Here is a 57,671-nt window from a genome sequence, read left to right as displayed (position 1 = left end):
TTTCGGTAATAACAGCTACAATATTATTTCCACAGACATCAGTAACAACCGGCGCTGCAGGTTGCGTAGCATCCGCAATACATTCTACGGTTGCAGTACCATTAGAAGGTACGACAGGTAATGTAGTCACATCAATGGTATATGTAAAAGTATATACAGAAACATTTCCAGCACAATCGGTATAAGTGTAAGTATATATTTTATCCCCTTCACAAGTTGGATCTGTATTTTCGGTAATAACAGCTACAATATTATTTCCACAGACATCAGTAACAACCGGCGCTGCAGGTTGCGTAGCATCCGCAATACATTCTACGGTTGCTGTTCCATCAGCAGGCACTACCGGAAGTGTCGTTACCTCAATAGTATAGGTGAAGGTGTATACAGATATATTCCCAGCACAATCAGTGTAGATGTAGGTGTATATTTTATCTCCTTCACAAGTTGGGTCTGTATTTTCAGTAATAGCTGGAACGATATTATTTCCACAGACATCGGTCACGATTGGTGCAGCAGGTTGCGTAGCATCCGCAATGCATTCTACGATTGCAGTGCCATCGACAGGTACCACTGGCAGTGTTGTCACATCCAAAGTATAGGTGAAGGTGTATACAGATACATTCCCAGCACAATCAGTATAGGTGTAGGTATATATTTTATCTCCTTCACAAGTTGGATCTGTATTTTCTGTAATAACTGGAGCAATATTATTTCCGCATACATCTGTAACTACCGGAGCCGTAGGCTGAGTTGCATCCGCAATACACTCTACGATTGCTGTTCCATCAGCAGGCACTACCGGAAGTGTCGTTACCTCAATAGTATAGGTGAAGGTGTATACAGATACATTCCCAGCACAATCAGTGTAGGTATAGGTGTATATTTTATCTCCTTCACAGCTAGGATCTGTATTTTCTGTAATAACAGGTGTTATATCATTATTACATACATCAGTTACCGTTGGAGCAGTTGGTTGTGTAGCATCCGCAATGCATTCTACCGTTGCTGTTCCATCGGCAGGTACTACCGGAAGCGTAGTTACGTCAATCGTATAGGTAAAGGTATATACAGATATATTCCCAGCACAATCGGTATAGGTGTAAGTATATATTTTATCACCTTCACAAGTTGGGTCTGTATTTTCGGTAATTACTGGAACAATGTTATTTCCACATACATCGGTTACAACCGGAGCTGCAGGCTGAGTTGCATCGGCAATACATTCTACGGTTGCAGTTCCATCGACAGGTACTACCGGAAGTGTAGTTACGTCAATCGTATAGGTAAAGGTATATACAGATACATTTCCAGCACAATCAGTGTAGGTGTAGGTATATATTTTATCTCCTTCACAGGTTGGATCTGTATTTTCGGTAATTACCGGAACAATGTTATTTCCACAGACATCGGTCACGATTGGTGCAGCAGGTTGCGTAGCATCCGCAATACATTCTACGGTAGCTGTTCCATTAGCAGGTACTACCGGAAGTGTAGTTACATCCAGTGTATAGGTAAAGGTATACACAGATACATTTCCAGCACAATCGGTATAGGTGTAAGTATATATTTTATCACCTTCACAAGTTGGGTCTGTATTTTCGGTAATTACTGGAACAATGTTATTTCCACATACATCGGTTACAACCGGAGCTGCAGGCTGAGTTGCATCGGCAATACATTCTACGGTTGCAGTTCCATTAGCAGGTACTACCGGAAGTGTCGTTACATCCAGTGTATAGGTAAAGGTATATACAGATACATTTCCAGCACAATCGGTAAAGGTATAGGTGTATATTTTATCACCTTCACAAGTTGGGTCTGTATTTTCGGTAATTACCGGAACAATGTTATTTCCACATACATCAGTTACCGTTGGAGCAGTTGGTTGTGTAGCATCCGCAATACATTCTACCGTTGCAGTTCCATCGACAGGTACTACCGGAAGCGTAGTTACGTCAATCGTATAGGTAAAAGTATATATAGATACATTTCCGGCACAATCGGTATAGGTGTAGGTGTATATTTTATCTCCTTCACAGGTTGGATCTGTATTTTTAGTAATCACTGGAGTAATGTTATTTCCACATACATCAGTTACCGTTGGAGCAGTTGGTTGTGTTGCATCGGCAATACACTCTACAGTTGCTGTTCCATTGACAGGTACTACCGGAAGTGTTGTTACCTCAATAGTATAGGTAAAAGTATATACAGATACATTCCCGGCACAATCGGTATAGGTGTAAGTATATATTTTATCTCCTTCACAAGTTGGATCTGTATTTTCAGTAATAACTGGAACGATATTATTTCCGCAGACATCCGTAACAACCGGAGCTGCAGGTTGCGTAGCATCGGCAATACATTCTACGGTTGCTGTTCCATTAGCAGGTACTACCGGAGATGTAGTTACATCAATGGTATAGGTAAAAGTATATACAGATATATTCCCTGCACAATCGGTGTAGGTGTAGGTATATATTTTATCTCCTTCACAGGTTGGATCTGTATTTTCGGTAATCACTGGAGTAATGTCATTTCCACAGACATCAGTAACAACCGGCGCTGCAGGTTGCGTAGCATCCGCAATACATTCTACGGTTGCTGTTCCATTAGCAGGTACTACCGGAGGTGTAGTTACATCAATGGTATAGGTAAAAGTATATACAGATACATTCCCGGCACAATCGGTATAGGTGTAAGTATATATTTTATCCCCTTCACAAGCAGGATCTGTATTTTCGGTAATCACTGGAGTAATATTATTTCCACAGACATCAGTAACAACCGGCGCTGCAGGTTGCGTAGCATCTGCAATGCATTCTACCGTTGCTGTTCCATTAGCCGGTACAACTGGAGATGTAGTTAAATCAATAGTATAGGTAAAAGTATATACAGATACATTCCCAGCACAATCAGTATACGTATAGGTATATATTTTATCTCCTTCACAAGTTGGATCTGTATTTTCGGTAATTACTGGAACAATGTTATTTCCACATACATCAGTAACGGTTGGAGCAGTTGGTTGTGTTGCATCGGCAATACACTCTACAGTTGCTGTTCCATTAGCAGGTACTACCGGAAGTGTCGTTACTTCAATAGTATAGGTAAAGGTATATACAGATATATTCCCAGCACAATCAGTGTAGGTATAGGTATATATTTTATCACCTTCACAAGTTGGATCTGTATTTTCGGTAATAACAGGTGTTATAACAGTTCCATTACTGTCAGTAACAGTTGGAGCAGTTGGTTGTGTTGCATCGGCAATACACTCTACCGTTGCTGAATCATTTGGAGGAATTACCAATGGCGGTTCAACAGTTACTGTGATTGTATAAATTGTTCCAACACATCCATTAGCATCTGCAGTAGGCGTAATAGTATACACCACATCCTGAGCAACCGTAGAAGTATTGATAAGAGTATCCTCTATTCTATCATTAGTTGATGTGGCAGTTGTTTCTCCTGAGATATTAGGGTTATCAACAGCTGACCAGGAAAAAGTAACACCATCGTCGTAATTACTTACTTGTGTAATTAAATTTTGATTAAGTGTATCTCCTGTACAAATATCTACAGTCCGAGTGGTATTATTTACTCTAGGAGTTCGCTGTATTGTTACAATGTATGTATATGTATCTTGCGGTATACCTCCTGAATCAAATCCTGTAATAGTATAAATTACTTCCTGATCCGTAATACTAGTATTTATTAAGGTATCCGTAATTTCAGAATCCGTAGAAACTGATATAGTTTCTCCTGAAACAAAAGGATTATTAGAGGCAGACCAGCTAAATGATACTATAGTAGGGTTAACATCTGCAGTTAGATCATGTGCTAAAGTTGTTCCACCACATATAGTTTCTATTGGATTTACTGTTACAGTTTCAGTAGCCATAAAATCTGCTGGATCGGCGATACTTCCTGTTCTTGGTGTAGCAGTTGCGGTTACGGTATTGGTAATATCGGCTTGATTTATGATATCTGTAGCAGTCACTACATACGTTACTGTCCAAATCGCGTTAGTTCCCGGATCCAACTGATCTACATCATTGTCTGCTCCATCATCTGTTCCTGTCGTACTTTGTAAAGTAATTATACCTAGAGTGCCACTACCTGAATGAACATCAGCAAGACTAACTTCGTCAAAGGTTACATTTCCTGTATTACTAACAGTATACGTATACGTTATTGTTTGGCCTTCTGTAACATTACTATCATCATCAGCTAATTTGGCTACAGTTATGGAAGGAGTAGATATTAGAGGAACAATTGTAGGGTCATTAGTGGTTGTTGTTGGATCATCTGGATCATCAGATAAATCAGTCACACTACCCAAACCAGGATCTTGAGCCCCAACAGTTGCGGTATTTACAACCTGAGCAGCATCTAGATCATCTTGTGTAATTACATGAGTCGCTTCAAAAGTTGCGGTATCCATAGGTACCATGCTATCAACTATGTTATCAGTTCCTGTATCTGTTCCAGTAGTGCTTATTAGCGTAATTGTATCTGCATTAGGATCTACAACATTTATATCTGTCAATGTCACATTTCCAACGCTAGTGGCTATTATCGTATAGGTAATGGTTTGTCCTAACATGTTGTAAGGACCATTTGTAGGAGCATCATCAACCTTGGTAACTTCTAATCGACCAAATTGAGGAATCGTAACTACCGTTGCATCGTTTGGAGCTAAGGTTGTGGGATCATCGGACATATCGGATACTACTAATCCTTCAACTGGTTCCGTACCAGTTGCAGTAGCAATATTTGTTGTATTTCCATTATCAAAATCAGGCTGAACAATTTCATGGGTTGCAGTAAAAACTACAGATTCACCTGCTGGCAAATTCGTAACGGATGTAGGACTCAAACTACCAGAATCAATATTTGAGTCAGTAATGGTAATATTATTTAAACTTACGTTTCCTGTATTAATTACTGTAAATTCATAAGTAATTATTTCTCCTAAGGTATCATACAAGCCATCTGGAGCTGGTTGTGCGATTTTTTCAAGTACTATTGCTCCTTTTTGATCGATAGGAGTAATGGTAGGATCATCTGTTGTTGTGGTAGGATCATCAGGATCATCTGAAGTATCAGAAATTACAAATCCATTAGATAAAGTACCTTCTGCAGTAGCTGTATTTACTACTTGATCAGCTTCTATATCCGCTTGAGTAATGGTATGTGTTGCCGTAAAATTGGCAACTGCTCCAATGCCTAAATTAGAAACTGATGCTGGAGATAAACTTCCCACATCTATATTAGGATCTGTAATAGTTACACTAGGAATAACTTGATTTCCTGTGTTGGTAACGACGAAATCATATGTTATTACTTCTCCTACCGTATCATAACTCCCATCGGGAGGTGCTTGATCACTTTTGGTTATTTCTAATTCGTTATTGATAATGGTCACATCTTCTGTAGGATCGTCTGGTAATGCATTTGCTTCTACCTCTGTTTGGGTATTACTAATAGTGTTGGTGACAGTTAATCCAGCGGAGCCTTCATTTACGGTTGCTTCTATTATTAAGGTATGAATTTCTCCGCTAAACATAGTACCGATTGTCCAATCCGGATCTGCCCAAGTTCCAAAACTAGGTGTCACGGTTCCAAATATTAATGCTGAGGGTAGCGCATCATTAATTACTAAATTACTTACTGGGTTTACACCTAAATGTTCTACAGTAACGGTAAATGTAACGGTATCCCCTTCGATAACCGGACTAGTATCTACAGTTTTTGTTAGTACAATCTCCGGATCACAATTATATACGGATAATATAGCAGAATCATAGGTACATGTCCCTTTGGTAACACGTACAAAAAAATCTCCTGGTTCTGTGGGAGTAAAAGAATTCGTTGTTGCTCCTGCAATTAATACACCATTTTGAAACCATTGATAGGCATCAAAACTGGATGAAATTTCAAAAACATCAGCACCAGGAAGGCAGCCTCCACCAGTAACATCCAGTTCCACTACAGGAACAGTATCAAATCCAGAAAAATATCCCGCGATTCCGGCTGCACCACTCACTCCTAGAAATCCAACTGCAATAGGCCCTGTAGATTGTACAGAAACATTACCCGTAAGACCAGGAATATAAAAGGTTTTCCAATCTCCTGTACCAGTTACTGCTTGTTCATTAGCTAAAGCAACGGTTCCAGTGTCATCAGTTAATACGATATTGGCATTTGGAGTAGTTGTAGAGGCTACAATCGTAATCCCTCCGTTAAAATTAGCTCCATCTACATCTCTAATATTGGAGATATTACTTAACCTATCCGGAAGTAAACAATTTACTGGAGCAATAAAATTTAAACCACCAGTAAAAGCTGAACCCGAACCGGCTAAATGCTGATACGCATATACTTCTTTTGAAGCGGTCACGTACATGTTTCCGCTAACCGCGGTCGGAGAATAATTACTTCCATCGATTACATAATATTCTCCGGTATTGATTGTTGTCTCCAGAACACCTCCTACAAAGATATCGGTACCATTTTGAGTTCCAATAATAATGGGAGTTTCTATATTGTCCTGACCATTACCACGTATAAATACATATTCTCTTCCCAATACATTTTCGGGTACAGGTTGATCAATCAGTGCATCCCTATTATTAGAACCAATTCTGGGTGCGCCGTTTAAATTTCCATTAGAAATAGCGATTTTTTTATCAGATTGGATAGTGGCTCCTAACCAACAATCAATGTTAGCTGGTGTGGCATTTCGTAAGGCCTCCATAACATAGGTTTGACCCTGAGTAAGTTCTATTTGCCAGGTATCATCGGTAATTCCATCATCATCTCCTCGTAACCTAAACTCACAATCTGATCCATATCCATAAATATTTATAGTAGTTGTACCTGGCTCTGTAGCCATAATACCTAAAGTTGCATTAAGACTACTTTGACCATTACCATAATTAGGTCTACCACCCCATTTAAAAATAGTTCCTATAGCCTGTCTACCCTTGGATGTTAACGAAGTGGCCTGAGAGGTAGATCTACCTCTATAATTAACATAAAAACTTTCTCCATTTTCTGATTCAAAACGAAGCCCACTGTTACTTAAAACCCTTCCTGTATTGGTATTTGTAACTAAAGTTATATTATTATCTCCATCAGGCACATCATATTTACCAGGAGCAGCATTAGAAATAGTTAGAGTAGCTACCTCCATAGCATTATTCCCCTGGTACACCTTTACATCAAAAGCCGTAGTTTCTGGAGTTGATAAATAGAATGCCTGCTGACGTATGGCCTGATTATTACCTCCTTGTTTTAAGGGTGGTAAGTAGTGTACATTACTCAGTTGACCAAAAACACTAAAAAAGGATATAGTTAATAGAAATAAAAGTAGGTAGTATTTTTTCATTAGATGGGTAGTTATGACAATGGTTTTCTAAATTAGAAAAGAGTAATATTTATATTTTATTAAAGGCTTTGAAAAAACCTATGTTTATCGACGAAATACATTAAATTGAGTTGAAAAGAGATTTTTGTTAAAAATCGTTAAAAAAGCATACTGTCAAAGATACAGGTTGAGGGAAATTATCTATTGTGGAGAAACCACAAACTATAAGATGATAAGACATAATTTTTAATTCGGTTTTGAGAAAGCCAATAAGTTATGATGTATAATTTTCGTAATAAATACTTCTAACAATTTATAAGCATTGTTTTTCTGATTACCATAAATTAGAATAATTAAATTACTTTTAATCTCTAATTCTAAAGCAACTCATGCATTACATTGTGTCTAATCATTTACTTAGGATATTTCTCTATCTACTGGTTTGTTTATATGTTATTTGGGTTGGAGTGGTTATTGAACCAGATACTATGAGTTATGTAGGCCTGTCTTTGATTACTCCACCAGGATATGGTACTTTTTTATTTGTTTTTCGTAAACTTTTTGGAGAGGATCATTATTATCCGATTATTGTATTTGTTCAATTAGTTCTGGGTTTTGCCTCTTGTTGGTATCTTGTTAAAATCATAAGGAAGGTATTTGAGGTAGATAAAAGATTATTGATTTTAATCGATGTAATGCTATTAGCGCCCATTTTCATACCTGAATATTTAACTGTAAATCGCATTGTAACTCAGGGATTGGCATACCCTTGTTTTTTAGTAATCACAGCATTTTTACTTCAGTATCTTTTTCTGAAAAATAAAAGAACGATTGTGTGGTTACTGCTATCTGTTTTTATTGGAATGCTAATACGAACACAATTTTTCTTTATCGTTCCAGTATTGTTGCTGATTTTTGGTTATCAATGGTATGTTAACAAAAAATCAAAACAATTTGCAACTCCAATTGTTTTGATATTACTTATTCTAATGATGGTTTCTGCTGTACAGAAAACCTTTAACTATGTGGTTCATGATACCTATGTAAATGTTTCAGGCACTGGACTTTTGCTAACAACTGCACCTTTTTTTGTAGCTGATGAAGAGGATTACAAGATTTATGATGACACTGAAATTCAGGAATATTATAAACAGATGTACAAAATTGCTGTGGATCGCAAATTACTCGATGATTTTTACGTTCCGTTTAATGATAATGTGTTTCATCATTTTGATTATAATTTTGTGAACATATCTTATGGAGTACTTTCTGAAGAAGGTAGAAAATTTTTAATGCCGTCCAATCCTAATACTCACCTGGCATTGATTGCTAATGATAAATTCTTAATGAATATGTGGTTGCCTTTATTATTAGATAATTTTTGGAAATGTTTAGACCTTTTTTATAAAAACGTGGAACACGCTTTTGGAGGGTTTTATATGATATGGTTATCCCTTTTGCTTTTAATAGGTTCTTTGTGTTTTTGGATTAAGTATAAAGAGAAATTGGCTTTAGTAGCTTTTATATGGATGTTGTTCACTTTTAGTAATATTATTTTAGTGTGTATTGCACTGCATAGTATTGGTCGGTATATGATATATCATCAATGGATTCTTCCTGTTTTACTAATTTTATTACTAGATAAAATTAGTAAAAACACCCGCCTTATTTCCTCATCAAAAAATTAAGCTTTGGTAGATGAAGCTACAACTTCCAGTGTAGTTTGGTATAGATCGGATTTTAATACCCACGCTTTTAACCAGGCATAAAAACTCATTGTAAAAATATCTTCCTGTTCGGGATTGTTTTGTATTAGAGAGCCTTTGATTTTTGTTAAAAACTCTTTAGTGTTTATAGTGTCACTATGCAAGTAAAAACTCATTGTCAATGATAGAAACTCCAAAACTCGATTTTCATTATTGTTTTTAAGATAACTACGATGCTTTTTTCTAAACCCTTTTACTCTCGATTCTACTATATCGATATGATCTAGTTCAATATGAAGAAGTATTTCGGTGAGATTTTTTTTAATAACCCAGATAATTCCAGCTTTTTCAGTATACCAAGTATCGCTATGGTGTAATTCATTAAGTAACTTCAATGCTTCTTTACATCGGGATTGCTGGAAATAGAATACAATTAAGGTTAATTTTAAGTCTAAAATATAGGAGGTTTGATCTTTTGTCTTACTGAAGTCAAAGCTTTCTAAGGACAATATCGCTTTTTCTGCTTTACCGATATAATTATTATTCAGAGCTTTCAGTAGTTCAAGTTGAGGAAGAAATCTTTTGTAATACTTCCCTCGTTGTTTTGTCATCTGTAACTCCATTCTTTCTAGATATTCTTGCGATGTAGTAAAGTTTTTATTTCTAAAATAAGAATTAGCAACATAATATAGTATCTGGATATGATAGAACAAATGCTTGTCTGTAAATTGTTCCTTTGATTCAATTTGTTGATATGTCTCTTCTACAAAAGAAAGAATGGAATGGAAATTACGAGCTGCATTTGCTGCTTGATTTATGATTTCCAGTATTTTGAATAATGATCGAAAAGTCAAATCATTTGTAATCGAAAGATCGAAATTGTCTAAAGAATCACTAATGGTTTGAGCAATATTACTCCGGTTCAGGGAAAGCTTATTCTGGATATTCGCATAAAAAAGATTTAAGTTCTCTTCCTGTTGTAATAACTTTTGATTATTTCTGAAATCCTTTATTAAACTGTCTAAAGATGTATCTGGGTCAACATGAGCATATTGAATTTTAGTATAATAAATTTCGTGTAGTATGCTAAACAGATCATAGGTTTTAGCTTTTAACGCTGCCTTTCTAATGGTTTTTATAGCAATCTTATATTGTTTTTGTTCGAAGAAAATTCTGCTGGCTAGGAGTAGTTTTAAGATTTCCATCTCTTCAGATGTTTCACTTTCAAAACTTTTGGTAGCAATAAAATCGATTAAGTTATCGTGTAATCTTTTACAGAGGGCATGAAAAGCGCCTTTAGCTCTTTTCCCGTATAGCTGTATATCTAGGTCTTTACTGTTTAGAGTTGTGTCTAACAGTTTGAATAACTGGATATTTTTAGTGTCACTTCTTTTGTTTTTTTGTTTGAGATTACTTATAAAACTTCTCTTTTCTTCAGAAGATAAGGTCGCAATTATAGAAGAAAGTGTATTCATTATATCGTAAGTATATATTGCTTAAAAATACTTTAAATATTGAATAAATTACTTAAAAAACACAATTATATCATAAGTTTTTTGTGAATATAGAGTTTTTTAACTGATCAAGTCGTTGCAAATTTGTCCTGTTCAAAACAAACAATTGAAATAAAAATTTAATCATCAAAATCAATTATTATGGACTATAAGTTTAGTAACGATGTAACAGAAGAAATTAAAAAAGATAACATCGATAAAAAGGAAGTTAAAGTATATGATCAAAAACCAACACCGGCATTTATAAGCGCTTCTTGGGTAGCATTGTTTGCAGGTATGATTTCATTTTGTACTGGTTTATGGAACGCAGAAATGCTATTGAATGAGAAAGGATATTATTTCACTATTTTATTATTTGGATTATTTTCTGCGGTATCGGTACAGAAAAATGTAAGAGATAAGTTAGAAGGGCTGCAGGTTACAGAAATCTACTACGGAATCAGTTGGTTTGCGGCATTAGCATCCATTATATTATTAATTATCGGTTTATGGAATGCAGATTTAGATCTTAGTGAAAAAGGATTCTACGGGATGTCATTTACACTTAGTTTGTTTGCTGCCATTGCAGTGCAAAAAAACACCAGAGATAAAAAATTCATTGAAAGTAAGGATGCATAATTGGAAATGGATCAAAAGGAGGAACTGCAGCCATGTGGTTCCTTGTTTTGATGATTAGAAAAGGCAGCTACAATGCTGTGGCTGTCTTTTTTTAACTTGAAACTTAAACTATAAAATCAAATTATCTTGAAGAAGGAAAAAATAGGGATCGTCTTATTGTTTGTCCTAGGTGTAATTGCAGTGATGACAATGTTTTTTATAGATCCGATCATACAGAATGAAAGCTATCATCTATTTAATGATAATAGAAGTTTTGTTAATATTCCAAATTTCTGGAATGTTATCTCAAATTACCCTTTTCTAATTGTTGGAGGTCTGGGTGTTATTTATTTCATGCAATCTAAGAAACCGGAAATATCCTATGTATTACTTTTTTTGGGAATCATATTAGTTGCTATTGGTTCTGGGTATTATCATTTGTTTCCTAGTTCTCAATCTTTGGTTTGGGATAGATTGCCGATGACCATAGTTTTTATGACGTTGTTTTCTATAGTAATTAAAGAGTTTGTATCTGTTAGACTTGGAAGATTAGTTTTATTTCCGCTAATTCTGGTCGGTATGAGTTCTATATTGTATTGGGCTTTCGGGAAATCAGGTGATTTAAGGTTTTATGCTTTAATTCAATTTTATCCAATGTTAGCTATTCCCATAATTCTAATTTTTTTTAAATCTAAGTATAATAAAGGAATTGAGTATTGGATACTTTTAACTTCTTATATAATTGCTAAAATTTTGGAATATTTTGATGCAGAGATATATCTGTTTTTAGAATTTATCAGTGGGCATTCATTAAAACATATTGTTGCAGCGATTGGTCTTTACGTTTTACTAAACTTTTATAAGAAAAGAAATAATATAGTTAAGGAAAATCTTAAAAGGTTTCCTAGTTCTTATTCTCCTGTAAAGCGGATTTTATCAAAATGATTACTTATGACACATAATTTTATAATCTTATAATGATTAATAGTATGAGTTCAAAATTTAATAAAGAATTAAAAGAATTGGTCAGAGATCGAGTGATCTCACCTGAGATTTCAGATAAGATATCGTTGTATTATGATCATAAGCAAGCTGCTAAGCCTAATAGATTGTTTACCATATTTGGGGTTTTTGGAGCATTGCTCGTTGGATCTGGCATTATTCTGATGATAGCACACAATTGGGATGATTTCTCAAGAATGACAAAAACCATCGTAGCATTTGTTCCTCTTATTATTGGTCAATGCGCAGCTGGTTTTTCGATACTAAAAGATAAAAGTCGCACCTGGAAAGAAGCCTCAGGAACGTTTTTGTTTTTTGCTGTTGGAGCTAGTATATCTTTAGTAAGTCAGATTTATAATATATCAGGTGATTTAGGTTCTTTTTTACGCACCTGGGTGATACTTTGTTTGCCGTTGATCTATCTGCTTAGATCTAATGCAGTTACATTGCTGCTGATATTGTCAAGTACTTATTATGCTACAGAGGTAGGTCTTTGGAATTATAGAAATAATGAAACACCTTGGTTATATGTAGGTTTTATTTTGGCAATTATACCGCATTATTGGTCGCTTGTAAAAAATAATCTGCTCAGTAATACAACAACAATTTTTAGCTGGATCATACCCGCCAGTATTACAGTTGGATTAAGTGCATTTGTAAAAGGTAATGAGGAGCTAGGTTTTGTGATGTATATGACGCTCTTTGGAATATTCTATAATATAGGAAGATTGCCGGTATATAGAGAATTAAGAACACTAAGAAATGGACATCTAATTATCGGTTCCTTAGGAACTATTATTTTGTTAATGGTATTTACTTTCAGATGGCCCTGGAAAGAAATGTATGATATAACGATGTATGTTTCTCAAGAGTTCTATACTTCACTGTTTTTAGGAGGTATAGCGGTTGCTGTTTTGGTGTATACTATCATAAAAAAGGGAGCTCGATCCATAAATCTGTTTCAAGTATCATTTGTAATATTTTGGGCACTATTCTTCTTGCTATCAGATATGACTACATTACCTATGATCTTAACCAACGTATTGGTATTTATTTTAGGAATTACAGCCATCAAGATGGGTGCTGATAAATTTAATTTTGGGATTCTTAATTATGGATTATTAATTGTTTCCATACTGATAATATGCAGATTTTTTGATACGGATATGAGTTTTGTAATACGAGGACTGTTATTTGTTATTGTAGGTATTGGTTTTTTTATGACCAACTATATGATGCTAAAAAGACAACAAAAAAATAAGCAACTAAAAATACATTGAAATGAAAATCATTTATTTATTTATACTATTTGTTATAGTAGCACTAGCACAGATTTTTGTGCCAATCCAAATGGTTATGGACAGTGAGGATGTGATAATTTCTGGAGAAGCTTATAAGTTTAAAACCAGACCGATCGATCCAACAGATCCTTTTAGAGGTAAATATATTACACTACAGTATGAAATGAATCATTTTAATACAGAAGATTCTACCTATGTAGTAGGAGAGGAGATTTATATTTATCTTAAAAATGATAGTGAAGGTTTCGCAGAAGTTTCTCAGATCAGTAAAACACCTTTACAAACTGAAGCTGATTATGTGACTGCTCGAGTAACCTATTACTACAAAGGTAAAGTGAACTTTCAATTACCGTTTAATACTTTTTACATGGAAGAAACTAAAGCATATGATGCAGAGTTAGCGTATGCCAAAGCCAATAGGGATAATGTAACCAATAATGTATATGCATTGGTTTATATCAAAGGAGATGACGTAGTTCTCAAAGATGTATTCATAAATAATGTTTCTATAAAAAAGTATGTGGAGAAATAAAATTCTAGATTAGGATTAAACCTTTTTTAATAACAATAGTCATAATAACGAAGAACAAAAAAAGATGATTATTATGAAGATATTATTGAGAACACTAGTATTTGGTATTTTGTTGTCAACACTAACAGCGTCTTGTGCTACTACAGTAAGAGTACGTCCTGCGAATCGCGTAGTAGTTACCAAAGTACATAAACCAAGAATTATTGTACATAAGAACGTGAAGTATTACAGAAGTGGAGGTGTTTGGTATATAAAAAAGAATAGAAGATATGTAACTGTTGCAGCACCCATTGGCGCACGTATAAATGTATTACCTACAGGCTATAAGTCAATTAGAGTAAAAGGTGTTAGATATTATAAACACAAAGGAGTATACTACAAAAAATCCGGCAGGAGTTATATAGTAGTAAATGTATAGTAAGTTTTAGATTGAGTTGGTTAGTTTAGTTAAGAAAAATTCCTTGAGTTTTTTAAGTGAAATCTCGAGGAATTTTTATTAGTGAAACTCTGTTTTGAAAAGTTGCATAGCAATGCATTCAAAATAGATAGTTGAACTAATCCCGCTTTTTCATCGGGATCTCAGGTCTTATACTTCGAAGCTTATTTCAGAATTTTAAATATTATTTTCCGTTGAATATTTCGCGTGCTTAGCTCTAGGATGATTTACTTTTAAAAACAGTATTACCATACTACCAGGCTTCTTCAATTTTTATACGTTGTCCATTTTGATAGGAAGCTATAAAAGCGCCTCTAAAACCTAAACGAACTAATTCCCTACGAAATTTTTTGGCCTCAGATAATGAAGCAAAATTACCAAGTGCATATTTATTAAAACTACCAGCTTTGATTTCTTTAAAATTAACAAACTTATCAGAGTAAAGAGATAAATCTTTTTCCTCAAAAGCTCCAATTTGTACGGCGTATATTAGTTCATTTTGTAATGAGGCTTTCTCTTCTTCGTCATCAATTTCATTTCCTGAAGCATTAATCTCCTGATCCATTGATAAATTCTTGATCGTTTCCTCCAGTTCTGTGATTTTATTTTTAAGCATCGCAGACTGTTTATTAGATTCACTTTTAGAAATCATTCCATCAGAGGTGTCAAAGCCCATGAAATATACGGTTCCTGCAACTCCCAGAAGAGCAATAATACCTAAAATAATGGTAGCAATTTTAAATTTTCTGGCATTCTCCTGTTCGTCTCTAAGTGCTTTAATATGAGCATAGTCGGTAACACGTTTTTCTTCTTTAGCTTCATCTATTTGAACTTGGAAATCCAATAGTTCGTCATCACTAATATAAGGCATGATTTGTGGTTTTAATATGTTCAAATATAGGAGATTATTGTTTTATCCAAAAATTAAATTACTGATTAACCGTAATTGGTTCGATGCACTATGAAGTTTTATTGATTGAGATGTGAATTAATCATCAAATTATACAGGAAGCAAATCTTATGAAACCGAACTTTTTGGGTGTTAAATAAAACACATGTAGGATTTTTTGTCAAAAAAATAAAGAAAAAAGCGATTAATGTGTTTATGACGATTTTTAGTAACACCACATCGAATATTTTTAAGACCCAAAAATATTATGCACAACGGTGCGTTATTATTTTTTCGGTATTCTATTTTAACGATCCTCCCACCCTAATCGAAATAGAATACGGATGTTATTACCATACAAGAAACTTAACCATCGTGAACACAAAGATATACCCAAGGGTGCAATTGGTATTGTTTTTTCTTCTATCAAATAGACTATCGCTTTCAAAGCCTGGTCTAAAAGTGATTAAAAGGAATTTCGAGAACAGGTGTGCCAAAATTTCAATCCTTATTCAAAGAGTTACCGCTTCTTTTTTAAGAAATGTATACTCCGGGTTGTATTCCGTATTTGTTGACGATGCTTTTATAACCAACCGATTTAATGATCTCAACAATTATGATACGTAAACTGTTTTCTCATTGCGTAGCCTTGCTTTTATTTACATTTAGTTATAGCCAAACCGTGACTTTTCAAACGGATGATGGTTTAACAGCTAAAACTATATGCAAAGGAACAGAAATCCAATTAAATTTAAGTATTGATCCTCCAAGACCATCTGGTGGAACGAGCACTTATAATATACAATGGGAAAAAAGTACAAATCAAACTTTTATTAAAAATTGTCAGTTTCCTAGTACAGATGGTTCTTGTTCTTTTCATAGAGATATTCCAGAAGTTACTACTACATATACAGTAACCGTTAATGGAGGCTCCAGTGGCCCTGTGTCAGAAAGTATTGTCATTACTGTAGAGGACCTTTCTAATCCAGGGTTAGATACTACAATGTTTTTATGTGGTCGAACAGGTATTATTAATCTATTTGATGAATTAGACGGTGCTCCTGACCCGGGAGGTATTTGGAGCAATGGTACAGGAACCTATGATACTGCAGATCCTAATGGGGGAGCATTTACATATACAATCAGTAATGGAGGAGTTTGTCCCGAAGTCAGTGCAGTTATCACGGTAAAACCCTGTGGAGATAACGATTCTGATGATGATGGAGTTCCGGATGCTACGGATAATGATGATGATAATGATGGTATCCCGGATACTATAGAAGATGGGTTTTGTACAGCTGTAACGACCACTCCAATTTTTGTTTTAGAAGAAGATTTTGGTTTTGGAGGTCCTACCAGAAGTCGATATTCTGAAGGTTTAGGTTTAACCTACAATCCTCTTTTGCCAGATGATCGATTTAATGATGGGGAATATAATGTGGCAACCTCTACATATTTTAGAACAGCCGGAGGGTTTGATGCAACATTCCTATCTACAGATTTAATAGGCGAAGTCGATGCAAATGGAGATGTTGATGGTAGGTATTTGGCAGTTAATATGAAATCAGGTGTTTTTGCAGATAGGCCTGTTTTTGTAGTAGAAAACCTGCCGGTTACGCCTGGTATAGAGTATGATTTTAGTATGTCTATTGCCAGTTTAAATAATAATGCAGGAGAAATACCGGCCAACCTCACGATAGAAGTAGTAGACCAAGCTACAAATACAGCTATTTTTACACAAAATTCAGGAGATATACCCAATGGCACGGACAATTGGATTCTAGTACAAAGTTCTTTTATTCCGGATCCTGCGGTTAATGTTGTTGCTATACGAGTAATTAACAGGCAAGGTACGGATGGTGATGGTAATGATATCGGGATTGATAATATTTTCTTATCCACAAATGCTTGTGATTTCGATCGAGATGGTATTCCTAATTCCCAGGATTTAGATGCTGATAATGACGGTATTTATGATATTGTAGAATCTGGAAATGCAGCAGCAGATGGAAACGGAGATGGACGATTTGATGGAGGAATCAATGCCGATGGAACATCCACCACAGTAGTCCATAATGTTATTAATTCTGATAGTGACTCAAATCAAGATTTTCTGGATATCGATGCTGATGCCGATGGTATTATTGATAACATAGAAGGACAATCTACCACTGGTTATATTGCGCCAAGTGGTATCGATGGAGATTTTAATGGAGTGGATGATAGTTACGATACGAATGGTACAGCAATAACCCCTATAAATTCTAACACTACGGCAGCTCCTGATTATATAGATACAAACTCAGACCCAGTAACAGGTGATTGTTTGGATGATACTATAGAAGGGTATGATAATGATCAAGATGGAATTCCTGATACAATTGCCGGTGGAGCAGATAGTGATGGTGATGGACTGGATGATGCATTTGATGTTGTTGTGTTGGATAGGGTGACTGTACAAACGAATGCAAATAATGGAGGAACAGTTCCTACTGATTTTCCAAATAATCATAATCCTTTAACAGAAGAAAGAGACTGGAGAGAGGAAATAGGAGATGTAGATGTGGATCCGCTTGATATTATGATATGTAATGCTGTCAATTTATTTGATGAGTTACCAATGGGAACTTTAACGACAGGAACCTGGAGTGTACCAGCAACTGGTACTGTTTTAACCGGTGGTCATTTGGGAACATTAGATCCTACAATAGCAGGTATTTTGGATGGAGAATATATCTATACACTTCCGGTATTGGCCGCAGGATGTCCACCTATTAGATATTTAATAGATGTTACAATTGATGATACCTGTCAATGTCCAGATATAGAAGAGCCTGTAGTGTCGGCTACGCCTGTAACTACCTGTATAGATGCAACGCCTTTGCCTTCGGTAACTGTTACGCTTGCACCTGGTTTAGAAGGGCGATGGTATTTAGCTGATGGAGTAACTCCTATAGCTAGAGCTCAAAATACGGACACATTTACACCTTTGAGGACTGAGCTGGTAGTAGGTGATAATATATTTAGAGTAGAAGCATATGAACCTGTCGGAATGTGTACAAGTGATCTTGTAGATGTTATTATTACAGTTACGGCTCCTCCAGAAGCAGGAGAACCTAATGATATGCCACCAGTACCGGTTGCTTTATGTGAAGGAGATACCACGATGATTGACTTATTTGAAGAATTAACCGGAGAAGATGTTGGAGGTGTCTGGACAGATGCAACGAATACAGTTATTCCAGGTGGTACTATTTCTGCAAATGCAAACATTGCAGGAGACTATACCTATACAGTTACTAGTAATGGATGTACGGATACAGCGGTAATAAATGTAACTATTAGTACGGTTCCTAGGTTGGTGTTCGGAGCTACAAGCTGCGCTACGGACCGAGCTACTTATGATGTATCATATACTACTAATGGCACTTGGAATATCTCGGTAGCTCCTAATAGTGAAGGAATTGTTGATGTTGCCAATTCCATGATTACCGGAATTACAGCTGGAGTAGATATTACCATAACGGCAACAAATCCCGGTAATACAGCTTGCGAAGCGACGTTGGCAGTGACAGCACCCGATTGTAGTTGTCCCGATATCGTAGAACCTACAAATCCAAGTAACGAAAGTATATGTGTAGGTTCGGTAGCACCTCTTTTATCTGTAGATGTATTACCTGGCCAAACGGCAAATTGGTATGATGAAAATGGAAACCCCTTAATCACAAACAGTACAACATTTACTCCTACAGATACAGCAGCGGGGAATTATGTGTATAATGTAGAAGCTTTTGACACAGCAGAAAACTGTGCAAGTGATCGTATAGAGGTTTTATATCAAATTCTTGATGTTCCAGTTATTGATCCAATAGATCCAGTTGCTGCTTGTGAGTCGTATGAATTACCAGCATTGGCAATTGGAAATTATTTCACCCAGACCAACGGAGCAGGTACTCAGTTCAATGCCGGCGATATTATTGATGTTAGCCAGGTGATATATGTATATGCAGAAACAGCAACAACACCTAATTGTTTTGATGAAGAAGTATTAAATATTACCATAAATCCTTTACCTACTCCTGTAGCGCCGGTGAATTCTGGAGATCGTTTCTGCGAAAGTTATACGTTACCTGCCTTACAGAGTGGACAAAATTATTATACCGCAACTAATGGAGAAGGGACACAATTAAATTCAGGAGATGTTATCAGAACAAGTCAAACAATTTTTTTAAGAGAAGTAGATGGCAATGGTTGTGAAAATGAAGTTCCGTTTTTTGTAGAAATAACAAATATTGAAGAGCTAGAGATAGAAACAGGAACGATATGTTTAGGGCCAATTACTATAACTTCTTTTGTAATCGATACAGAATTAAACAATGCAGATTTTTCATTTCAATGGAGTTTTGAAGGAACTGTGATTCCCGGAGCTACGCAATCTCAATATGAAGCGACACAAGCCGGAGTCTATACTGTTTCATATACCGATGTTGTCTCTATGTGTTCTGGAAACTCGGATGTTACAATCACAGGCATTAATGATCCAGAAAGCTTAGATCTTCAATTATCCGCGGGAGCATTTTCGGATAACAGCGATATCATCGCGACAATTGTAGGCAATGGGACTTATGAATATATACTGGATAACGGAAGCCCTCAAGATAGTAATGTGTTTACGAATGTGTCCCTTGGGTTGCACGAGGTAACTGCTATAGATGTTACTGGTTGTGGCTCTATTACAGCCTCTATATTCGTAGTAGGATTTCCTACTTTTTTTACTCCTAATAATGATGGATTTAATGATCAATGGGGAGTTGTAGGAAATGCAGATACTCCGGAGATGGATATATACATTTTTGATAGGTACGGAAAACTACTTCAACAATTGAATAGGGATAATCAATGGGATGGTACATATGGAGGAAAACCTCTGCCAGCAACAGATTATTGGTTTGTAGCAGAATTTAGAGATGGATCAGCTACGTACAGAAGACACTTTACACTAAAACGATAATGGGAGTATTATTTCTCTATTTCAAAACAAGCAAGATGAAATTCACAAAAATAAATCTAGCAGCAATAATAACATTGTTGTTTATAGGATTTGGAAATGCCCAAGAAGGCTTATCTATATATTCAGATTACCTTACTGATAATTATTATCTACTACATCCATCAATGGCAGGAGCAGCTAATTGTTCTCAGGTTCGATTAACTGGCCGCAGAAACTGGATTGGAGAAGAAGATAGTCCAGGATTATATACGGCAGCATATAATGGTAGAATTGGAGATTCGCAATCAGGAATCGGTGCGATCGTTTATAATGATAAAAATGGATTTTCTTCCCAAACAGGAGGATATGTAACATATGCCCATCATTTGATGTTTTCTAGAAGCGAAGTTGATTTAAATCAACTGTCATTTGGGTTAAGTGCAGGAGTTATTCAATACAGATTGGATCAAACTAGATTTGACCCTAATGATCCTTTGGTAGGACCTGGGTCATTAAGTCAAAGTGAGTTTAATTTAGATGTTGGATTTTCATACAATCTGTATAATTTTTATACCCATGTTACGGTAAAAAACCTTTTAAAGAATTCTGGAGTTAATAATGATCTACAAGTAGTTAATAATTTAAGAAATTATCTAGTATCCATTGGGTATGTTTTTGATCGTCCGGGAAAAACTTTTTCATATGAACCATCCATATTGTATTCCTATAGGGATGGAGTACAGCAATCTAGTATTGATTTTAATCTAAAGGTTTATAGTGATATGAATTTCGGAAAACTATGGGGTGGATTATCTTATAGAAGAAGTTTTGATTCTATAGATTTTGTAGAAAATTCTGAAATACAAAGTCAGAGTCTGAATTATGTAACTCCTTTTGTTGGAGTTAATTTTGGAAAATACATGTTTGCATATACTTATTCGTACCAATCAAATCCAGTAACTTTTAATAATGGTGGTTTTCATCAAATAACATTGGGGATTGACTTTTCTTGTAGATCGAAAAAGTATGCGTGTTATTGTCCTTGGGTTGAATAGCTTTCTACTGTATTATGTTTTTTAATTAAATATTACATAATGGTTAACTTTTTTGCTTAGACGGAAAATAGTTTGATCTTTATTTAAAGCAGGGATAACATCAAGTTTATTGTTGTAAAATATTTTTGAAATAAAAATAATACACACAATGAATAGAAGAAATTTTTTCGAAAAATCTTTGTTAGTTACAGGAGGCTTTATGATAGCTCCTATGTATATAAGCTGTAACAATGACGATGATATTGACGTCAGTATTCCGGATCTTAATACAGATAATTTTTTTGAAGGAGTAGCAAGTTTTGACCCTACAGACTCTAAAGTGATCATATGGACACGATTTACTCCAGATTCAGGTAATTCTAACATTACTATTAGCTGGCAAATTGCTTTTGATCAAAATTTTGAAGATGTAGTACGAAGTGGTGAATTTATAACAGGAGCAGATAGAGATTATACCGTAGCAATAGATGTTCAGGAATTACCTTCTAATAGTCAATTTTACTATCGTTTCTTTGAATTAGAAACACAAACAATTTCAGTAATTGGAGAAACTATTACACTTCCTTCATCGGCAGATACAATAGCCGATGTAAAACTAGCTGTCTGTTCTTGTGCAAACTTTGCAGCTGGGTTATTTAATGTATATGGGGCAATGGCTAATTCTGAAGCAGATGTTATTGTTCATTTGGGCGATTACATTTATGAATACGGAGAAGGAGAGTATGGAACCAATGCGAATACCGTAGCCTTAGATAGAGTGCATAAACCGGCAAATGAAATTATTTCACTTACAGATTATCGAGCAAGATATAAGCAATATAGGAGTGATGCTCAACTACAATTAGCGCATCAGAAAAAGCCATTTATTTGTGTGTGGGATGATCATGAAGTCACAAATGATGCTTATAAAGAAGGTGCAGAGAATCATCAGGATTCTGAAGGATCTTACGAGACTAGAAAACAAATAGCAATACAAGTATATAGCGAGTTCTTGCCATTAAGATCAACAGATCCATCCAAAATCTATAGAACATTCGATTTTGGGAGTCTACTAAGTTTACATATGCTAGATACCCGAATTATAGGTAGAGATAAACAACTTTCTTATGATGACTTTTTTAGCCCTAGTACAGGATTGGATGCAGTGGCATTTCAGACAGCATTACAAGATCCTACTAGAACTTTATTAGGAGCAGCACAGTTGAATTGGTTATCTGGAGCAGTTTCAGCCAGTAATGCGAATTGGCAAGTTTTAGGTCAACAAGTATTAATGAGCAAGATGTTTATGCCAGCAGAGCTTTTAATTTTAATAGGAACACTCGTAGCAGAAATTGGGGCTTTAGGAAGTGCAACTTCCGAGACAACTGCAATGTTTCAAACAGCTTTAACTGAGTTAACAATGATTAAATCAAGACTTTTAGCAGGAGATCCAACACTAACATCAGACGAGGTTGCTAGAGTACAAACAGTGATTCCTTATAATCTAGATGCATGGGATGGATATTTTATCGAGAGAGAACGACTATTTACACTATTAGCAGGAAAGAAAACAGTTTGCTTAGCAGGGGATACACATAATGCCTGGTATAGTAAACTGAAAGATGCAACTGGTAAGGAAATAGGAGTAGAATTTGCTACTTCTTCGGTTTCTTCTCCGGGGTTTGAAGGTTTATTAGGAGTGGATGCCAATCAAGCTGAAGGTTTTCAGAAAGCGTTAGAAGTATTAATAGATGATTTACAATATATGGATGCCACGCAAAGAGGGTTTTTGCAAGTTACCTTTACAACTAGTAGTAGCAAGGCACAATGGAACTTCATTAATACCATTGCGGCAGAAAATTATACAGTAAGTGTTGGGAAAACAGTTTCTTATAGCTAGAACATTTCAATTTATCACTGTTTAATCAAAACGCAACCTCTGTAGGTTGCGTTTGGTTTTATATTATTTTGAATGAAATTGATTTTTAACTATTCAAGAATTTTATTCATTGAATAGTTAAAAATAATATGTTTTACTCAGCGACCTCTACGATAAGACTATCATCAGTTTTAGTAACTTTAGTAAGACCTAGTTTAGAAAGTCCTTTCATACCTTTGTCCCAAGCTTTGTTGCTTAAACCAGAAGCAGTTTTTAGATCAGCCAAAGGCATCATTTGTTCTTTCTTGATAATTTCAAAAATAGCTTTTTCATTATCATTGAGAGATTCTATAATATTTGCCTGTGCGGCTCGCACCTCTGGTCGCATCTGCGGGAAGAACAATACCTCTTGTATAGATTGATTATTCGTTAAATACATAATCAACCTATCCATACCAATTCCCATTCCAGAAGTTGGTGGCATACCATATTCTAATGCTCTGATAAAGTCATTATCGATAAACATGGCTTCATCATCTCCTTTTTCGCTTAATTTTAATTGTGCTTCAAAACGTTCACGCTGATCGATAGGATCATTAAGCTCAGAGTATGCATTGGCAATTTCTTTTCCACACACCATAAGCTCAAAACGCTCTGTAAGTTCTGGATTATCTCTATGTTCTTTGCATAAAGGACTCATTTCTTTTGGATAATCTGTAATAAATGTTGGTTGGATATAGTTTCCTTCGCATTTTTCTCCAAAAATCTCATCAATCAACTTTCCTTTACCCATGGTTTCATCCACTTCGATCCCCATTCCTTTGGCCGCTTCTCTAATTTCTTCTTCAGACTTTCCTGTGATATCAAACCCTGTAAAATGTTTGATAGAATCTGTCATGGTCACACGAGCATACGGTGTCTTAAAGTTTATTTTATGTTCTCCAAAAGTAGCATCTGTAGTACCATTTACTGCTATTGCACAGTGTTCTACCAGATTTTCGGTAAACTCCATCATCCAGTTGTAGTCCTTATAGGCTACATAAATTTCCATAGCGGTAAACTCCGGATTATGGGTTCTATCCATTCCCTCATTTCTGAAGTTTTTAGAAAACTCATAGACCCCTTCAAAACCACCAACGATTAATCGCTTTAGATATAACTCATTAGCAATACGCATGTATAAAGGTATGTCTAGAGAGTTATGGTGTGTTATAAATGGACGTGCAGAAGCACCACCAGGAATTGGTTGCAGAATAGGTGTTTCTACTTCAAAATATCCTTTGGTATTAAAAAACTCACGCATAGCGTTAAAGAGTTTTGTCCTTTTTACAAATACATCTTTTACACCGGGATTGACGACTAAGTCTACATAACGCTGACGATATCTCAACTCTGGATCGGTAAATGCATCGTGAACCTTACCATCTGCATCTGTTCTGGGTTGAGGTAGTGGTTTAAGCGTTTTACTTAATAAAGTAAAATCTTTTACCATCACTGTTTTTTCACCAACTTGTGTGGTAAAGAGCTCACCTTCTACACCAATAAAGTCACCAATGTCCAGTAATTTCTTATAGATTTCGTTGTATTTGGTTTTGTCTTCACCAGTACAGATTTCGTCTCTGTTAAAATATACCTGTATACGGCCATTAGAGTCTTGTAATTCTGCAAAAGAAGCTTTCCCTTGTATACGTCTGGACATTAATCTTCCTGCGATGATTACCTTTTTTCCTTCTTGGTATTGCTGTTTTATATCCTCAGAAGTATGATCCACAGGAAATAATGCTGCCGGATATGGATTGATACCTAGGTCACGCAGAGATTGTAGTTTCTCTCTTCTTACAAGTTCTTGTTCTGATAATTGCATAATGCTGCCGTTTTAAGCGTGCAAAGATACGAAGTATGATATAATCTTTCAATTGATTTTTAAGGATAGTCGGGACAATCGCATGTAAGAATGTTCTAACACACTACAAAAATTAATTTTCTATGAATTAGGGCGTCCTGGCGGGCTATCCAATACAATTCCTCGCACCTCTCCGCCACAGCGGATCAGGCTGCGGGATTTCCATTCCTATCCCTGACGCATATCCAATGTATAATCCGCGAAGTGTGAGGTTCTCGAACCCTGAACCTATCCGAACCCTGAGCGTAGCCGAAGGGTGAGCTGTCATATTAAGCGTAGTCGAAGTGGGAGTCGAAGAGTGATACTACAATGCCAAAACGTAAACTTTAAAAAAAATAAAAAAAAATGAATTTTGATAGTAACATAAGTAGGCGGTATGACACTATCTAGTATAAAACAGCATCTAATTGGGAATTTAGAAGCGTTTTACTACAATTTTTAATTATATCAATTTTACAATTATGAGAAAAGTATTGTTATTTCTGTGTGTGTTAGTGTCTGGTTTTAGTGTTTTTGGGCAAAATACCACTTTTGATAATTTAACTGCAAACTATGGAAGAAGTAAATCTATTACTTGGTTTTCTTCTAATTATGGTTCTGGTTTTGGACATAGGATTCTTAATACTGATCCTGGAGGGCAAACTTTATTAAACTTCCAAGGAAGACATAACTCATCTACTTGGTCAGATATCTTAACACTCACTTCTAATGGTAATGTTGGTATTGGAACAACAAATCCTCAATCAAAACTAGAAATAAAACAAAGCGGAACTATCGGAGGGACTTGGAACCCTTCTGGGAGTTTTTTAACAATTTCAGATTCAGGTAGTTCAAAAATGATTATAGATTCTAACGAAATCTACGGTAGCGGAACTTTACATATTGGTTCAAAAACTGGGGACATTATTAGATTTAGAACTGTATCCGAAAATTCAACTAGTGATAAAGTTGTCATTAAAGAAAATGGTAATGTCGGAATTGGAACAACAACTCCAAGTGCAAAACTGCAAATAGAAGGGCAAACTAAAGTTGGAAAATGGGGAGTCCTAACTTTAGATTGGACCAATGAGACTAATTGGGGAGGAAGCTCCAATAAATGGGCCGGATACATAGGCTTCAACTCATCCAGAAATGATGAAGACCCGAAAGATTACTATAAAGGAAACAATAAGTATACCTCTAAAGGTGTTTTTGAAGGTTCCAATTACGGGTTTAGATGGTTATATAGAAATCATAACAATCATGATTCTGACGCACAACATCAGCTTTCTGAATATATGCGTTTAACTAATGACGGAAATCTTGGAATTGGCACTACTAATACGCAAGGATATAAACTAGCGATCGCAGGTAAGGCTGTGGCTGAGGAGGTAAAAGTAGCACTACAAACCAACTGGCCTGATTACGTTTTTAAAGACACTTATCAACTCCCTACCCTACAACAAGTAGAAGATCACATAACCACAAAAGGTCACCTAATCAATATTCCATCGGCGGCAGAAGTATCAGAAAACGGTATCCAATTAGGGGAGATGAACGCTAAGCTTCTTGAGAAGATCGAAGAATTGACGCTATATACAATTGCGCAGGAGAAGAGATTAAAGGAGCAGCAGAAAACACTTATTAAACAAGAAGATGAGATCTCAGTTTTAAAATCACAAAGTTCAAGAATTAATAAACTAGAAGAAAAATTAAATCAACTAATAAACAATAAATAATTACTATGAGGAATCTATTAATTATACTCTTAGCGTTTTTTACAATAGGAATGAGTTTTGCACAACAAATCCAATATGATGTTACTGCAGGTAACGGTAATGGGTTGCGTTTATGGAGCAGTGATTCGTATAAAATCCATATGGGCAATGCTTCAGAATATCAATATGGCCCTGTTACAGATTATAGTATTAAGACTAATATGAATTCTACTACAGGAAGAGGTTGGACTTGGGGAGTAAATGGAGTTACTCCAATTGCCGCTTTAAATAATCAAGGAGATTTTCAGATTGGTAGAAATTTTAGAGCTTTAGGTAATATAACTCTAGATGGTAATAATGTTAGTCTTCCATTAAACGGAACCGCAAACAATTCAGATAATTATGTAAACAAATATGATTTTAGAATTAGGAAATCAAATAATAGTTTCTACATAGGATTGTCTAATGAGTTTAATGTTAGGAAAGTATATTTGCAATCAGGGCATGTGAGTTCCGCATATGCTCATGGTACAGGTTCTATTTCTTTAAACCCATTTGGAGGTAACGTTGGTATTGGAACAACTTCACCAAGAACAAAATTAGATGTTATTGGAACCATTAAAAGTGATAAGTTACTATTGGCCGATCCTAATGATACGTCAGATTGGAATACATTGTGGGAAAGCGGTTTTTATCAAAGTTATAATGCTGCTAACGTTCCTGAGCCGAATCAATGGTTTTGGGGAATCAATATGAATCATAGTTCTAACAATCCTAATTATAAATATAACGGTCAAATTGTCGTAAAGAATAATTCTGTACACCCAAAAATGTATTTTAGAAGTACTAATAAGGAAGGAACTGGAACTTGGGCGAGAGTAGTTCATAGCATAGGGAATCAGTATATCGAGGGTGCTCTCGGTATAGGTACAACTACTCCAGACGCTAAACTTGCCGTAAACGGAAACATCCACACCAAGGAAGTAAGAGTAGATTTAATCGGTTGGGCCGATTATGTGTTTAAAGAAGATTACAAGCTTCCTACACTAGAGCAAGTGGAAGATCATATCGCTACAAAAGGGCATCTTATCAATATCCCATCCGCCGCAGAAGTAACGAAAAACGGTATCCAATTAGGTGAGATGAATGCGAAACTTCTAGAGAAAATCGAAGAATTGACATTGTATACGATTGCGCAGGAAAAGAAATTGCAAGAACAAGAAGAACGTCTTAAAAGATTAGAGGCATTATTAGTAAAGAAATAGAACACCAGTTGCTTCTAGTATATATTCATTCGTGAAATATGGAGATATACTAATGAATGAATACATATCTAGAGTTACGGTTCTTATTCATATAATCGAACGATCCAGTGATCTAATAATCCTATTATCGACCATAAATAAAAAAAATCAAAAACAGAGGTAACATTTCTCTTTCCTAAGACACGTACAAGTAGGGAGAAGAAACTCACCTTAGAAAATTTCTTAAATACATTAAGAAATTGATGGGGTATCCATCTAAAAAATTAAGTAAGGCAACAATTATTAAATAGTAATTTTTATGAAAAACATTTCATTATTTCTCACACTTTTTTTGATTACAAGTTTGGGATATGCGCAGACTGGCGATGACGGTGGAGGCACTACTGCATTTGATTATACAGCAGAGCTTTCTAGAGCAGTTACGATTCCTAACTCTCCAGAAGCCCAGGCTTTTATTAAATATGGAAATGTTCCATTAAATCAATACACTGGTACTCCTAATATTTCGATTCCGATTTGTGAGATCAAAGGAAATAGTATCAGTATGCCGATTAGTATGACCTATGATGCTTCTGGGATTAAGGTAAATCAATTAGCTACTAAGGTTGGTTTGGGATGGAATCTAAACTATGGTGGGGTAGTTTCTCGTCAGGTACAAGGACTTCCTGATCAAGCAGATGGAACTTATGCTAAAATTACAGATCCAGGCACTCGAGCGGGTCTTGATGCTGCCTACAATAATGCATATATGGGTACTTTTTCTACCGTAGCAGCGATGGATGCTGCCGATGCTTTGTTAACCAATTATAGTATGAATAATATCGATACCCAGGCAGATACCTTTAGTTTTTCTATTAACGGATTATCAGGTACCATTGGGATTAATTACGATGTTATAGAAAATGGAAAATATCAAATCTTTTGTATTGACAATCCAGAAGTCAAAATTGATTATACCCTGTTAGGAGATCAGATCACCAATTGGATTATTACTGATACCCAGGGAACGCGCTATGAGTTTGCTAAAGCAGAATTCACCCATACATCCTATAGCACCCAACAGAACGAATATACCGCAGAATATATCTCCAGTTGGTATGTAACCAAGATAGAAACTGCCAATAAAGAAGATGTCATTACCTACTATTACGGGAATGGAGCCTACTATGCAGAGAATCAGCGGTTGCCTTTAGATCATATCGTTCAATTTTATCAAAATGTGAATTCTTCAGTTTTTACACAAGAAATTGTAGCACAACATAAACAAACGATCTATAAGATCCAACAATTTAACCCAACAGCTATTTTTCATAATGGTAAGTTAGCCGTAGATTTTGGAAGTAGTCTGCAGCGAGAAGATTTGCTTGGACAGTCTGCGATTACCAGTATTAATGCCTATAATACTTTAGGTCAGACTATAAAAGCCTTTGAACTGGATTATTCATATTTCGTATCAGAATCTGGCTCTGGACCATATCCAGCAGGTGATAAACGTCTAAAACTAGATGCCATTCGTGAGGTTGAGGTGTTTCGTGATCAAGGAACTGTTAATACATCACCTACAACTCCTAAAGAGAAAACGCATCGTTTTGACTATTTTAACCCGACACAACTTCCTCACATAAGTTCTCATTATATGGATCTTTGGGGATACTATAATGGTGGAGGAGCACATATCACCAATGTGGTGGGAAACTTGTTTCTTTTTAACGAACAATACGGACTGACCAGATTAGATTATGACTTCCCAGGGTCTGACCGTACATCTAAACCTCAATTTGCAATTAACGGAACGCTACAAAAAATTACCTACCCTACCGGAGGAAGCACCGAATTCTTTTTTAATGGACATAGCGGTCCTTTAGAAGAAGAGGGAACAATTAATCTACAAAGATACACCACTGCGGTTCAGGGAGGAAGTGACAACCCTATAGCAAGCACCAATGATCTCAATGATTGCCCTAATGTGGATGATGTTACATATCTAAACAATCTTCAGAATATTGCCAATGGGGAGTTTACCATCGATGCTTTAAATGCCAACAAAGCAATTGCTTTTGATGCCACATTCAACAATTATGATCCTGGCAATCCATTAGCTGATAATGGAGTCACATTTGTTTGTGTGTATAAATCTCGAATAGGAACAGGGCAGTGTGAGACACGTCCGTGTCCTGACTTTGGATTACAACCTAATGGATGTTCTACAACAGTAACCGGTGATACCTATACCATCTGTGATACCGGAGAACAACCACTCACTTATTGCGATATTATGACCAGTAATCCTGCTAGCAATCCAAAGATTGTATACTTCAGTACGACTCCTGATAGTGATTTTATTTTACAATTAGAAGAAGGAGATTATCGCATTTTACTAGTCAATGGAAATGCTAATACAGCTTTGAATGTTCAGTATGACCTGCTAGTAGAACAGGAGATAAGCAGAAACAATATGATAGGGGGTTTACGATTGGTTAAAACAGAAGACAAACCTTCAGAAAATGCTACTGATGTATTGACTAAGTATTATTATTATAATGAGTTGCCTGAAAATGGAGTAATTACTCCTAGTATTATAGAAGGTAACTATGCTTCTTCCGGGGTGGTGCATCAAAAACTATTCTTTTCTGATGTAGAAATACATAATGGTCTTGTACGTGATGGTGTCAATGTCCCTGATGTGAATTTGTATAAGTTTTATAGCAATAATTTGGCTCCAAAAGCAAAATACAATATTGCCTATACCGATGTTTCTGAAATACGATTTAAAAACAATCAATATCAAGGGCATACTGTCTATAGTTTTTATAATGAGGATGATGGTGTAGCAGTGGCAAACCGCCCTTATTTCCCCAGATACCATCTAAACGGAAGACTAAAAACAACTACCCATTATAACGATCAAAGAAAAATGGTGCAGCAAAGTTCGCAAAGCTACTCACAACAAACCCTGAGTACCACCATGCCACACAATGGAGTGTTTATGATCCCGCAAGCGATTGCCCACCAGGCCTGTAAGAAAAAAATATACGGAAATGGTACCTATACTATTGACATCACACTTCCTAATTCTCTATTTGGCGTTTGTGATGCAGGAGGAGAATTAGGACCATATACTAAGTATTTCGCTAACAAGTATCGCTTAACACCCGTATGGACACGATTAGAGGCAAAAACAGAAAAGCAATTTTTTGAGGATCAGATCATAGAGCAAAAAACAGAATATTTCTATGATAACGATACCCATAAACAAATGACACGTACGCAAACCACCAAAAACAATGGGGAGATCGGGATCTCTAAAATGTATTATCCTCAGGATAGAGCAGCGCTCGGTACCTTACCTCTTAATGCCAACAAAGCTATTGATGTAATGATCGATACCCATCGTATTGGAATGCCTTTGCAAGTAGAGCAGTATACCAAACAAGGAACTGAAAACATCCTACTGGCTAAACAAAGAACAGATTATAAATTATGGGGTACCGAAAAGCACGTATCTCCAGAATTTGTGTATACCAGCAAAGGAAATGCAACGCTGGAAGAGCGTATGCGATATATAGATTATGATAATCTAGGACATCCATTAGAAGTTGTACAGACCTTAGGAAGTCCAGTTATATTTATTTGGGGATACAACGATAGGTATCCGATTGCCAAAATTGCCAACGCTACTTATACAGGGATGCCTGCAGCAGTGACTGATTTGATTGATCAGATCAAAACAATCTCTAATGCAGAGGATACTGCTTCTGAAGAGATTGCTATGCGATCTAAGTTCAAGGACTTAAGATCTCACGCATTCTTTGCCAATGCAGAAATAACGAGTTATACCTATAATCCACAGATTGGTGTGACTAGTATAACAGATCCCAGAGGATATACGATGTATTACGAATATGATGGTTTTAATCGATTATCAACGGTGAAAGACCAGGATGGTAATTTGATGTCAGAAAACGAGTATAACTACAAAAACTAGTAACAGATGAAAAATATTGTAACACAAATTGCTACAGTCTTGCTAGTTTTAGTAAGCGTAGTGGTAACTGCCCAAACAGCAGATACAGTAATCATAGAAAACGAAACCATTAATGCATCTAGTGATCCGGCATTACTTAATGTAAGCGCAGGTCAAAAAATTATCATTAAACCAACCACATGGATACAACCGGGTACTGTGTTTTCTGCAACGATTTCTGGAGATCCTTATGTAAATCCATTATTAAGTACTGACGAGAATTATGTATTTACACGAGTGTATCAAAAGGAGAAGACCAGTTTTTCTGAAGTTAGCAATAATAGCGATGTGATCGAAAGCATTACCTACTTTGATGGATTAGGTCGTGCTACACAACAAATAGGAATTAAAGCCTCTCCTGATAAAAAGGATATTGTAACTTATATGGAATATGATACTTATGGAAGACAAGCAAAACAGTATTTGCCTTTCGAGAGACAAAATGAAGTTATAGGAAGTTATAATACCGTTGATGTTATTACAGATATTAATAGTTATTATAAAACAAAATATCCTAATGATTTTATCGGAATGGCAGAAGCTGATGTCAATGCCTATTCAGAGACTATTTTCGAAGAATCTCCATTAAGTAGACCTTTAAAACAGGCTGCACCAGGATTAGACTGGATTGCAAAAACTACAGGAGATGATCATACCATAAAATTAGATAGAAGGGCCAATAATGCCGCAGATGATGTGGTCTATTTTAGAGTAAACTTTATAAACGGCAATACCGAAGCGCCTAACTTGGTAAAAGTGGGAGATTATCCAGATAATGAACTCTTTGTAAACATCACCAAAGATGAGAATTGGGTCACGGGTGATGGTGATAATCACACTACACAGGAATTCACTGATAAATCTGGCAGAGTCATTCTAAAAAGAACGTACAATGCAGGTGTAGCTCATGATACCTATTATGTATACGATGATTTCGGGAATCTTACCTATGTAATCCCTCCTAAGATTACAGTAAGTAATGGAGTATCTACTACAGAACTCAATGAATTGGGATACCAATATAAATACGATCGCAGAAACCGATTGGTGGAAAAGAAAACCCCTGGCAAAGGATGGGAGTATATCGTTTATAACAAACTGGATCAACCTGTGCTAACTCAAGATGCCAACCAAAGAGCAAAATCCCCAAAAGAGTGGTTATTTACCAAATATGATGCTTTGGGTAGAGTTGCTTATACAGGAATTATAAAAAATGATCAAAATCGTTTAACAATACAAGATTCGGCAGATAATAATACAAGTTATACCCAGTATGAAACTAAGCAAAGTAGTAGCAGCACAATAGCAGGAACATCGGTATATTACACGAATAATACTATTCCTGGGTATATTGATAAGATCTTAACCGTCAACTACTACGATAATTATGAAGTTGGAAATCTTGTAACTTTTAATCCAGCTAATGGCTCCGGAACCTGGGAAGGTATGACAGCAACTGCAGAAGTAAAAGGCTTACCAACGGTATCCCAAGTTAGAGTGTTAGGAACTGATCAATGGATTACATCAGCTACTTATTATGATAATAAAGGAAGAGCCTGGGAAACGCATATAAAAAATGATTATCTCGGTACTGAAGATTGGATTTTAAATAAATTGGATTTTGTGGGCAAGGTTTTAAAAACCCAAACAACCCATACCAAAGGTAGCAATGCTCCGATAGTGACTGTTGATACCTTTACTTACGATCATATGGGGAGATTGTTAGATCAAAATCAAACGATCAATAGTCAAGCAGAAGAGCGAATCGTATCTAATACCTATGATGCATTAGGACAATTGGAGTCTAAAGCAGTTGGAGGCACTTCTGCGTCTATCAGTGCCCAAGGATCCCAGAGCGGAGCCGAAGATGGACTACAGAAAGTAGATTATACCTATAATGTTAGAGGTTGGTTAAAAGAAATTAATGAGGGTACTATAGATAATGGAGATTTATTTGGTTTTACGATTAATTACAACACCACTACAGAAAACTTAGGAGCAATTGCTTTGTATAATGGTAATATTAGTGAAACCAGTTGGAAAACTGCTAATGATAATACCAAGCGCGCTTATGGATACCAGTATGATGCATTAAATAGAATTCTTGCCGGAACGAGTAGTGATGGTAGGTATAACTTAAGTAATGTATCCTATGACAAAAACGGAAACATCGAAACCTTACAAAGAACCGGTGCCATTGTAATAAACCCTGATCGAAATAGATCTGGTGATTTTGGCATGATGGATCATCTTGCCTACGAATATGATGCAGGGAACAGATTACTAAAAGTTACCGATGAGGTAACAATGCCTTTTGGGTTTACCAAGAATACTACAGTAGCAGGAGATGATTATCAATATGATGTTAACGGTAATATGACAGTGGATCATAATAAAGGAATATCTAGTATTAGTTATAATCATTTAAACTTACCTAATACTGTTGCGATTTCTAATAGCGAAGGAACAGGAAATATTACTTATATTTACGATGCCACTGGGGTAAAACAAAAGAAAGTTGTCTCTGGAGGAAGTTCTTTAATAGTAGAATACGCTGGTAACCACGTGTATGAAAACGGACAACTTAAGTTCTTTAACCACGCAGAAGGATACATAGAACCTAATGGAGAAGGTGAATTTGATTACGTATACCAATATAAAGACCATCTTGGTAACATCAGACTCTCATTTTCTGATAAGGATAAAGATGGTAAGATTGATGTGCTGAGAAATGATGCTGATGCAGACGGTGATAATGATTATGCACACGAAATCTTACAAGAGAAGAACTATTATCCTTTTGGACTACAACATAAAGGATATAATGACCTAATTGTATCGGAACATAACTATGGATATAATGGGGTAGAAGAAGAAAACGAACTAGGTTTAAACATGCTTAGTATGGATCTTCGTAAATACGATCCTGCAATTGCCAGATGGACTTCTATAGACCCTGTTACTCATTTCTCTCAATCAACATATAATGGTTTTGATAATAACCCCGTATTCTGGGCGGATCCTTCTGGTGCTAATAGTGAATGTAGAAATTGTGATTCAAATGGTGTTCCGATTATTGTAAATGGACAATATAGAAATTCTCGAGAAAGAAAAGCAATTGCTGAAAAAGGAGGGTCAAGTACAGATAGTAGTCCAGAAGATTTTTTAGGTAGAATTAACAGAAATACGAATGGGCCAGTAGTTGTAACACTTAGGGATTTAGGAGAAACTGTTGCAACAGGAGATTTTTCATACACTTTTAACGAAGTAACAGGTGAGTACGATATTATTATGAATTTTATAGTGTCTTATAGTCAGTCTTTTAGAATTGCAGGAAGTAATGGGAAAACACTTGAAAGTGAAAATCCGGGGCTTTTTAAAGCGGTTAGAGGACACGAAGAATTAGGACATGTGGAACAATACTTAGACGCAGCAAGAAATTTTACTATAAAAAAATACAATGTTACTATAAATGGTACTATAACTTCTTTTACTGGTAGTGCGGACCAAATACTTACTGATGTCAGAAATAGTTTTTTGAGTTCTACAAGTACAGTTTCTTCGGGGAACACTATTTTAGATTTGGTAAGTGCTGTACAAAATCAAGTACATTTGAATAATTTAATTCAAACAACATTTACAGATTTGATAACTAATCATTTGGATGCTGCAATTCGTAATACTGTTAATACGAGTGAAGTTGATGCAAACACTAGAGCAATAAATGCTGGTATTGATCCAGGATATTTAAATGGCACAACTCCAACTTTTTGGCAAGGTGTACAAAAGTTTTAAAAGAATTAAATATGAAAAAAATAAATTTTATAGCACTATTGTTGTTGATTTTAACAATATCATGTTCAAACAGTCAATCTACAGTAAAAAAAAATACTAGTAATGTTACAAACAAACAATCTATTAAAGTAGATTGGAGTAAGAATACTTTTTTGAAACCGTATAAAGATTCCATAAATGTTTTGACAAAAACAAAGGTAATACCTAAGTTTTTAAAGAATGAATGTTTTGATTATGATTATGACTTTTATTGGGAGCATAAGCATAATCCTAAATCGTTTAGAAAGGAGATTATATTTAGTGTTTTTGATATTGAGATTCTGGAGTTTTTATTAAAGAATAAAGACAAATTGAGTGATGAAAAATGTTCTCAATTATTAGAGCACCCATATAGTGGTAATCCTGAGAAAATGGATAGTCAAAATTCCACTAATTTGGAACTTATAACAATTAGGTTAAAACAATTATCGAAAGGGTAGCGTTTGTCCCAGATCGCTCGGATATGATAGCGCGGAAATGTTTTCCGTGCCACGTATGAGTAAGCGATAAGAGTTAGAAATAGTATAAAAACAGTCATGTCTTTTAAAATGATATGGCTGTTTTTTACAATAATTGTTTAATGTTTTAATAATGATTTACTGCACAGATTGCAAATCTGCGCTTTCTCAATTATTAGTAGTATAATTTATAAATTTATTTTCTAAGCAAAGAATATTCAATGTCTACAAAATATAAACCCAGATCGCTCGGATATGATAGCGCGGAAATGTTTTCCGTGATGCGTATGAGTAAGCGATAAGAGTAAGAAATAGTATAAAAACAGTCATGTCTTTAAAATGATATGGCTGTTTTTTTACAATAATGTTTTTAATAATGATTTACCGCACAGATTGCAAGTCTGCGCTATCTCAATTATTAGTAGTATAATTTATAAATTTATTTTCTAAGCAAAGAATATTCAATGTCTACAAAATATAAAGCTACCATGCCCGATTCGGGATACTTTATTACGATCACTACAGTAGGTTGGATAGATATATTTACTAGGTTAAAACAAAAGTATGTGATCATTGATAGTCTAAAGTATTGTCAAGAGCAAAAAGGATTAGAAATATATGCTTTTTGTATTATGCCAAGTCACATTCATCTGCTTTGTAAAGCAGAAGAGGGTTTTGTGTTATCAGATATTATTAGAGATTTCAAGAAGTTTACTGCTAAAAAGATGATAAAAACTATTAAAGAATATCCAGAAAGTAGGAGAGAATGGATGTTAACATATTTTAGCAAAGCCTGTGAGCATCTCAAAAGAAATCAACAATATAAGGTTTGGCAAGATGGATATCACGCAGAAGTTGCAAACTCTAATTGGTTTATAAAACAAAAAATAAATTATATTCATAACAATCCTGTCTTAGACAAGATTGTTGCAAATCCTGAAGATTATATTTTTAGTTCTGCTAGGAATTACGCTAACATGGATAATGAACTAGATATAATAACTTTAGATCTTTTGTGAGTGTATGATATATTCTCGCACTGAATGCAAATCCGCGCTATCAAGTAAAGCTTTAAATAATGATTAAAAGATATATTCATATTACAACGATTTTATTGTTCACTTTTCTATCATGTAAAAGTCAGGATGTCAAAATTTTAGAATCTCTAAATAGGGAACTGACACATATTATTAATGAGGATAATGAGATAAATAAGGTTAATAGAGATAATATTGAAGCACGACAAAAAGCTCTTTTGAATATTATTGAACTTAGAAAAGAGTTCTTTTCGAAGGTTGATTTAGAAAAATCAGAATTTAAATTAATTGAAACGAATGGCATTAATAAATCTTACACTGGAGTTATTCTAGTAGATGATAGTGATGTTTTCGTTTTTTCTAAAAAAGAAGAAAAATCTACATTCCAACAAATAAATCTCGCTGATTATACAGCGAATAATCCTAATGATATTAACTTGTATATTTTTAAAAAATTAAATGAAGAGAAATTGGATCAGTTAGTTGCTATAAGTAAAAAAGCAAGAAATCATCATGGAGAAACTTTAATAATAACAACATCAGAAAAGGGTAAAGTAGCTTCCAATATTATGAATACTTTTTTTATAAAAGATGATCGAGGTAAATTAATATATTGGTAGAAACCCAGATCGCTCGGATATGATAGCTTTCTTTCACTAATGTTTTCACAAAAAGATAATATATGAATATAGTACAAGAATTAACAAAAGATTTAGGTGGAAATTATTATCAGGATGATCAAAAAAAAGGATATACCCCTGGAGGAACATTTATTAGTAAAAATAGTTATGGTTTAATTAAAAAGGAAAATTATTCTATAAAAATATATTGTTTTGAAAATATGGGAATAAGAGCAGTTAATACAATTGATGGTTCTCCTTTTAAAATAACATTAATAATACCTTTTGCTCTAAAGAAAGAACAAAGTATTTTTCCTAGGTCTTTCTTCCAGAAAATAATTAGTAGAACTCCTACTTCAAATAACACACTCTCAAATCACGCAAAAACAGTGCTTAAAAAGTATAGTTTAAAAGGAAATAAAGAATTAACCAACTATATTTTGAATGATTCTTTTCTAACGGAAATATTGCCAAACCATATTTTGTACATAACAACAAAGATCGAAAATGACATTTCAATTCTGAATCTAAGACCAAATGAATCAGTTACTACTACTATAGAATTAAACCGATTATATAGTATTATTGATAGATTGGGAGAAGTCATTTTTAAGCACAGGTTTATACTAAAAAAATAGTAAATACTCTTGAAAAGACACTTATAGTTGTAACTCTGTACCACTCGGATATAATAGAACAGATTTACAAACCCGATCGCTCGGAAATGATAGGCGGAAATGTTTTCCGTGCCACGTATGAGTAAAGGATAAGAGTAAGAAATAGTATAAAAACAGTCATGTCTTTAAAATGATATAGCTGTTTTTTTACAATAATGTTTAGTATTTTTAATAATGATTTACCGCACAGATTGCAAATCTGCGCTATCTGGTCCTCGCTTGGTATTACGGTATAGCTATTATACGTTTCCGAAAGGTGAGGCTCTCGAACCTGGAGTTGCTATATGGAGCCTTTCTAAGTGCTATCTAACTACAATTTTCATCGTAATAAGAATTCCCAGCGTAGTCAAAGGGTTATTTCCTACAGTTGTTAAAATCAATACCAAATCTATATTTTTTATTTTTTTAACAGTTTATTTTATTAAGGATCAGTACATTGTCTAATGTAACACAAATTGAGTACAATTAGTGCTATGGGGATAGCATCATCGTAACTTTTACAAAATATAAGTGCATTTGTTTATAATAACACGGTAAACAAGGGTGATTTGTAATATGTAATTATTTGATAAAAGTTAGATGTACGTTGTACAAGATCAACAAAAAAGTAATTAATGACATTGCAAAAAAACCTTTTGGGGCTGGTTTTTTTCTTTTTTCTGAATTCAACATTTTCTCAACAAAAGTCATTAGCAATAGCTAATAATACTGCATATGAGTATGCTTTCTCAGAAACAGCCAACATATATGATAACACGGCAACAAATGTAGCTACCGTATCAACTAGTATTGAGGATCAAAAAGAACCTGAAGTATATGATTTTTCCTCTAATAGATCTATACCTACTAATAATGTCTCAGCAAATTTTGTGGTAGAATCATTATCCATAAATTCTAAGAATTCGGATTACGCTCCCAGTTTTTATAAAGGAGAACTGGTGTTCGCTTCTTCTCGAAATAATAAATCCTTATCAGTCATACTTCAGGAAGGTATTAATGAGCCTTTTTCGGATTTGTATATGACAGGTAAAAACATTCCTGATAAAGGGGTTTCAAAACTAAAAGGTATGATTAATACCAAGTTTCATGAATCTTCTGCTACGTTCAGTCCAGATCAAAAAACGGTATATTTTACCAGAAATAATTATTCAAAAAGAAAGTTTATAAGAAATTCTGAAGGATACGTTTCATTAAAAATATATAAAGCAAATTATAGTAACGGTAAATGGAAAAACATAGAGGAGTTACCTTTTAGTAGTGATGAATACTCTATAGCAAACCCAGCATTATCACCAGACGGTAGATTCATGTATTTTGCCAGTGATATGCCAGGAAGCTATGGGCAATCGGATCTTTATGTAGTAGAAATTTTTGAAGACGGGAGTTATGGTACACCACGAAATTTGGGTGGAAAGATTAATTCTCCTGGTAGAGAGACTTTTCCTTATGTAAGTGATAGAGGTACCTTATTTTTTGCTAGTGATGGACATGTAGGTTTTGGAGGTTTGGATATTTTTATGGTATTGCCTAATAGAACAACTGGTTGGTCGATTTATAATTTGGGAACTCCGATAAACAGTGAAAAAGACGATTTTACATTTATCATTAATGAAGAAAGCCAAATCGGATATTTTGCTAGTAATCGAATCGATGGAAAAGGTGGAGATGATATTTATGGATGTAAATTACTGATTCCTTTGTTAGATTATCGAGATAACACGCCTGCAATCAAAAGAAAGATAGAAAGGCATATAGAGGCGAAACCCAAAACAGAAGAAATCACCTCTTTTTAAAAAAATAGGCTTTAGTTTACAATTGTTATAATATCTGATATAACTTTTTTGAGTATCAATAAAAACGTTCTAAAGCAACGCTTTGAAATACCTTTTTTCACCAGTGTAGGATTTGTTTTGCGCCTGCCTGCCGCAGCACGGCGCAGGCAGGTTAATAAATCTTGAAGCCTTGGAAAGATTTAGTAAATCAAATCCGATTCTTAGCAAAGCTAATAAACACCTTGAAAAAACAGCTTTTATTTTGGGTCAGAGGTATAAATAAAAGTAGGATTTTAAATCAATGCTATTTTAAACTAGAGCTAAGATTTATAAATAAATTAATAAGATGTTTGTAGAATTTTAACAGGGTATTTTTCTGTTAAATAACATTAATTAACATACAGTAATTTGATAAACATAATATCTTAGGGTCATTAACCTTAAAAAATATATTATGTTCAAAAACATTTCAAAAATTAACGGTATTCAGGTGCTGAATAAGTCAGTACAAAAAGACATTAACGGTGGATCTTTTGATGGAGATGGATATGGAGTATGTCTAAGACCTAATTCTTTTTTCTGTGGAATTCCAGATCATATATGCTGTAATGGTTTATGTGTATTGCCAGAGCATCCAGCTTGCGGTTTTTAGTAATTAGTTGCTAAAAAAGTTAAGTTTTTTATCACACTGAGCCTGCCGAAGTTATGGAGGTTTTCATCTCAATATATCTTCGACAGACTCAGACTGATATTGTTGAGTTCTTTTAGAACTTTTTATAGATTCTCTTTACTTTTCATAGATTTTTAATTCTTTAAAGAGAGTTCTTTAACTCTTTAATTTTCATATTTATTTTTTCGTTTTTTTGAAGTTTTAAAGAACGCTCATAAATATCTATGGCATCAGATATATTTTCTGTAATTACCAATTTATTTGCTAGGCTTACATAAGCATCGGCTTCATTAGGAAATAGTAAGGTGTTAAACTTTAATATTTCCACAGCCTCTTTTTCTTTACCAGCAAAGAACAAAACATTTGCATAGGTATTTAATTCGTATAAACTTTCAGAAATAGAACTGAATTCATTCACAAGGTTTTCAGAATTCTTGGATAAGTAATCTGTTCCTAGTGTTTCAATTATAGTATTCATTTTGGTTACACCGCTATAGTTTGGTGTATAATTTCCAGATAAGATATCTTTAATATCTTCTTCAATCGATGTTTTTGGAGATTCTACAATACGATTTACCTCTTTGCCATCTTTATAGAAAATAAACGTTGGTACCCTATGGATGTTTAAACCTTCCTGTTCACCTCCTGCGCTTTGTTTATAATGTTCTCGGTCGGCTTCTACTGCGACTGTGGTTAATCGATCTATAGGAAACTCGCAAGTGTTTAATATTTTATAAAAGCGTGGCACCTCTCTTTTACTATCACCACACCAAGTGCCCATAAATAGGGTTATCGTGTATGATTGTAAATCCGTTTTAATGGCGTTGATAATCTCTTCTTTAGGCGCATAGGAATCATAATTTTCAGAAAACCATTTGTTATAAGGAGCTGTGTTTAGCTTTTCGAAATTAATTTTTCCGGTGAGGTTGGCAGTGCCTTTAGTATTAACGATTTCTTGATTAAATGTCTGCGAAAATGTTGGAGCAGCAATAATTAAAAAGCTGAATAATAGTAGTGTCTTTTTCATTGTTGTAGAATAATAGGATTAAGAATTTTTAGAAAGAAAATCTATTTTAACCTAAGTGCTGTAAATGTTAAAACTGTAGAATATTTATAACACTCAGGTTGGATAGGTAGGGCAAACGCTTTTAAAGGTTTTATTGCTCTTTTGGGTGAATCATCCCTCAAAAGAGCATCGCCGCAGCGAGGATACCTTTTTAACTCCCTTCCTTGGAAGGAAGGGTTGGGGATGGATGTTTTTAGTATAATATTTAATTTATTTTTTTAAAATATTTGCGCTAGTTGGATAAGTAGCAAAGTTCCTATTTGCTTATTGGAGCTCCGCTTGCGACGCTTTTAGCTTTAGGAGTTACCATAGCTTTAATTTTTAGAATATGCTTTCCAAGAGCTGTATTCGTGGTAATAGTTACTTGCTTATTTTGTAAATTAGGTTTTCCATTAGTATTAAAAGCAACTTGCATTTCTTTAGTTTCACCAGGAGCAATAGGTTCCTTAGGCCAATCAGAAACAGTGCAACCACAACTTCCCTTAGCATTTACAATCACAAGAGGAGCATTACCTGTATTGGTAAATGAAAATGTATGTTTTAAGATGTCTCCTTCTGTAACAGTGCCAAAATCAAATTCAGTTTCAGAAAAGGTCATTACAGGTACGGCATTTTCAGTTTCTGAAGCTGAATCACCTTGCATGGCCATAGTAGCAGTAGTAGTATTTTCTTTGGTTTGGTTAGTACAAGAAATTATAAGGCCAGAGGCAATGATCAGTAGGATTAAAAATGGATTTGTAGTTTTCATGTCTTTAAAAATGTTTTATACTAGTTATACTTTGAATTTTGATTCTGAACCAAAACTCTAAACATGTCGATGAAAAAACAATAAAAAAGAGGTGGAAAAAGGGACTAGACCCCCGATGGAAATTTGTGTTTATGTAAAAAAAAGGAATAAAATTATCTGTTCTTGTATAGCGTTTTTGCCTCGTCGCGGCTTTCTACATCTATTTTCTTATATAAGTTATTAATATGTGTTTTTATAGTGCTTACACTTAAAAAAAGTAAAGAAGCAATTTCTTTATTCGTTTTATCCTGTAGAATTAAATCCAATATTTTTTTCTCCTGTTGGGTAAGCTTTTTTTCCGTTAGCTGATACGAATTCTTATATTTTCTTAATTTCTGAAATAGAAAAAGATTCAACAATCCAGATAGAATTAATACTATGATTATAATCCATAACCAATATGACGAGGTCTCTTTTGCCGTAATTTTTACAGAAAATTTATCTGCTGCCAATTCCGTTTTGTATTGTTGGACATATGGACTGTTAGGATACTTGTTCTTTAATCGATCTAATAAAGCATCATAATAGGTGTTCTGTTTTAGATCCTGTAAGTAATACGTATATAAATTATTAGATTTGTTTGACAGAAATGAATAGATATATAATTCTGTCAAGGGTTCATTTTGATTCTTACCGTATTCTTGCAAGGTATTGAACCATTTTCTGGAATTTACTTTTCTGTTTGCTTCACTTCTGTAAGAACTAAAAGCATATCGCATGTTTTCTATAATAGAATCAACCTTAAGAAAGGTATTACTTCGTTCGTTTGTAGAAACTACTTCGCAAAAAACTTCTTCTTCAATAGTAAAAGGTAGTGAGATCGTATCTTTATTTTTGGCAATAAAAAGAATTTCTTTACTGTTAAGACAGATTCCGTTAAAATGAATAGACTCTTTATCCTCTTCAGAACAATTTTCGGTATGGATACGATATATTCTATTCTGAGACGGAAGGTTATTCTCTGTGAATACAAAATAACCTGTAGAATCCGGAACTACTTTTTGGATGATTTGTTCTGGATAGATACCGGACATTTTCCTATAATCTTCTATAAGCGATAAATAAATAGAATTGTCCTTATTATCATTATCTACATAACCAGAAAATTTATATTGACTCCACAATGAAGGAGAAGAAATCAAGAAAGAGATACATAAAATAGTTTTTATCCATTTCATAAAGTAATGTCTAGCTTTTTAGAAACTATCCCAAGATAAAAATAATTTTAAGATAGGGTGTAACATAATAAGATATAACACTACCTATAATTATATTATTTAATTTATTTTTGTTTATGAGTATTTGGAGAGTTTTATTGTCGATTTTTTTTCCGCCACTGGCAGTTTTAGATAAAGGATGCGGATCTATCATAATCGTACTTTTATTAACCTTATGTGGATGGGTTCCTGGTGTAATAGCAGCATTAGTAATCATTAATAATCCCAATAAATAATTTTTAAATCAATTTCTTGAAATTGAAAAAACTAAATGTATGAAAAAAGTTTCCTTGTTAGCACAAACATTTTTGATGGCAATTCTGTTAGTAGGATGCCAGTTTTCTGAAGATATACATATCAACGAAGATGGAAGCGGAAAAATATCTTTTAATTTTGATGGTTCCGAAATCATGCAAATAGCAGGTGACAAAGTAACTGAAGGCGCAGAAAAAGAAAAAGTCATTGACTCTACATTGATTTTTAAAGATTTTCTGGAAGAAAAAAAGGATAGTATCGCTAAGTTATCGACAGAGGAGCAGGAAAAACTGAAGAAATTGGAGAATTTCAAGATGCATATGCTTATGAATCCTCAGTCCAAAGAAATGAAATTCGATTTGTACTCAGAATTCAAAAGAGTTGAAGAATTAGGAGATGTGTTCAATAGTTTTAAGACTGCTTCTACTATTGGTAATCAGAATAAAATCACTCCTCCTGGCGATCCTACAGTTAGTTCTGAAGGAGAAGATCCAACGAGAGTACTCTATACATATGATAAAAGTACGTTTAAAAGAGTTACAGAAATTTTAGATAAAGAAAAATTAAAAAAAGGTTTAGATAGTTTGGAACAAATGAAGATGTTTTTGGCTAGTTCTAAATATAAAATCAATTATCACTTTCCGAAGAAAATAAAAAAGATATCGGCAGAAAAAGCGATGTTTAGTCAAGACGGAAAAAGCTTTACACTAGAAGTAGGTTTCTTAGAGTATATGGAAGATCCTACCGTATTGGATGTAGAGGTGGAGTTAGAAAAATAAAAAAGAGACGATCTAATTTGAGATCGTCTCTTTGTATTATCTTCTAGTACCTTTAGAATATTATAAAACTTCCTTTTGGATAAGTTTTATAGCCATTTCGCGAACTGTATTATTTCGTTTATCACTACTTAATGATCCTAAGCCGTGATCTAATAATCCTTGTTCTTCCTTAAGATCATATATTTTAAAAGTTGCCTTATTGTATGAACCTACAGGAACTTTCTTTGTGTTAAGAATAAATAGGTATTCTCCATTTACAGTCCCAGACTCATAAATACCATGACCAATTAAAACAGAATCAGCCGCGGGATCACCTTGGTAAATGTCAAATTTCATTTGATTGACCATACTTTTATTAAGTTGGCTGATGGCATTCTTAGCAGCGTAAGATTTTACAAAAATATTAGTATCGTCAAAATCTCTTTCTACTTTATGTCCTTTTCCAGTTAATAGTTCCTTTTCCTCGTCTAGTCTTTCTAAGATCCAAGTAGGTCTTTTGGGGGTTTGAGAAGCTATTTCTTTAGTTTTTGAAGGATCAAAACCGTTCACAGAAAATATTCCAACTTCTAAAGCATATTGTATAACACGTTTTTCTGACAACCAATAATTTTTTTTATTGATAATAATAGTATCAGTTATTTGATCCCCATAATAAGCACGGAAAGGGAATGTTTTGTCAGAACCGAAAAGTAAAGATGATTGTAGCATCTCTTGTGCTTTAAAAATCGGCTTTTTTTCAAGATCGCTTATTTGATAATATTTAGCATTATCTCCTTTTACTTTTTCTATGTGCGCTACTTTTACTTTGTCAATGAAAACTTCTCCTTTTTTAACTTTTACTTTTTGCGCAGAAGCAAAGGCGGTAATAAATAAACAGACTAAGATTAACTGTACTTTTTTCATTTTGAAGGCTTTTGGTTTTTGTGAAGCCGCAAATATAGCATAAAAAAAATACGTTCATTTTTAATGTTTTTCGAGAGTTTACAAGGTGTAATACAATCATAACTTACTATTTTTAATCTCGTATCTTTGTAACGATGAATAAGAAGATAGAAATACAAGAATTGGGTTTAAAAGATTTTAAAGAAACCTGGGAGTATCAAGAAGTGCTTTTTAAAGGAATTTTGGATACAAAAATCAAGAATAGAAGAGAAAATGCTAATCTGGATACTCATAACTATTTTCTTTTCGTAGAACATCCACACGTATATACGTTAGGAAAAAGCGGTGATATTAGCAATTTATTATTGAATGAAGAGCAACTTAAACAAAAAGGAGCTACTTTTTATAAAATCAATCGTGGAGGCGATATTACCTATCACGGACCAGGGCAAATAGTAGGATATCCTATTCTGGATTTGGATAATTTCTTCACCGATATTCATAAATACCTTCGTTTCCTAGAAGAAATGGTGGTACTTACTTTAGCAGAATATGGAATTAAAGGAGTAAGAAGCGATGGCGAAACAGGAGTTTGGCTAGATGTAGGCACGCCATTTGCTCGTAAAATCTGTGCTATGGGTGTAAGAGCTAGTAGATGGGTCACTATGCATGGTTTTGCATTTAATGTGAATGCGGATCTAGGGTATTTTGATAATATTATTCCGTGTGGAATTAATGATAAAGCGGTCACTTCGTTAAATGTAGAATTAGGAGTAGAAAAAGTAGATGTCTCTGAAGTGAAAGAAAAATTATTGAAACATTTTACAAAGCTGTTCGAAGCTGAAATGATACAACAAAAAGCCGAAGTATAAGTTACTTCGGCTTTTTTTGACTAAAAACTAAACAAATCAAATAACTCGGGGTTAATTTATTTTATATCCTTCGAACCAGCTGCCACTACCATCTATTCTAACACCATTAGGGCCAAAGTTTCTTAAGGAAACAAATACTTCTTGCCCGGTATTTAGGAAGTAAATACCACTAACATCTGTTTTTACATCATCGCCATCAACTATTTGAGTAAAATCAATACCTGTGTCCACATTAAAACTAATTCTAAAGAAAGAAGAGGTAACTGTATTAGATTGTCTTACTACGGCATGTAAATAGTAATATCCACTTTCTGGTGCAACAAATCTTTTTGTTGTAGTATTAAAAGCATTTCTGGTATCATACGTTTTGATATCCCAAATGTCAGTTTCAATAGTTGTATTGGCATCTAGGTCTTTTACCGCAAAACCATTTCCTCTAACTTTAAAAATAACTGGCGCAGAGGTAGCTGTGGCGTTGTCTACATAGGTTTTTACAGCTCTTTCAGTAGGAATTGCATTATCACTATTATTAGCAAAGGTTTCGTCTGTAGAGATTTCATTAACCGAGGTTCCGTTTTCTAGTTTTAAATCCCCATTTACATCTAACTTAGCAGTAGGAGTTCTATCAATACCTACATTACCACTATTCATATTCTGGATATCATCACCATTAGAAAACCATCTGGTATCTCCAGAAGTAATTGCATAAGGTACTGCCATTAATTCATTGGTGCCGATTTCTGCTCCATTTAGTGATACGGTTACGTAAGAAGCAACAATGCCCCACTGAAGCGTGTCAAAGTCACCAGTTACAGGAACTCCGTCTCCGATTAATAATCCAAATACCCCATTAGCATTGGTAGTAATTGCGTGGTTCTCTACATAACTTGCTGCCACATTTGGTGCTCCAAATTTTAAAGCAATTTGTATGTTAATGGACTCATCGACAAGAATATCTCCACCAGCACTTCTAGCTACTCCTTGGTAATTGATAAAGTTTTTTTGTACCGATTGTGCTGATAATAATGTGCTAAATAATAATGCACTGAATATTAGAAAATTTGTTATTATTTTTTTCATGATTTTAAATTTTATAAAGTGAGGTTATCTTTTAATTATTTTAAATGTTTTGTTATCGTTGGTCGAAGGAATCGAAAGCCTTAGTAAATAGACTCCTTTTGATAATGATCTAATATCAATTCGTTTATCAACTAGGGAAGTGTCTATTTTTTGATTCATTATTTCCTGACCGTTGAGGTTAAATAAAGAAATAGTGTAACTTTTACTATCCGGAATCCTGATCGAAAAGAAGTCCAATACGGGATTGGGATATATGGTGATTGCACTATTACTAAATTGAAATTCTTCTGTAGAGAGTACGTTTAGAGAAGCTATTCCAGACCAAAACCCTTGATCTATGGATTCTGAATTGGTAATAGTTCCAATAAATGTTTCACCAATAGTAAAAGCTATTGTATAAGATGCATTGCTATTGATGCCACCAGCATTAGCGATGACACTCGTGTCAATCGATTGGGATTGACTGGTAATAGCAAAACATAGTAGCATAAAAGTGTATATGATTTTCATAATACTGTTTTTGGATTTATGGTTTTTAATGAAAAAAGATTCGCGATATTTTGATATTTTAGAATATCAAAGTAGCTCAGAGAGCCTGTATTAAAGACGGTTTTTTAATTTCTAAAAAGATCATTGATTCCTGATCCGCTAATTGCCAATTGATTATTAGTTAGATCAGAATCGTTATTTTGATCATTATGATCTTTTACTATAGAAAAAGTAATAGAAGTGGTTTCTAAGTCAATAGTCCCCGCTGATGCGATGTCATCATAGCTATCGCAAGAGAAGAATAAAGTTGTAATGCATAATACAGATAAAATTTTTAAAGTTTTCATGATATTTTAATTACGTTGTTTCACATTAGTGAGACGTATAATCAAAAAGTCAACATGTATTGAATATTAATAGGAGTTTAATATTGGTCTTATATAGAATTAGGATGTACAATCAATCTGTCAGGTTGAGGCTCTTGATAAAAATTTTATCTAGCGTAGGAATTTGACGTTCCAAAGCAGGCTTTGAAATCTTTTTCATCAGTATAAGATTTGTTTTGTGTTAAAAAATCTTGAAGCCTTGGAAAGATTTTAGCAAAGCAAATTTGGTTTTGTCGAAGACAAAAATACCTTACGACATAGCGTAAACTGTGGGCGAGATGAAGCAATGGAACGCCTTTTCTTTTGTTTCGTTTTCTTTGGCCGAGCAAAGAAAATGAAAAAGGATGAATCAAAGGTTAGTTTTTAAGTACTTGGCAAATAGTTGATTAAAAAACATGTTAATGATAGCGGAGTCGAGACCTATCCAACTAACTAAAAAAATAACCTTTCGACTTCGCTCAAGGTGACTGAAAAAAAAGATTTAATTTATTTGATAAATCAAAATGCTATTCTCTTCTCCTTGAACTGCAAACTCTAGATTAGGATCTTTATCCATATTACCAAGACTGATCACAGAGTTTCCATATACAGGGAAATTTGGGAATAATTCTGCATTGCTATCATACAAGTACACTTTTTTAGACTGTATGTCCGTAATGGCAACATAGATTTTATTATTAATATAAAATATTTGAGGCTTAGTGTAAACTCCAAAATCAAGTTCTAAAGTTTTCTCTTTAATAGATAACTTATTTTCAGAGAAGGTAACCAATGTTTTATTAGTAGCAACCATCGCACTGTTTTCATTCAGTTCTTTATCTACTAACGATACAGCACCATCAGATTGTACCTGAACAAGTTTTCCATCTTTAGAAAGAGACGTAAACTTATTTTGATATTGCTCCCATGAATTTTTAGAGAAATCTATATGCTGCTTTACTTGTACTCTTGTTCTTCCTAAACGATCTAAGATGTTTAATTTTCCACTTTCTTCTGTTATGAGAATGTAATCCTTGCTTCCAATTCGAATATGCTTAGGCGATAGTAGAATATTGGTTTCGGTTCCTTTAAAACCAAAACCGGTAACTACTTTGCCTTCACTATCAAACATAGTTACTTCATTACCTTGTGTAACAAGAATACGATAGCGTTTGTTTTTATCGTAGTCAAATAACGACAACGGCTGTGTAATTGATTTTTCGAATTTTTTAGGATAAGAAGTTACATCGTTACCATCTCTATCAACTAGATACAATGTGTTTTGTGTATTAAATAAGAGCTGGTACCTGCCGTTTTTATAAATGTCGATTTGCTGGATGTTACCCATAATTTCACCATTAATTTGTTTTTTCCAAAAAATGGTTCCTTTATCAGAAACTAAATAGAGATTATTGTCTGCATCCTGTACAGCAATATCCATTCCTTTAGTTCTGTGGTTTTTTACCAATATAGGTCTGTTTAGTACTTTGTTTTCTAAAGTGGTAGAAGCAGTTTGGGTTACTGAGGTAGCAGATCCTTTACTTATGTTTTTCTGGAAAACCCCATGAATATGGGCAAAGTTACTCTCTTTTATCACCTGTAAAGCTGCTATTTGATATCCATTAGTTTTAGCGTCGTTCCATTGCTTTTGTTTAGACTCTTCTACGTTACTAGTAATATAATCCTTAAGGTGTTTAATAGAACCAACCATAAGTATTGACGATTCGTCTGATAGTTTTTCTAAAGTGTTGGAGTAGTAACCCTGTTCTTGTAATACAGTTTTGTTAAGGATGTTTGCTATAATGGTTTGTAATCCATTTTTAGTAGGCGATAGTATGATATGATCTTCATAAACAAAATAAAATTTAGCTTCGAATTCAGGAATTAAAGGTTTTAATAATCCGGAAAAAGTAGTAGTTTCTTCGTAGCTAAAAATATCAATATTCCTGTAGGATCCAGAAGCCGATCCTGCTAATTGTTCTAGCGTGTTTTCCGGAGCCAAAGAGGTTAAGCTTAATATCTTCTCATCTTCCAAGAAAATCATTCCAATTTCAGAAACTCCTGATAACATTTCATCAAGGTCATCAGGTATGTTTTCTATTTCTCGATCCTGAGCTAAAGCCAGGTTTTTCTTTAAGGTATAAAAATCATCATAAGTAAAAGACACAAAACCATCAGCCGTTACAGGAGTAATTTTGGCAATCTTATTTTCTTGGGCAACAGTATTATCAAAAATACCAATGGTTGTAGATAGTGAATCTTTTTCTATGGCAATACCATCAATATACATTGCATTTTGTTCAAGCTTAGCATCGACAGAAATCCATCCACTGAAATTCGATAATTCAGATAAATCTTTATTGGGTAAGATGGAATTATGAATATCTTTTAATTGTTTTCCATTTAATAAAACAGAAATTGGATTTTTTATATCAGAAACATCATATGCTTTTATAAGATCTTCGCTTACAGCGATCTTGTTTTCTTGTTGTCGAATTGCGTTTTCAATCAATATCTGAGAGGAAGAAGCAATTAATAAACTATCTTGTTTGGTAGCGTAAAAAGTATCATTGCCAGACACTACTTTATGAATAGTTTTATTCGAATAGCTTATGTTTTCTATAGTTTTTTGATGTAAAGAATCTTTATGGATAATAGAAGGGTCAAATTTTGAAATATAAGTATACTCAAAATCATTTTTGCCAATAGGAGAAAAACAAAGCAATCCTTTAGATTGGTTAATCTGATCTAATATCGGAAGCTTTTTGAAGTACGTAAAAAAATCTATTTCACTGTTTTTTTTCAAAAAATCATTATCCCTTAGCATATTTCTGGTTTGCTCCAGATCATTGATCTTCAGTATTACCTGAGCATCCTTAGGAATATAATCAATAAGCGTGTTTGGTTTTTCGGTAGTTGTGTTACAGGCTAAAACAATTGTGGAAATTAGAATTACAACTATTTTTTTCATGTGTTTGTTTTCCTTTTTATTCTTGGTTTTATAAAAGCAATCATTTATTATTTAAAATAACTCACTTCTTAACAATATTATTTTTCAAAAACCTTCTTGGTTAGGCAAATTACTTTTTGCTACAACAGTAGTTTTTTTAAAAGCCTCTTAGAGGCCAAAGATAATTATTTGAAATCTAGTGCGAGCTGTTCCGGCAATAATCTAAAACTTTTCCTGTGATATTTAGTAATTCCATATTTTCGTATGGCATCCCGATGCTCTGCAGTAGGGTATCCTTTGTTTTTTTTCCAGTTATACATCGGAAATTCTTCGTGAATCTTTTCCATGTATTCATCACGATAAGTTTTTGCTAAAACAGATGCAGCAGCAATATTCATATACTTTCCATCACCCTTAATAACGCAAGTATAAGGGATATTATGATATGGTTTAAACCTATTTCCATCTACAGATATGTGTTCTGGTTGAGGTTTTAATTGTGCTATCGATTGTTGCATTCCTAGTATAGATGCATTTAAAATATTGATTTTATCAATCTCTTCCATGTAAATATGTGTAACACCATAGGTAATACAACAGTCTTCTAATAGTGGACGTAGTGTTTTTCTTTTCGCTTCGCTAAGTTGTTTAGAATCGTTTAAGATATCATTGCCGAAGTCATCAGGAAGTATAATAGCCGCCGCAGTTACAGGACCTGCTAGACAACCACGACCAGCCTCATCAGTGCCGCATTCGATGAGATCAGGTTTTAATTTTAATTCAAGCATGCTACGAAGATAATGTATGAACAGAACATCAGAAAACTATTTTTGAGAATCAATAAAAAAAGGTATGTCAATTATAAATTTGAAACACAATTAGTATTAGTGCTAAAACGGGCAATTCATACCAGTAACTTTCGTTAAAAAAGTATATTTTTGCCAACAGTTTATTATATAGATGAAAAAGAACTTAGTATTTATAATTATACTTCTTATTGGATCACTAGCAGTTGCTCAGGAAGGAAATGAAGAAGAGATTGGTGGTGCAACAACTCCCAGAGAGAGACCGGAGCTTGGTAAAAACACAAGGCCAAGTGGCAAAAAGAGAAAGAGTAAGCCACCTATTACTGATTACAAAATTATAGATTTAAAAAATGACACTACTTTTGTAGATACTACATTAACTATCCAAAGAGACTATAATTTCAATTATCTCCGACGAGATGATTTTGGATTACAACCCATAAATAATGTTGGGCAAACGTATAATAGTCTTACCAAAGTTGAAGAGAGGGATCATTTATTGCCACTTTTCGGAGCTAGAGCAAGACATTTTAACTTTATGGAAGCGGAAGATATCAAGTATTATAATGTTCCTACACCACTAAGTGAGTTGTATTTCAAGACTACTTTTGAACAAGGACAGCAGCTAGATGCATTTTTTACAGTAAATACCTCTCCTAGACTGAATCTTTCTATAGCATATAAAGGGAATAGATCATTAGGAAAATATCAACATGCATTAACAAGTACAGGTAATTTTAGAGCTACAGCTAATTACCAAACTAAAAATGATCGGTATAAAATAAAAACACATTTTGTTTCACAGGATTTACTAAATGAAGAAAATGGAGGTTTGTCTGCAACAGGACTTAACCAATATCTTAATAATACAGAAGAGTTTAATGAGCCAGCTGATTTTGCTGATAGAGGAGCAATCGAAGTTAATTTTGAGAACGCAGAAAATATATTGCTTGGTAAAAGATTTTACCTTAATCATAGATATGCTATAATTAAGAAAACAGATAGTAGTGCTGCAGACATGTCCATTGGACACATACTTGATATCACAGATAAATCATTCCAGTTTGATCAAGCCGCTGCTAATGATCTTTTTGGTGAGTCTTATGAGTCTACAGAAGCCTTATTTGATAAAGTGGCATTGGAGGATTTTAGTAACCAATTATTTCTAGATGTTACTAATGATTGGCTAGGTAATCTAAGAGTCAATTTGGGAACTTCTAATTATAATTATGGATATAACACCTTAGTGAGTCTAGATGATACTGCTAATACGACTATTACCAATAGAATTAAGGGAGATGTGTATTCTGTAGGAGGGTCATATCAAAAAAACTATAGAGGTTTTGAATTAGCAGCAAACGGTATGTCTATCGTATCAGGTGATTTTGATGGGAATTACTTAAATGCTTCAGCTGGATATCAACTTAACGATTATGGATTGCAATTAGGAATTAGTACAAAGTCTTCAGCGCCACACTATAATTTCTTGTTATATCAAAGTGATTATGTAGGATATAATTGGCAGAATTACAATAATACTGATCCCGAAAAAAACTTCAAAAATCTAGAAACACAAAAGATTCAGGCAAACATTAAAGTAAAGAACTTTACTAATTTAGAAGCTAGCTATACGACTACTGATAATTATACATACTTTACAAAAAATGCCGATTCTTTAACCGTACCAGAACAATTTGGCGGAAGTATAAATCTTCTTAAACTTAAGCTAACGCAGACTTTTAACTTTGGCTGGTTAGGCTTGGATAATACAATATTGTATCAAAATGTTGATGGTGCAACCAATACAGTTACTGATGGAGGTGTAACCAGAACGTATGAGGTTTATAATGTCCCAAATATTGTAACTAGAAATAGTTTGTATTATCAAGATCATTGGTTTAAGAAAGCGCTGTTTTTACAGGCAGGTGTTACTTTTAAGTATTATTCTGAGTATGATGCAGATGGGTATGATCCGGTATTGTCAGAATTTTATGTACAAAGTCCGGAAGAGATTGATTATTTTAATGATGTTGATAAGACAGATGCTGCTGGGGATACAACACAAACTTTTGGAGGGTTTCCTCAGTTTGATATCTTTTTCAACGCTAAAATTAGACAAACACGTATCTATTTTAAGGTGGAGAACTTTGGAGAAGCTTTTAGTCAGAACAACGAATTTTCTGCACCTGGATATGCGCCGCGTGATGCTGTGATCCGTTTCGGTCTTGTTTGGAATTTCTTCTTATAAAATTAGGGCACCCGAGCGGGCTATACGCTACAATTCCTCTCCGCTTATGGCGGATGCGGGATTTTCACTACTATCCCTGGTGCAATTTATGTTGCAGTCATTATAAGATACCATACATTTTTCAATGCGTCATCCAGATCAAAACCATGAAAATCCTTAGAGGCTTTTTGTAGTAAATAAATAGTAAGACGTATCTTTGGTATAGATCACTTTCTTTTTATAGCAAGCATATTATGAGTACTACCAAGAAGCGAAATATATCCGTTTTAGGTCCCGAAACTTTTACAGGGATCAAGTTGCAAGAACCCGCAGAATATGCTGCTGGACTTCCAGCAGTAAAGGTAGCGCTTACCCATGCGTTTAAAGAAATGGGTGTTGTAAAATCGGTAAGTGGTCTTTCACAAATGAACCAAAAAGAAGGGTTTGATTGCCCTGGTTGCGCTTGGCCAGATCCCGAAAAACCATCCAAACTTGGTGAATATTGCGAAAATGGAGCAAAAGCACTTGCAGAAGAAGCAACAAATAAAAAAGTAGATAGAGACTTTTTTGCTAAATACTCTGTAGAAGAACTCTCTAATTGGTCTGATTATCAAATTGGAAAAAGCGGAAGATTGATAGAGCCGATGGTTTTAAAACCAGATAGTATTCATTATGAACCAATATCCTGGGAGAAAGCATATGAATTAGTAGCGGAGAAATTAAAAGAACTAAGTACCCCGGATGAAGGAATATTTTATACTTCCGGAAGATCCAGTAATGAGGCAGCTTTTTTGTATGGCTTGTTCGTAAGAGCTTTTGGGACTAATAACATGCCAGATTGTTCTAATATGTGTCACGAATCTAGCGGAGTTGCATTAAACGAGACTTTAGGAATAGGAAAAGGTTCTGTAAAATTAGAGGATTTTGATCAGGCAGAAATAGTAATGGTGATTGGTCAAAATCCAGGAACAAACCACCCCAGAATGTTATCAGCTTTGCAGAAATGTAAAGAAAACGGTGGGAAAATCATTAGTATCAATCCTTTAGAGGAAGCAGGATTAATAAGATTTAAAAATCCTCAGGAGATTAAAGGAGTATTTGCTTCAGGAACCTCCTTAACAGATATACACCTTCAGGTAAAAATAAATCAAGATGTTTCTTTATTAAAAGTGATTCAAAAAAAACTAGCAACTTTAGATCAAGAAAATAAAGATGTGTTTGATCATCAATTTATCACAACATATACCAATGGCTATGATAAGTTATTAAAAGATCTGGAAAAATATTCTGAAAAAGAATTAATAGAATTGTGTGGAGTAGAAGAATCTATAATTAATGAGGTTGTTCAATTATTAGCAAGAAAAACTAAGATCATTATTTGTTGGGCGATGGGGTTGACGCAACATAAAAATGGCGTTCATAATATAAAGGAGTGTGTTAATCTGTTATTACTCAAAGGGAGTTTAGGCAAACCAGGTGCAGGAACCTGCCCTGTTAGAGGACACAGTAATGTACAAGGAGATCGAACTGTTGGGATTATGCATCACGTTTCATCAACACTTAATGAATCCATTAAAAAAACTTTTGGTTTCACTCCCCCTGATAAAGAAGGTTTAGATACAGTACATGCTATAGAAGCTATGAATAAAGGTAATGCAAAAGTTTTTATAGCTCTTGGAGGTAATTTTTTATCTGCTGCATCTGATACAGAATTTACAGCAGAAGCATTACAGAATTGTGAACTTACAGTTAATATTAGCACTAAATTAAACAGAACGCACTTAGTTGCTGGTAAGACTAGTTTAATACTACCAACATTAGGACGCTCAGAATTAGATCAGAAAGACGGAAATCCAAGATACTTTACAGTAGAAAATAGTATGGGCAAAGTACATCAGTCTAAAGGGATGCTTAAACCAGCTTCGGACAACCTAATTAGCGAACCTGAAATAATAGGAGGGATTGCAGATGCGTATTTTAATGAAGGACATCCAGTACAATGGAAACAACTTAGTGAAGATTATAAGTTGATTCGAAAAAAAATAGAAGAAGTAATCAAAGGATTCGATAATCTAAATGTCAGATCAAAAGGTTCGGGTTTCTATTTGCCTAATAATGTAAGGAATTTAGACTTCAGCAAACTACCAGAAGGCAAAGCACAATTTAGTTGTTGTGATTTACCAGAGCATACTCTAAAAGAAGATGAATTATTATTAATGACAATTCGTTCACATGATCAATTTAATACAACTATTTACGGGTTAGATGATCGTTATCGTGGAATTTATAATGAGCGACGCATTGTTTTAATGAATGTTCTTGATATGAATAAACGTAAACTAAAAAAGTTTGATGTTATCAATATGGTGAGTCGATATGATGATAAAGAAAGGAAAGCGTCTAACTTCATAGTAGTTCCTTATAATATACCACAAGGAAATATAGCAGCATACTTTCCTGAAACCAATGTCTTGGTTCCCTATAATCATTATGCAGATAAAAGTAATACGCCAATTAGTAAGTCTATTATCGTTAAGATAGAAGTCTCTTTATAATAATCATGTATTGATTTTATATTTTTTTTATTGTGTAAAGTATATGTTTTTAGGTTGTTATAAAAAGATTAAAAATTTCTTTAAAAAAAGTATTGTTGAAAAGAAAAAGGGTTGTATGTTTGCACCCGCAAA

Annotated in this window: 37 protein-coding genes (1 of these 37 running past the window's edge); 24 read left to right on the top strand and 13 right to left on the bottom strand. The window is 34.3% G+C overall.

Going from position 1 to position 57,671, the window contains the following annotated elements:
• Positions 1-7,393: the 5' portion of a PKD-like domain-containing protein gene (locus Q0829_RS14905; protein WP_298544486.1), read on the bottom strand. 3,056 nt of this gene lie to the left of the window's left edge; the window shows 7,393 of its 10,449 coding nt (coding positions 1-7,393); it begins with the start codon at positions 7,391-7,393; its stop codon lies off the left edge, out of view.
• A gap of 368 nt (positions 7,394-7,761) precedes the next feature.
• Between Q0829_RS14905 and Q0829_RS14900 the strand changes: the two genes are divergently transcribed.
• The gene (locus tag Q0829_RS14900; RefSeq protein ID WP_298544484.1) at positions 7,762-9,060 is read left to right on the top strand and encodes a hypothetical protein; all 1,299 of its coding nucleotides are present in this window, start codon (positions 7,762-7,764) and stop codon (positions 9,058-9,060) included.
• Here the strand turns inward: Q0829_RS14900 and Q0829_RS14895 are convergent.
• Positions 9,057-10,553 carry a hypothetical protein gene (locus tag Q0829_RS14895; RefSeq protein ID WP_298544482.1) on the bottom strand — a complete coding sequence of 499 codons (1,497 nt, stop codon included), beginning with the start codon at positions 10,551-10,553 and terminating at the stop codon, positions 9,057-9,059. The genes Q0829_RS14900 and Q0829_RS14895 overlap by 4 nt on opposite strands.
• Before the next feature lie 180 nt (positions 10,554-10,733).
• Here Q0829_RS14895 and yiaA point away from each other — a divergent pair, with 180 nt between their 5' ends.
• The 5 genes from yiaA (at position 10,734) to Q0829_RS14870 (ending at position 14,442) form a co-directional block, all read left to right on the top strand.
• Complete coding sequence (gene yiaA / locus Q0829_RS14890) at positions 10,734-11,210, top strand: inner membrane protein YiaA (protein ID WP_298544480.1); 477 nt, start codon at positions 10,734-10,736, stop codon at positions 11,208-11,210.
• A 126-nt stretch (positions 11,211-11,336) separates the two neighbouring features.
• Positions 11,337-12,134 carry a ceramidase domain-containing protein gene (locus Q0829_RS14885; protein ID WP_298544477.1) on the top strand — a complete coding sequence of 266 codons (798 nt, stop codon included), beginning with the start codon at positions 11,337-11,339 and terminating at the stop codon, positions 12,132-12,134.
• A 44-nt stretch (positions 12,135-12,178) separates the two neighbouring features.
• Positions 12,179-13,471, top strand: a complete 1,293-nt coding sequence (locus tag Q0829_RS14880) for a DUF2157 domain-containing protein (RefSeq protein ID WP_298544475.1) — start codon at positions 12,179-12,181, stop codon at positions 13,469-13,471.
• 1 nt (position 13,472) lies between these two features.
• A complete protein-coding gene (locus Q0829_RS14875) occupies positions 13,473-14,024 on the top strand; it encodes a GDYXXLXY domain-containing protein (RefSeq protein WP_298544473.1) in 552 nt (183 codons plus the stop codon).
• 73 nt (positions 14,025-14,097) lie between these two features.
• Entirely contained in the window at positions 14,098-14,442 is a 345-nt protein-coding gene (locus Q0829_RS14870) for a DUF6515 family protein (RefSeq protein ID WP_298544471.1), read from the top strand.
• Between the two features lie 271 nt (positions 14,443-14,713).
• Here Q0829_RS14870 and Q0829_RS14865 read toward each other — a convergent pair whose 3' ends face one another.
• On the bottom strand, positions 14,714-15,331 hold the full coding sequence (locus Q0829_RS14865; RefSeq protein ID WP_298544469.1) for an SPOR domain-containing protein: 618 nt from the start codon (positions 15,329-15,331) through the stop codon (positions 14,714-14,716).
• 619 nt (positions 15,332-15,950) lie between these two features.
• Between Q0829_RS14865 and Q0829_RS14860 the strand changes: the two genes are divergently transcribed.
• The 3 genes from Q0829_RS14860 to Q0829_RS14850 all read left to right on the top strand — a co-directional run bounded on the left by Q0829_RS14860 (position 15,951) and on the right by Q0829_RS14850 (position 23,273).
• The gene (locus Q0829_RS14860) at positions 15,951-20,360 is read left to right on the top strand and encodes a T9SS type B sorting domain-containing protein (RefSeq protein ID WP_298544467.1); all 4,410 of its coding nucleotides are present in this window, start codon (positions 15,951-15,953) and stop codon (positions 20,358-20,360) included.
• Between the two features lie 35 nt (positions 20,361-20,395).
• Positions 20,396-21,394 carry a type IX secretion system membrane protein PorP/SprF gene (locus Q0829_RS14855; RefSeq protein ID WP_298544464.1) on the top strand — a complete coding sequence of 333 codons (999 nt, stop codon included), beginning with the start codon at positions 20,396-20,398 and terminating at the stop codon, positions 21,392-21,394.
• A gap of 148 nt (positions 21,395-21,542) precedes the next feature.
• Positions 21,543-23,273, top strand: coding sequence for an alkaline phosphatase D family protein (locus Q0829_RS14850; protein WP_298544462.1), 1,731 nt, complete (start codon positions 21,543-21,545; stop codon positions 23,271-23,273).
• Positions 23,274-23,406: 133 nt separating this feature from the next.
• On the opposite strand, the gene lysS is transcribed toward Q0829_RS14850, so the two are convergent.
• Positions 23,407-25,116 (bottom strand): lysine--tRNA ligase, encoded by a 1,710-nt coding sequence (gene lysS / locus Q0829_RS14845; RefSeq protein ID WP_298544460.1) that lies wholly within the window; start codon positions 25,114-25,116, stop codon positions 23,407-23,409.
• A 500-nt stretch (positions 25,117-25,616) separates the two neighbouring features.
• Between lysS and Q0829_RS14840 the strand changes: the two genes are divergently transcribed.
• The 10 genes from Q0829_RS14840 (at position 25,617) to Q0829_RS14795 (ending at position 41,191) form a co-directional block, all read left to right on the top strand.
• Positions 25,617-26,873 (top strand): hypothetical protein, encoded by a 1,257-nt coding sequence (locus Q0829_RS14840; RefSeq protein ID WP_298544457.1) that lies wholly within the window; start codon positions 25,617-25,619, stop codon positions 26,871-26,873.
• A gap of 5 nt (positions 26,874-26,878) precedes the next feature.
• Positions 26,879-28,117, top strand: coding sequence for a hypothetical protein (locus Q0829_RS14835; RefSeq protein WP_298544455.1), 1,239 nt, complete (start codon positions 26,879-26,881; stop codon positions 28,115-28,117).
• 298 nt (positions 28,118-28,415) lie between these two features.
• Positions 28,416-32,102, top strand: a complete 3,687-nt coding sequence (locus Q0829_RS14830) for an RHS repeat domain-containing protein (protein ID WP_298544452.1) — start codon at positions 28,416-28,418, stop codon at positions 32,100-32,102.
• Positions 32,103-32,108: 6 nt separating this feature from the next.
• Positions 32,109-35,936, top strand: coding sequence for a DUF6443 domain-containing protein (locus Q0829_RS14825; protein ID WP_298544450.1), 3,828 nt, complete (start codon positions 32,109-32,111; stop codon positions 35,934-35,936).
• Between the two features lie 11 nt (positions 35,937-35,947).
• Entirely contained in the window at positions 35,948-36,415 is a 468-nt protein-coding gene (locus Q0829_RS14820; protein WP_298544447.1) for a hypothetical protein, read from the top strand.
• 482 nt (positions 36,416-36,897) lie between these two features.
• Complete coding sequence (locus Q0829_RS14815; protein WP_298544444.1) at positions 36,898-37,452, top strand: transposase; 555 nt, start codon at positions 36,898-36,900, stop codon at positions 37,450-37,452.
• Between the two features lie 59 nt (positions 37,453-37,511).
• Positions 37,512-38,090 carry a hypothetical protein gene (locus tag Q0829_RS14810; protein ID WP_298544441.1) on the top strand — a complete coding sequence of 193 codons (579 nt, stop codon included), beginning with the start codon at positions 37,512-37,514 and terminating at the stop codon, positions 38,088-38,090.
• Positions 38,091-38,152: 62 nt separating this feature from the next.
• Positions 38,153-38,728, top strand: a complete 576-nt coding sequence (locus Q0829_RS14805; protein WP_298544440.1) for a hypothetical protein — start codon at positions 38,153-38,155, stop codon at positions 38,726-38,728.
• Positions 38,729-39,381: 653 nt separating this feature from the next.
• Positions 39,382-40,560 (top strand): hypothetical protein, encoded by a 1,179-nt coding sequence (locus Q0829_RS14800; protein WP_298544437.1) that lies wholly within the window; start codon positions 39,382-39,384, stop codon positions 40,558-40,560.
• Positions 40,561-40,993: 433 nt separating this feature from the next.
• On the top strand, positions 40,994-41,191 hold the full coding sequence (locus Q0829_RS14795; RefSeq protein ID WP_298544435.1) for a hypothetical protein: 198 nt from the start codon (positions 40,994-40,996) through the stop codon (positions 41,189-41,191).
• A 160-nt stretch (positions 41,192-41,351) separates the two neighbouring features.
• Here the strand turns inward: Q0829_RS14795 and Q0829_RS14790 are convergent, their stop codons facing one another.
• The 3 genes from Q0829_RS14790 to Q0829_RS14780 form a co-directional block, all read right to left on the bottom strand.
• Positions 41,352-42,236 (bottom strand): thioredoxin domain-containing protein, encoded by an 885-nt coding sequence (locus tag Q0829_RS14790; RefSeq protein WP_298544433.1) that lies wholly within the window; start codon positions 42,234-42,236, stop codon positions 41,352-41,354.
• A gap of 295 nt (positions 42,237-42,531) precedes the next feature.
• Positions 42,532-43,023, bottom strand: coding sequence for a DUF1573 domain-containing protein (locus tag Q0829_RS14785; RefSeq protein ID WP_298544430.1), 492 nt, complete (start codon positions 43,021-43,023; stop codon positions 42,532-42,534).
• Positions 43,024-43,175: 152 nt separating this feature from the next.
• Positions 43,176-44,240 (bottom strand): helix-turn-helix transcriptional regulator, encoded by a 1,065-nt coding sequence (locus Q0829_RS14780; protein ID WP_298544429.1) that lies wholly within the window; start codon positions 44,238-44,240, stop codon positions 43,176-43,178.
• 116 nt (positions 44,241-44,356) lie between these two features.
• Here Q0829_RS14780 and Q0829_RS14775 point away from each other — a divergent pair, with 116 nt between their 5' ends.
• Positions 44,357-44,515, top strand: a complete 159-nt coding sequence (locus tag Q0829_RS14775) for a YqaE/Pmp3 family membrane protein (RefSeq protein ID WP_081415682.1) — start codon at positions 44,357-44,359, stop codon at positions 44,513-44,515.
• 39 nt (positions 44,516-44,554) lie between these two features.
• Positions 44,555-45,313, top strand: a complete 759-nt coding sequence (locus tag Q0829_RS14770; protein ID WP_298544426.1) for a hypothetical protein — start codon at positions 44,555-44,557, stop codon at positions 45,311-45,313.
• A 60-nt stretch (positions 45,314-45,373) separates the two neighbouring features.
• On the opposite strand, the gene Q0829_RS14765 is transcribed toward Q0829_RS14770, so the two are convergent.
• Positions 45,374-46,216 (bottom strand): hypothetical protein, encoded by an 843-nt coding sequence (locus Q0829_RS14765; RefSeq protein ID WP_298544424.1) that lies wholly within the window; start codon positions 46,214-46,216, stop codon positions 45,374-45,376.
• Positions 46,217-46,350: 134 nt separating this feature from the next.
• Here Q0829_RS14765 and lipB point away from each other — a divergent pair, with 134 nt between their 5' ends.
• Positions 46,351-47,067 (top strand): lipoyl(octanoyl) transferase LipB, encoded by a 717-nt coding sequence (gene lipB / locus Q0829_RS14760; RefSeq protein ID WP_298544421.1) that lies wholly within the window; start codon positions 46,351-46,353, stop codon positions 47,065-47,067.
• Between the two features lie 51 nt (positions 47,068-47,118).
• On the opposite strand, the gene Q0829_RS14755 is transcribed toward lipB, so the two are convergent.
• From Q0829_RS14755 to Q0829_RS14735, 5 genes are all read right to left on the bottom strand, one after another.
• Positions 47,119-48,147: a hypothetical protein gene (locus Q0829_RS14755; protein ID WP_298544419.1), complete on the bottom strand. Its 1,029-nt coding sequence runs from the start codon at positions 48,145-48,147 to the stop codon at positions 47,119-47,121.
• A 24-nt stretch (positions 48,148-48,171) separates the two neighbouring features.
• Positions 48,172-48,657 carry a T9SS type A sorting domain-containing protein gene (locus tag Q0829_RS14750; RefSeq protein WP_298544416.1) on the bottom strand — a complete coding sequence of 162 codons (486 nt, stop codon included), beginning with the start codon at positions 48,655-48,657 and terminating at the stop codon, positions 48,172-48,174.
• Positions 48,658-48,761: 104 nt separating this feature from the next.
• A complete protein-coding gene (locus tag Q0829_RS14745; RefSeq protein WP_298544414.1) occupies positions 48,762-48,983 on the bottom strand; it encodes a hypothetical protein in 222 nt (73 codons plus the stop codon).
• 520 nt (positions 48,984-49,503) lie between these two features.
• Positions 49,504-51,972 (bottom strand): ribonuclease HII, encoded by a 2,469-nt coding sequence (locus tag Q0829_RS14740; protein ID WP_298544413.1) that lies wholly within the window; start codon positions 51,970-51,972, stop codon positions 49,504-49,506.
• Between the two features lie 164 nt (positions 51,973-52,136).
• Positions 52,137-52,739, bottom strand: coding sequence for a ribonuclease HII (locus Q0829_RS14735; protein WP_298544411.1), 603 nt, complete (start codon positions 52,737-52,739; stop codon positions 52,137-52,139).
• 172 nt (positions 52,740-52,911) lie between these two features.
• Between Q0829_RS14735 and Q0829_RS14730 the strand changes: the two genes are divergently transcribed.
• Positions 52,912-55,005, top strand: a complete 2,094-nt coding sequence (locus Q0829_RS14730) for a putative porin (protein ID WP_298544409.1) — start codon at positions 52,912-52,914, stop codon at positions 55,003-55,005.
• 233 nt (positions 55,006-55,238) lie between these two features.
• Positions 55,239-57,539 (top strand): FdhF/YdeP family oxidoreductase, encoded by a 2,301-nt coding sequence (locus tag Q0829_RS14725; protein ID WP_298544407.1) that lies wholly within the window; start codon positions 55,239-55,241, stop codon positions 57,537-57,539.
• Positions 57,540-57,671: the final 132 nt, after the last annotated feature.

The organism is uncultured Aquimarina sp. (assembly GCF_947492405.1).
In the GTDB taxonomy this organism is placed as follows: domain Bacteria; phylum Bacteroidota; class Bacteroidia; order Flavobacteriales; family Flavobacteriaceae; genus Aquimarina.
The sequence above is the reverse complement of the archived record's forward strand: the minus strand, read 5'-3'. Positions and strand labels throughout refer to the sequence as shown.

Coding starts and splice junctions, on each gene's coding strand:
- Q0829_RS14900 (WP_298544484.1), top strand. CDS start 7,762: ATGCATTACATTGTGTCTAATCATTTACTTAGGATATTTCTCTATCTA.
- Q0829_RS14895 (WP_298544482.1), bottom strand. CDS start 10,553: ATGAATACACTTTCTTCTATAATTGCGACCTTATCTTCTGAAGAAAAG.
- yiaA (WP_298544480.1), top strand. CDS start 10,734: ATGGACTATAAGTTTAGTAACGATGTAACAGAAGAAATTAAAAAAGAT.
- Q0829_RS14880 (WP_298544475.1), top strand. CDS start 12,179: ATGAGTTCAAAATTTAATAAAGAATTAAAAGAATTGGTCAGAGATCGA.
- Q0829_RS14875 (WP_298544473.1), top strand. CDS start 13,473: ATGAAAATCATTTATTTATTTATACTATTTGTTATAGTAGCACTAGCA.
- Q0829_RS14870 (WP_298544471.1), top strand. CDS start 14,098: ATGAAGATATTATTGAGAACACTAGTATTTGGTATTTTGTTGTCAACA.
- Q0829_RS14865 (WP_298544469.1), bottom strand. CDS start 15,331: ATGCCTTATATTAGTGATGACGAACTATTGGATTTCCAAGTTCAAATA.
- Q0829_RS14860 (WP_298544467.1), top strand. CDS start 15,951: ATGATCTCAACAATTATGATACGTAAACTGTTTTCTCATTGCGTAGCC.
- Q0829_RS14855 (WP_298544464.1), top strand. CDS start 20,396: ATGAAATTCACAAAAATAAATCTAGCAGCAATAATAACATTGTTGTTT.
- Q0829_RS14850 (WP_298544462.1), top strand. CDS start 21,543: ATGAATAGAAGAAATTTTTTCGAAAAATCTTTGTTAGTTACAGGAGGC.
- lysS (WP_298544460.1), bottom strand. CDS start 25,116: ATGCAATTATCAGAACAAGAACTTGTAAGAAGAGAGAAACTACAATCT.
- Q0829_RS14840 (WP_298544457.1), top strand. CDS start 25,617: ATGAGAAAAGTATTGTTATTTCTGTGTGTGTTAGTGTCTGGTTTTAGT.
- Q0829_RS14835 (WP_298544455.1), top strand. CDS start 26,879: ATGAGGAATCTATTAATTATACTCTTAGCGTTTTTTACAATAGGAATG.
- Q0829_RS14830 (WP_298544452.1), top strand. CDS start 28,416: ATGAAAAACATTTCATTATTTCTCACACTTTTTTTGATTACAAGTTTG.
- Q0829_RS14825 (WP_298544450.1), top strand. CDS start 32,109: ATGAAAAATATTGTAACACAAATTGCTACAGTCTTGCTAGTTTTAGTA.
- Q0829_RS14820 (WP_298544447.1), top strand. CDS start 35,948: ATGAAAAAAATAAATTTTATAGCACTATTGTTGTTGATTTTAACAATA.
- Q0829_RS14815 (WP_298544444.1), top strand. CDS start 36,898: ATGTCTACAAAATATAAAGCTACCATGCCCGATTCGGGATACTTTATT.
- Q0829_RS14810 (WP_298544441.1), top strand. CDS start 37,512: ATGATTAAAAGATATATTCATATTACAACGATTTTATTGTTCACTTTT.
- Q0829_RS14805 (WP_298544440.1), top strand. CDS start 38,153: ATGAATATAGTACAAGAATTAACAAAAGATTTAGGTGGAAATTATTAT.
- Q0829_RS14800 (WP_298544437.1), top strand. CDS start 39,382: ATGACATTGCAAAAAAACCTTTTGGGGCTGGTTTTTTTCTTTTTTCTG.
- Q0829_RS14795 (WP_298544435.1), top strand. CDS start 40,994: ATGTTCAAAAACATTTCAAAAATTAACGGTATTCAGGTGCTGAATAAG.
- Q0829_RS14790 (WP_298544433.1), bottom strand. CDS start 42,236: ATGAAAAAGACACTACTATTATTCAGCTTTTTAATTATTGCTGCTCCA.
- Q0829_RS14785 (WP_298544430.1), bottom strand. CDS start 43,023: ATGAAAACTACAAATCCATTTTTAATCCTACTGATCATTGCCTCTGGC.
- Q0829_RS14780 (WP_298544429.1), bottom strand. CDS start 44,240: ATGAAATGGATAAAAACTATTTTATGTATCTCTTTCTTGATTTCTTCT.
- Q0829_RS14775 (WP_081415682.1), top strand. CDS start 44,357: ATGAGTATTTGGAGAGTTTTATTGTCGATTTTTTTTCCGCCACTGGCA.
- Q0829_RS14770 (WP_298544426.1), top strand. CDS start 44,555: ATGAAAAAAGTTTCCTTGTTAGCACAAACATTTTTGATGGCAATTCTG.
- Q0829_RS14765 (WP_298544424.1), bottom strand. CDS start 46,216: ATGAAAAAAGTACAGTTAATCTTAGTCTGTTTATTTATTACCGCCTTT.
- lipB (WP_298544421.1), top strand. CDS start 46,351: ATGAATAAGAAGATAGAAATACAAGAATTGGGTTTAAAAGATTTTAAA.
- Q0829_RS14755 (WP_298544419.1), bottom strand. CDS start 48,147: ATGAAAAAAATAATAACAAATTTTCTAATATTCAGTGCATTATTATTT.
- Q0829_RS14750 (WP_298544416.1), bottom strand. CDS start 48,657: ATGAAAATCATATACACTTTTATGCTACTATGTTTTGCTATTACCAGT.
- Q0829_RS14745 (WP_298544414.1), bottom strand. CDS start 48,983: ATGAAAACTTTAAAAATTTTATCTGTATTATGCATTACAACTTTATTC.
- Q0829_RS14740 (WP_298544413.1), bottom strand. CDS start 51,972: ATGAAAAAAATAGTTGTAATTCTAATTTCCACAATTGTTTTAGCCTGT.
- Q0829_RS14735 (WP_298544411.1), bottom strand. CDS start 52,739: ATGCTTGAATTAAAATTAAAACCTGATCTCATCGAATGCGGCACTGAT.
- Q0829_RS14730 (WP_298544409.1), top strand. CDS start 52,912: ATGAAAAAGAACTTAGTATTTATAATTATACTTCTTATTGGATCACTA.
- Q0829_RS14725 (WP_298544407.1), top strand. CDS start 55,239: ATGAGTACTACCAAGAAGCGAAATATATCCGTTTTAGGTCCCGAAACT.